This is a genomic window from Nocardioides sp. (assembly GCF_964229035.1).
Lineage (GTDB): Bacteria > Actinomycetota > Actinomycetes > Propionibacteriales > Nocardioidaceae > Nocardioides.
The window spans coordinates 57,046-113,076 of record NZ_CAXRAZ010000025.1 but is presented as its reverse complement, the minus strand read 5'-3'; the positions used below and the strand labels follow the sequence as shown (position 1 = coordinate 113,076).

53 protein-coding genes (2 of these 53 cut by a window edge) are annotated in these 56,031 nt (G+C 72.6%); 17 read left to right on the top strand and 36 right to left on the bottom strand.

The features are described 5' to 3' along the window. The 12 genes in view from ACERUN_RS08200 to ACERUN_RS08145 are tightly spaced (at most 43 nt apart) and all read right to left on the bottom strand, a layout consistent with a single transcriptional unit that may run on beyond the window. Positions 1 to 317: the beginning of a TIGR03857 family LLM class F420-dependent oxidoreductase gene (locus ACERUN_RS08200; RefSeq protein WP_370289392.1), read on the bottom strand. Its footprint begins 799 nt before the window's first position; 317 of the gene's 1,116 nt are visible here — the first part of the coding sequence; the start codon lies at positions 315 to 317; its stop codon lies off the left edge, out of view. After that, positions 314 to 1,183 carry an alpha/beta fold hydrolase gene (locus tag ACERUN_RS08195; protein ID WP_370289391.1) on the bottom strand — a complete coding sequence of 290 codons (870 nt, stop codon included), beginning with the start codon at positions 1,181 to 1,183 and terminating at the stop codon, positions 314 to 316. The genes ACERUN_RS08200 and ACERUN_RS08195 overlap by 4 nt, the downstream gene beginning before the upstream one ends. After that, positions 1,180 to 1,611: a carboxymuconolactone decarboxylase family protein gene (locus tag ACERUN_RS08190; RefSeq protein WP_370289390.1), complete on the bottom strand. Its 432-nt coding sequence runs from the start codon at positions 1,609 to 1,611 to the stop codon at positions 1,180 to 1,182. The genes ACERUN_RS08195 and ACERUN_RS08190 overlap by 4 nt, the downstream gene beginning before the upstream one ends. Next, positions 1,608 to 2,435 (bottom strand): NAD(P)-dependent oxidoreductase, encoded by an 828-nt coding sequence (locus ACERUN_RS08185; protein WP_370289389.1) that lies wholly within the window; start codon positions 2,433 to 2,435, stop codon positions 1,608 to 1,610. Before ACERUN_RS08185 ends, ACERUN_RS08190 begins: the two co-directional genes overlap by 4 nt. 10 nt (positions 2,436 to 2,445) lie before the next feature. Next, positions 2,446 to 3,186 carry an SDR family oxidoreductase gene (locus tag ACERUN_RS08180; protein ID WP_370289388.1) on the bottom strand — a complete coding sequence of 247 codons (741 nt, stop codon included), beginning with the start codon at positions 3,184 to 3,186 and terminating at the stop codon, positions 2,446 to 2,448. A 43-nt stretch (positions 3,187 to 3,229) separates the two neighbouring features. Further along, complete coding sequence (locus tag ACERUN_RS08175; RefSeq protein ID WP_370289387.1) at positions 3,230 to 4,687, bottom strand: aldehyde dehydrogenase; 1,458 nt, start codon at positions 4,685 to 4,687, stop codon at positions 3,230 to 3,232. Continuing rightward, complete coding sequence (locus tag ACERUN_RS08170; RefSeq protein WP_370289386.1) at positions 4,684 to 5,352, bottom strand: hypothetical protein; 669 nt, start codon at positions 5,350 to 5,352, stop codon at positions 4,684 to 4,686. Before ACERUN_RS08170 ends, ACERUN_RS08175 begins: the two co-directional genes overlap by 4 nt. After that, the gene (locus tag ACERUN_RS08165) at positions 5,345 to 5,566 is read right to left on the bottom strand and encodes a ferredoxin (RefSeq protein WP_370289385.1); all 222 of its coding nucleotides are present in this window, start codon (positions 5,564 to 5,566) and stop codon (positions 5,345 to 5,347) included. Before ACERUN_RS08165 ends, ACERUN_RS08170 begins: the two co-directional genes overlap by 8 nt. Continuing rightward, positions 5,563 to 6,924, bottom strand: coding sequence for a cytochrome P450 (locus tag ACERUN_RS08160; RefSeq protein ID WP_370289384.1), 1,362 nt, complete (start codon positions 6,922 to 6,924; stop codon positions 5,563 to 5,565). The genes ACERUN_RS08165 and ACERUN_RS08160 overlap by 4 nt, the downstream gene beginning before the upstream one ends. Continuing rightward, entirely contained in the window at positions 6,921 to 7,703 is a 783-nt protein-coding gene (locus ACERUN_RS08155; RefSeq protein WP_370289380.1) for an SDR family oxidoreductase, read from the bottom strand. The genes ACERUN_RS08160 and ACERUN_RS08155 overlap by 4 nt, the downstream gene beginning before the upstream one ends. Before the next feature lie 7 nt (positions 7,704 to 7,710). Next, positions 7,711 to 8,928: a cytochrome P450 gene (locus ACERUN_RS08150; protein WP_370289379.1), complete on the bottom strand. Its 1,218-nt coding sequence runs from the start codon at positions 8,926 to 8,928 to the stop codon at positions 7,711 to 7,713. Next, a complete protein-coding gene (locus tag ACERUN_RS08145) occupies positions 8,925 to 9,512 on the bottom strand; it encodes a TetR/AcrR family transcriptional regulator (RefSeq protein ID WP_370289376.1) in 588 nt (195 codons plus the stop codon). The genes ACERUN_RS08150 and ACERUN_RS08145 overlap by 4 nt, the downstream gene beginning before the upstream one ends. A gap of 80 nt (positions 9,513 to 9,592) precedes the next feature. Here ACERUN_RS08145 and ACERUN_RS08140 point away from each other — a divergent pair, with 80 nt between their 5' ends. Further along, positions 9,593 to 10,219 (top strand): suppressor of fused domain protein, encoded by a 627-nt coding sequence (locus ACERUN_RS08140; RefSeq protein WP_370289375.1) that lies wholly within the window; start codon positions 9,593 to 9,595, stop codon positions 10,217 to 10,219. Here the strand turns inward: ACERUN_RS08140 and ACERUN_RS08135 are convergent. After that, complete coding sequence (locus ACERUN_RS08135) at positions 10,200 to 11,390, bottom strand: DUF2306 domain-containing protein (RefSeq protein ID WP_370289374.1); 1,191 nt, start codon at positions 11,388 to 11,390, stop codon at positions 10,200 to 10,202. The genes ACERUN_RS08140 and ACERUN_RS08135 overlap by 20 nt on opposite strands. Before the next feature lie 365 nt (positions 11,391 to 11,755). Between ACERUN_RS08135 and ACERUN_RS08130 the strand changes: the two genes are divergently transcribed. Further along, positions 11,756 to 13,027, top strand: coding sequence for a DUF222 domain-containing protein (locus tag ACERUN_RS08130; protein WP_370289372.1), 1,272 nt, complete (start codon positions 11,756 to 11,758; stop codon positions 13,025 to 13,027). 236 nt (positions 13,028 to 13,263) lie between these two features. On the opposite strand, the gene ACERUN_RS08125 is transcribed toward ACERUN_RS08130, so the two are convergent. After that, the gene (locus ACERUN_RS08125; protein ID WP_370289370.1) at positions 13,264 to 14,670 is read right to left on the bottom strand and encodes a methyl-accepting chemotaxis protein; all 1,407 of its coding nucleotides are present in this window, start codon (positions 14,668 to 14,670) and stop codon (positions 13,264 to 13,266) included. Positions 14,671 to 14,803: 133 nt separating this feature from the next. Further along, complete coding sequence (locus tag ACERUN_RS08120; RefSeq protein ID WP_370289369.1) at positions 14,804 to 18,643, bottom strand: putative inorganic carbon transporter subunit DabA; 3,840 nt, start codon at positions 18,641 to 18,643, stop codon at positions 14,804 to 14,806. A gap of 80 nt (positions 18,644 to 18,723) precedes the next feature. On the opposite strand from ACERUN_RS08120, the gene ACERUN_RS08115 reads away from it, so the two are divergent. Then, positions 18,724 to 19,044 carry a helix-turn-helix transcriptional regulator gene (locus ACERUN_RS08115; protein WP_370289367.1) on the top strand — a complete coding sequence of 107 codons (321 nt, stop codon included), beginning with the start codon at positions 18,724 to 18,726 and terminating at the stop codon, positions 19,042 to 19,044. Positions 19,045 to 19,362: 318 nt separating this feature from the next. Continuing rightward, on the top strand, positions 19,363 to 20,130 hold the full coding sequence (locus tag ACERUN_RS08110) for an isocitrate lyase/phosphoenolpyruvate mutase family protein (protein WP_370289366.1): 768 nt from the start codon (positions 19,363 to 19,365) through the stop codon (positions 20,128 to 20,130). Here the strand turns inward: ACERUN_RS08110 and ACERUN_RS08105 are convergent. Continuing rightward, positions 20,123 to 20,704 (bottom strand): TetR/AcrR family transcriptional regulator, encoded by a 582-nt coding sequence (locus ACERUN_RS08105; protein WP_370289365.1) that lies wholly within the window; start codon positions 20,702 to 20,704, stop codon positions 20,123 to 20,125. The two genes, ACERUN_RS08110 and ACERUN_RS08105, sit on opposite strands and share 8 nt — an antisense overlap. Before the next feature lie 65 nt (positions 20,705 to 20,769). Beyond that, positions 20,770 to 21,612, bottom strand: a complete 843-nt coding sequence (locus tag ACERUN_RS08100) for an alpha/beta fold hydrolase (protein WP_370289363.1) — start codon at positions 21,610 to 21,612, stop codon at positions 20,770 to 20,772. 213 nt (positions 21,613 to 21,825) lie between these two features. On the opposite strand from ACERUN_RS08100, the gene ACERUN_RS08095 reads away from it, so the two are divergent. Then, positions 21,826 to 22,668, top strand: coding sequence for an SDR family NAD(P)-dependent oxidoreductase (locus tag ACERUN_RS08095; RefSeq protein ID WP_370289362.1), 843 nt, complete (start codon positions 21,826 to 21,828; stop codon positions 22,666 to 22,668). A gap of 25 nt (positions 22,669 to 22,693) precedes the next feature. Here ACERUN_RS08095 and ACERUN_RS08090 read toward each other — a convergent pair whose 3' ends face one another. From ACERUN_RS08090 to ACERUN_RS08070, 5 genes are all read right to left on the bottom strand, one after another. Further along, positions 22,694 to 23,683, bottom strand: coding sequence for a hypothetical protein (locus ACERUN_RS08090; RefSeq protein WP_370289361.1), 990 nt, complete (start codon positions 23,681 to 23,683; stop codon positions 22,694 to 22,696). Positions 23,684 to 23,715: 32 nt separating this feature from the next. After that, positions 23,716 to 24,177, bottom strand: coding sequence for a hypothetical protein (locus ACERUN_RS08085; RefSeq protein ID WP_370289360.1), 462 nt, complete (start codon positions 24,175 to 24,177; stop codon positions 23,716 to 23,718). Between the two features lie 82 nt (positions 24,178 to 24,259). After that, entirely contained in the window at positions 24,260 to 26,632 is a 2,373-nt protein-coding gene (locus tag ACERUN_RS08080; protein ID WP_370289359.1) for an FtsX-like permease family protein, read from the bottom strand. Further along, positions 26,625 to 27,320, bottom strand: coding sequence for an ABC transporter ATP-binding protein (locus ACERUN_RS08075; protein WP_370289358.1), 696 nt, complete (start codon positions 27,318 to 27,320; stop codon positions 26,625 to 26,627). Before ACERUN_RS08075 ends, ACERUN_RS08080 begins: the two co-directional genes overlap by 8 nt. A gap of 171 nt (positions 27,321 to 27,491) precedes the next feature. Further along, on the bottom strand, positions 27,492 to 27,776 hold the full coding sequence (locus tag ACERUN_RS08070) for a type II toxin-antitoxin system Phd/YefM family antitoxin (RefSeq protein ID WP_370289357.1): 285 nt from the start codon (positions 27,774 to 27,776) through the stop codon (positions 27,492 to 27,494). Between the two features lie 80 nt (positions 27,777 to 27,856). Between ACERUN_RS08070 and ACERUN_RS08065 the strand changes: the two genes are divergently transcribed. Beyond that, positions 27,857 to 29,149: an MFS transporter gene (locus ACERUN_RS08065; RefSeq protein WP_370289356.1), complete on the top strand. Its 1,293-nt coding sequence runs from the start codon at positions 27,857 to 27,859 to the stop codon at positions 29,147 to 29,149. Here ACERUN_RS08065 and ACERUN_RS08060 read toward each other — a convergent pair. Next, the gene (locus ACERUN_RS08060; RefSeq protein WP_370289355.1) at positions 29,089 to 29,361 is read right to left on the bottom strand and encodes a hypothetical protein; all 273 of its coding nucleotides are present in this window, start codon (positions 29,359 to 29,361) and stop codon (positions 29,089 to 29,091) included. The two genes, ACERUN_RS08065 and ACERUN_RS08060, sit on opposite strands and share 61 nt — an antisense overlap. Before the next feature lie 128 nt (positions 29,362 to 29,489). Here ACERUN_RS08060 and ACERUN_RS08055 point away from each other — a divergent pair, with 128 nt between their 5' ends. Beyond that, on the top strand, positions 29,490 to 30,569 hold the full coding sequence (locus ACERUN_RS08055) for a hypothetical protein (RefSeq protein ID WP_370289353.1): 1,080 nt from the start codon (positions 29,490 to 29,492) through the stop codon (positions 30,567 to 30,569). Between the two features lie 22 nt (positions 30,570 to 30,591). Here the strand turns inward: ACERUN_RS08055 and ACERUN_RS08050 are convergent, their stop codons facing one another. After that, complete coding sequence (locus ACERUN_RS08050) at positions 30,592 to 30,879, bottom strand: hypothetical protein (RefSeq protein ID WP_370289351.1); 288 nt, start codon at positions 30,877 to 30,879, stop codon at positions 30,592 to 30,594. Between the two features lie 600 nt (positions 30,880 to 31,479). Beyond that, a complete protein-coding gene (locus ACERUN_RS08045; RefSeq protein WP_370289350.1) occupies positions 31,480 to 33,066 on the bottom strand; it encodes a deaminase in 1,587 nt (528 codons plus the stop codon). Positions 33,067 to 33,190: 124 nt separating this feature from the next. On the opposite strand from ACERUN_RS08045, the gene ACERUN_RS08040 reads away from it, so the two are divergent. Beyond that, positions 33,191 to 33,793, top strand: coding sequence for a hypothetical protein (locus ACERUN_RS08040; protein WP_370289348.1), 603 nt, complete (start codon positions 33,191 to 33,193; stop codon positions 33,791 to 33,793). 193 nt (positions 33,794 to 33,986) lie between these two features. Here ACERUN_RS08040 and ACERUN_RS08035 read toward each other — a convergent pair whose 3' ends face one another. Continuing rightward, positions 33,987 to 36,818, bottom strand: coding sequence for an NACHT domain-containing NTPase (locus ACERUN_RS08035; RefSeq protein WP_370289347.1), 2,832 nt, complete (start codon positions 36,816 to 36,818; stop codon positions 33,987 to 33,989). A gap of 271 nt (positions 36,819 to 37,089) precedes the next feature. Further along, a complete protein-coding gene (dnaB, locus tag ACERUN_RS08030; RefSeq protein WP_370289401.1) occupies positions 37,090 to 38,469 on the bottom strand; it encodes a replicative DNA helicase in 1,380 nt (459 codons plus the stop codon). A gap of 531 nt (positions 38,470 to 39,000) precedes the next feature. Here dnaB and ACERUN_RS08025 point away from each other — a divergent pair. Then, on the top strand, positions 39,001 to 40,344 hold the full coding sequence (locus ACERUN_RS08025; protein ID WP_370289345.1) for an MATE family efflux transporter: 1,344 nt from the start codon (positions 39,001 to 39,003) through the stop codon (positions 40,342 to 40,344). Then, complete coding sequence (locus ACERUN_RS08020; protein WP_370289344.1) at positions 40,341 to 40,916, top strand: hypothetical protein; 576 nt, start codon at positions 40,341 to 40,343, stop codon at positions 40,914 to 40,916. Before ACERUN_RS08025 ends, ACERUN_RS08020 begins: the two co-directional genes overlap by 4 nt. Positions 40,917 to 40,939: 23 nt before the next feature. Here the strand turns inward: ACERUN_RS08020 and ACERUN_RS08015 are convergent, their stop codons facing one another. From ACERUN_RS08015 to ACERUN_RS07990, 6 genes are all read right to left on the bottom strand, one after another. Then, the gene (locus tag ACERUN_RS08015; protein WP_370289343.1) at positions 40,940 to 41,602 is read right to left on the bottom strand and encodes a hypothetical protein; all 663 of its coding nucleotides are present in this window, start codon (positions 41,600 to 41,602) and stop codon (positions 40,940 to 40,942) included. 129 nt (positions 41,603 to 41,731) lie between these two features. Further along, positions 41,732 to 42,178 carry a 50S ribosomal protein L9 gene (rplI, locus tag ACERUN_RS08010; RefSeq protein WP_370289342.1) on the bottom strand — a complete coding sequence of 149 codons (447 nt, stop codon included), beginning with the start codon at positions 42,176 to 42,178 and terminating at the stop codon, positions 41,732 to 41,734. A 30-nt stretch (positions 42,179 to 42,208) separates the two neighbouring features. Then, complete coding sequence (gene rpsR / locus ACERUN_RS08005) at positions 42,209 to 42,445, bottom strand: 30S ribosomal protein S18 (RefSeq protein ID WP_036543922.1); 237 nt, start codon at positions 42,443 to 42,445, stop codon at positions 42,209 to 42,211. 97 nt (positions 42,446 to 42,542) lie between these two features. Beyond that, complete coding sequence (locus tag ACERUN_RS08000; RefSeq protein ID WP_370289340.1) at positions 42,543 to 43,103, bottom strand: single-stranded DNA-binding protein; 561 nt, start codon at positions 43,101 to 43,103, stop codon at positions 42,543 to 42,545. Between the two features lie 160 nt (positions 43,104 to 43,263). Then, complete coding sequence (rpsF, locus tag ACERUN_RS07995) at positions 43,264 to 43,551, bottom strand: 30S ribosomal protein S6 (RefSeq protein WP_370289339.1); 288 nt, start codon at positions 43,549 to 43,551, stop codon at positions 43,264 to 43,266. A gap of 172 nt (positions 43,552 to 43,723) precedes the next feature. Beyond that, positions 43,724 to 44,221: a hypothetical protein gene (locus ACERUN_RS07990; protein ID WP_370289338.1), complete on the bottom strand. Its 498-nt coding sequence runs from the start codon at positions 44,219 to 44,221 to the stop codon at positions 43,724 to 43,726. A gap of 154 nt (positions 44,222 to 44,375) precedes the next feature. Here ACERUN_RS07990 and ACERUN_RS07985 point away from each other — a divergent pair, with 154 nt between their 5' ends. Then, positions 44,376 to 46,160, top strand: coding sequence for an NAD-binding protein (locus ACERUN_RS07985; protein ID WP_370289337.1), 1,785 nt, complete (start codon positions 44,376 to 44,378; stop codon positions 46,158 to 46,160). Here the strand turns inward: ACERUN_RS07985 and ACERUN_RS07980 are convergent. Beyond that, positions 46,109 to 46,729, bottom strand: a complete 621-nt coding sequence (locus tag ACERUN_RS07980) for a hypothetical protein (protein WP_370289336.1) — start codon at positions 46,727 to 46,729, stop codon at positions 46,109 to 46,111. The two genes, ACERUN_RS07985 and ACERUN_RS07980, sit on opposite strands and share 52 nt — an antisense overlap. Positions 46,730 to 46,813: 84 nt before the next feature. Between ACERUN_RS07980 and ACERUN_RS07975 the strand changes: the two genes are divergently transcribed. The 5 genes from ACERUN_RS07975 to ACERUN_RS07955 all read left to right on the top strand — a co-directional run bounded on the left by ACERUN_RS07975 (position 46,814) and on the right by ACERUN_RS07955 (position 51,915). After that, positions 46,814 to 47,452 carry a TetR/AcrR family transcriptional regulator gene (locus tag ACERUN_RS07975; protein ID WP_370289335.1) on the top strand — a complete coding sequence of 213 codons (639 nt, stop codon included), beginning with the start codon at positions 46,814 to 46,816 and terminating at the stop codon, positions 47,450 to 47,452. Between the two features lie 150 nt (positions 47,453 to 47,602). Next, positions 47,603 to 48,418, top strand: a complete 816-nt coding sequence (locus ACERUN_RS07970; protein WP_370289334.1) for a deoxyribonuclease IV — start codon at positions 47,603 to 47,605, stop codon at positions 48,416 to 48,418. After that, positions 48,415 to 49,647: an FAD-binding domain-containing protein gene (locus tag ACERUN_RS07965; protein ID WP_370289333.1), complete on the top strand. Its 1,233-nt coding sequence runs from the start codon at positions 48,415 to 48,417 to the stop codon at positions 49,645 to 49,647. Before ACERUN_RS07970 ends, ACERUN_RS07965 begins: the two co-directional genes overlap by 4 nt. A gap of 60 nt (positions 49,648 to 49,707) precedes the next feature. Next, entirely contained in the window at positions 49,708 to 50,838 is a 1,131-nt protein-coding gene (locus ACERUN_RS07960) for a lipid II:glycine glycyltransferase FemX (protein ID WP_370289332.1), read from the top strand. Positions 50,839 to 50,841: 3 nt separating this feature from the next. Then, on the top strand, positions 50,842 to 51,915 hold the full coding sequence (locus ACERUN_RS07955) for an alanine racemase (protein WP_370289330.1): 1,074 nt from the start codon (positions 50,842 to 50,844) through the stop codon (positions 51,913 to 51,915). Here the strand turns inward: ACERUN_RS07955 and ACERUN_RS07950 are convergent. Together ACERUN_RS07950 and ACERUN_RS07945 are read right to left on the bottom strand one after the other, a co-directional pair. Continuing rightward, on the bottom strand, positions 51,908 to 53,470 hold the full coding sequence (locus ACERUN_RS07950; RefSeq protein ID WP_370289329.1) for a glycosyltransferase family 87 protein: 1,563 nt from the start codon (positions 53,468 to 53,470) through the stop codon (positions 51,908 to 51,910). The two genes, ACERUN_RS07955 and ACERUN_RS07950, sit on opposite strands and share 8 nt — an antisense overlap. Continuing rightward, positions 53,388 to 55,679, bottom strand: a complete 2,292-nt coding sequence (locus ACERUN_RS07945; protein WP_370289328.1) for a transglycosylase domain-containing protein — start codon at positions 55,677 to 55,679, stop codon at positions 53,388 to 53,390. Before ACERUN_RS07945 ends, ACERUN_RS07950 begins: the two co-directional genes overlap by 83 nt. A 166-nt stretch (positions 55,680 to 55,845) precedes the next feature. On the opposite strand from ACERUN_RS07945, the gene ACERUN_RS07940 reads away from it, so the two are divergent. Further along, positions 55,846 to 56,031 carry the beginning of a PadR family transcriptional regulator gene (locus tag ACERUN_RS07940; protein WP_370289327.1) on the top strand. 405 nt of this gene lie beyond the right edge of the window, so 186 of the gene's 591 nt are visible here — the first part of the coding sequence; it begins with the start codon at positions 55,846 to 55,848; the stop codon falls past the right edge of the window.

Genomic DNA, 56,031 nt, shown 5'->3' with positions numbered 1-56,031 from the left:
CCACGTCCCAGCCCGAAGCTGTAACGCCCCTGCGAGATCCGGTGGGCGCTCATCGCCATCGTGGCGGTCACCAGCGGGTGGCGCGTCACGTGGTTGGTGGCGGCGGTCCCGATGCCGATCGTGGTGGACACCCCCGCCGCGACGCCGGCCATCACGCCGGCGTCCTTGACGTTGAAGCGCTCCGAGAGCAGCACCGAGCCCAGCCCGAGCCGCTCGGCGAGCTGCACCTCCGCCACGAGGTCGCGCGGCTCGTCGGCGTGCCCGGCGAGGCCGTAGCAGGCGAGCTCGGGGACCTCCTGGCCGGACGGGTGGCTCATGGCAGCTCCTCCCAGTACCGCAGCAGGTGCCCGGCCACGGCGTCGGGCTGCTCCAGCTCGAGGAAGTGCCCGGCGTCGGGCACGGCGTGCACGCGCCCGGCCGGCATCCGGGCGGTCACCACCGGCACGATCCGCGGGTCGAGGCAGCCGTCGCGGGCGCCGTGGAGGTAGAGCAGCGGGTGCTGCGGCGGCCCCATCGCCTCGCGCAGGCCGGGCACGATCGCGCGGTAGTAGGACACGACGGCGCGCTCGTGCGCCCGGTCGGGCACGGCCTGCGCGAGCAGCGCGAGGTCCTCACGGGCGTCGTAGCCCGGCGACCACCACGCCCACAGCCGCGCCACCATCCGCGCGAAGACCCGCTCGGTGAGCCCCGGCACCTGGTTCACCGCGATGTACCAGGAGCGGAACGGCTGGCGCAGCATCGCCGCCGACCACGCACCGAGCACGTCGCGGGAGGGCTGCACGTGGGCCAGCGGCGGCACCGCCAGCGCGGCGATTGCGCGGTAGGGCTGCGCGGCGCGCGAGGCCACGGTCGTGGCGGCCAGCGCACCCCAGTCGTGGCCCACCAGCAGCGCCCGCTCGTCGCCGCCGAGCGCGGCGTGCAGGGCGACGGCGTCGTCGGCCAGGGCACGCACCGAGTAGTCGCCGTCGGCCGGGATCGCGCTGGGGGCGTACCCGCGCTGGAAGGGCGCGACGACGCGGTACCCGGCCTCCACCAGCAGCGGCGCCACCCGGCGCCACGTCCAGGCGGTGTCGGGGTAGCCGTGCAGCGCGACGACGAGCGGCGCCTGCGGCGTCGGTCCCTCCCACTCCAGCAGGCCGACCCGGTGGGTGGGCAGGTCGAGGGTGCGCTCCTGCGGGGTCACGAGCCCGACTCGCCCGTTCCGCTCGCGGCCTCGCGGGCCGCCCGCGCGGCGGCCTTCTCGGCGTTGCTGATCGTCTGCTCCACCAGGGAGTTCAGCCGCGCGCCGTGGGGCCAGCCGGCGTAGTGGCACATCAGGATCACCAGCTCGCGCAGCTGCGCGGCGTCGAGCTCGCCGGCGGCGTGGGCGGCCGGGATCTGGATGCCGAGCACGTCGTGCTGGTTGCTGCCCACGAGCAGGCCGATGAGGAACAGCCGGCGGTCGCGGTCGCTGAGCCCCTCGCGCTGCCACACGTCGCCGAACAGGTGCTCCACGGTGTAGCGGAAGAAGTCGCCGTCCATGTCGTTCATCTCGAACCCGTAGACGTGCTCCATCTTCTCCAGCCCGCGCTTGCGGGCCTCCGGCAGATGGTCGAACTTCCCGTCACTCACAGACCCAGTCCCTTCCCCAGTCGCGGCAGCGCCTCGCGCGCCATCGGCACCTCGACCCCGAGGGAGTCGGCCAGCTCGATCGCGAAGCGCAGGTCCTTCTCCCCCAGCGTGGCGACGTGCCCGAACACCCCGCGCCAGAAGTCGTCGGGCCCCAGCGTGGCCGTGGTCTCGCGGTGCATGATCGCCCCCGGCCCGCCGGTGATCGCGTCGGTGTGACGCACGACGTCGCCCAGCGCCCGCAGGTCCAGCCCGGCGGCCTCGGCCAGGCGCTGCGCCTCGGTGGCGGCGGTGAAGGACACGAAGTGCATCAGGTTGCGGGCCAGCTTGAACGCGGTGCCGGAGCCGACCGGCCCGGTGTGCACGACCTTGGTGCCCATCACCTCCAGCGCGGGCCGCGCCGCGGCGAAGGCGGCCTCGGTGCCGCCCACCAGGATGGCGAGGGTGCCCTCGGCGGCGCCCATCGGCCCGCCGCTCACGGGGGCGTCGACCAGCATCACCCCGTGCTGGGCGGCGGTGATCTCCAGCTGGCGCGGGGTGGCGGGCGCGACCGTGGAGTGGACGACGACGACGAGTCCCTCGCGGGCGGTGCCGAGGACCTGGCCGAGCACGTCGCGCACCTGCTCGTCGTCGCGCACCATCACGCACAGCACGTCCACCTGCGCGGCGAGCGCGGCCACCGAATCGGCGGCCACGGCGCCCGCGGCCACCAGCTCGGCCACCGGCTCCGCCGCGACGTCGAAGACGACCAGGTCGTGCGCCGACACCGCCAGCCGCAGCGCCATCGGCCTGCCGATGTTGCCGAGCCCGACGAACCCGACCCGCACGGCCGACCCCTCAGGCACGGAAGGTCTGCCCGCCGTCGACGGCGATGATCTGGCCGGTGATCCAGGAGGCGTCCTCGGAGAGCAGGAACAAGCAGGCGCCGACCATGTCGTCGACGGTGCCCATCCGCTTGATGGCCAGCTGCTGGCGCACGATGTCCTTCGCAGCGTCGCCGGCCTGCACGCGGGTGGCCTCGGTGTCGGTCGGGCCGGGCGCGATGGCGTTGACCCGGATCCGCTGGCCGCCCAGCTCGTGGGCCAGCTGCTGGGTCAGGCCGTTCACCCCGACCTTGGCCAGGCCGTAGAAGCCGGAGTAGAGGTAGGCCGCGGTGGAGCTCTGGTTCACGATCGCCCCACCGCCCCGGGCCGCCATCGAGGGGTAGCAGGCGCGGGTCATCACGAGCGCGCCGTCCATGTTCACGCTCATGAACCGGCGGTAGTAGTCCCAGTCGACGCTGATCAGCAGGTCGAACTGCATGTCGCCGTAGATCGCGGCGTTGTTGACCAGCAGGTCGATGCCGCCGTGGGCCGCGGTGACGGCCTCCACCATCGCCGCGGCCGACTCGGCCGAGCTGACGTCGGTGCGCACGAACAGGCCCCCGATGTCGGCGGCCACCTTCTCCCCCGCCTCGACGTTGAGGTCGGCCACGACCACCGCCGCGCCCTCGGCGGCCAGGGCCCGGGCGTAGGCCTCGCCGATGCCCTGCGCCGCGCCGGTGACGACGGCGACCTTGTCCTGGAAACGCGTGCTCATCTCTCGGAGATCCTTCTCTCGGTTCGGTTCGGGGCGGGTCGGGTCAGGCGGGCTCGGCGATGGTCTTGGTCTCGAGGTACTCCTCGAACCCGGCCACCCCCATCTCGCGGCCCAGGCCGCTCTGCTTGTAGCCGCCGAAGGGCGCGTCGGGGCTGAACCACACCCCGCCGTTGACGGCGAGGGTGCCGGTGCGGATCCGGCGGGCGACGTCCTTCGCGCGCTCCAGCGAGCCGGAGTCGACCGAGCCGGAGAGGCCGAATGCGGAGTCGTTGGCGATCCGCACCGCGTCGTCGTCGCCGTCGTGCGGGATCACGACGAGCACGGGGCCGAAGATCTCCTCCTGGGCCAGCCGCGAGGAGTTGTCGAGCCCCGCCACGACGGTGGGCTGCACCCAGTAGCCGGGCTGGTCGATCACCGCACCGCCGGTGGCGAAGGTGCCGCCCTCCTCGACCGCGAGGCGCAGGTAGCCCTCGACCCGGTCGCGCTGGACGGCGGAGATCACCGGGCCGCAGATCGCGCCGGGGTCGGCGGGATCCTTCGCCCCGATCGACTCCATGGTCGCGGCCGCCACCTGCACGGCCTCGTCGTAGCGGTCGCGCGGCACCACCAGCCGGGTGGTGATCGCACAGCCCTGACCGGCGTGGATGCAGGCGGTGAACGCGGTGGCGCCGGCGACGGCGGCCACGTCGGCGTCGTCGAGGGCGATGGCGGCGGACTTGCCGCCGAGCTCGAGGAACACCTTCTTCAGCGTCGGCGCCGCGGCGGCCATGATGGCCCGGCCGGTGGCGGTGGAGCCGGTGAAGGACACCATGTCCACCCGCGGGTCGGTCGTCAGCTGCGCGGCCACCTCGTTGGACGCCGGGCTGACGACGTTGAAGACCCCGGCGGGGATGTCGGTGTGCTCGGCCACGAGCCGGCCCAGCTCGCAGGCCAGCCACGGGGTGTCGGGGGCGGGCTTGAGCACCACGGTGCACCCGGCAGCCAGCGCGGGGCCGACCTTGGCGAGGTTGATCTGGGTCGGCACGTTCCAGGGCGTGATCGCCGCGACCACGCCGATCGCCTCGCGCCGCACGGTGCGCCGCGACGGGATGCCCATCGGCGCGGCGACGCCGAGGTCGGTCTCGAACTCGAACCCGGCGGCCAGGTCGGTGACCCAGGCCAGCCCCTCCACAGGCACGTCGAAGCCGGCCGCACCCATCATGAACGACGGCATGCCGACCTCGGCGGTGGTGAGCGCACGGAACGCGTCGGCGTGCTCCATCAGGGCGGCGTGCAGCTGGCGCAGGCAGTGCACCCGGAAGTCGCGGTCGGTGCTCCACGAGGACTCGTCGAACGCGCGGCGGGCCGCGGCGATCGCGGCGTCGACGTCGGCGGCGGTGGCGTCGGGGGCGTGCCCGATGACCTCGCCGGTGGCCGGATTGAGGATCGGGTAGGTGCCGCCGTCGGCGGCGGCCACCAGGGCGCCGTCGACCAGCAGCCGCGGGGCGGGGGGCAGGCTCACGCGTCCGCCTCCCCGCTCGTCGGCAGGGTGGAGGCCGACCGCAGGAACTCCCCGGCCTCCACCGGCGGCGGCCACACGGTGGAGGGCAGGTCGGCGTGGTGGTAGTGGCCGGGCACGCCGTGGCCGGCCACCGACATCCGCTTGAGCAGGGTGTCGGGCGCCTTCTGGTCCTTGATCAGGGTGAGGAAGGTGTGGGCGGTCGACGGCATGTCGAACCAGTCGCGCTGCCAGGAGAACTTCAGCAGCCCGTCGTCGGCGCCGCCGACCTGCCGCTCGACCCCGAACCAGGAGCCGCCGATCCCGAGGATCTCGTACTCCTTCCCGTCGTCGTCGAGGATGCCGGACTTCTGCTTCCAGAAGCCCACGATCATTCGGGTGCGCTCGTCGATCACCGTGGCCTGGTAGTCGTAGTGCCAGCCGTCGAGGCCGTCCATCTCGATCCCGATCGCCCAGTCGCGGATCTGGTCGCGGCCCACGGCCATGAAGTGCTCGTCGTGGCTGTACATCCAGCCGTAGGTGGCGTCCTCGGCGTACCACTCGGCCATCACCCGCCAGTCGCCGAGGCGCTCGGCCTCGCGGTTGATGGCGAGCCAGGAGTCCCAGAACTCCTCGATCTCCTCGCGGCTGATGGCGGTGGGGCTGGAGGGAGTGGAGGGATCAGTCATCGGTGGTCTCCTCGAGCGTGAGCGCGAACGCGGGGCAGTAGCGGACGGCGGCGGTCACCTGGGGCCGCAGCGCGGGATCGGGGTGCTCCTCGAGCACGGTGACGACGTCGGCCGCGGCGTCGAAGCCGAAGACCGTGGGCGCCTCGCCCTGGCAGAGCTGGTGGCCCTGGCACAGGTCGAGGTCGGCGGTGACGCGCAGCCGGGGGCCGCTCATCGGACCCGCCGGCGGTAGCGCACGCGGCACGGCTGGGCCAGCTGGATGACCATCTTCGACACGTCGTCGCGGTAGTCCTGGCTGGGCTGGGCCATCTCGAACTCGTAGTCGCGCAGGATCACCGAGAAGATCGCCTTGAGCTGCATCATCGCGAAGGCGTTGCCCACGCACCGGTGCTTGCCGGCGCCGAACGGGATCCAGGTCCAGCGGTTCTGCAGGTCCTCCTGGCGCGGGTCGAGGTAGCGGGCTGGGTCGAAGCGCTCGGGATCGGGGAAGTCCGCCGCGATCCGGTTCGACACCTTCGGCGAGGCCGCCACCATCACCCCGGGCGGGATGGTGTGGCCGGCCAGCTCGATCTCCTCCGCCACCAGCCGCAGCAGGATGATCAGCGGCGGGTGCAGCCGCAGGGTCTCCTTCAGCGCCGCCTCCAGCAGCGGGATCGAGCGCAGGGCCTGGAACGACACCTCCGCCGGACCGTCGGGGCCGTCGGCGTACAGCTCGTCGAGCTCGGCGACGACACCGGCCATCACCTCCGGGTGGCGCATCAGCTCGATCAGCGCCCAGGCGGCGGTGCCGGAGGAGGTGTGGTGGCCGGCGAACATCATCGAGATGAAGACACCGGTGATGTAGTCGGCGCTCATGTCGATCGAGATGAGCACATCGAGCAGGTCCCGCTCCTCGCGCGGCACCGTGCCCCGTTCGCGGCGGCGGTCGATGATGCCCTGCACCAGCGCCACGAGGTTCTCCCGGGCCCGGTCACGCACCCGGAAGGACTCGATGTCGAGGTAGGGGTCGACGTAGGCCAGCGCGTCGGTGCCGCGCTCCAGGTCGTGGTACTCCCGGGCGAACCGGGCGTCGAGCTCCTCGCGGAACGGGCGGCCGATCAGGCAGGAGGAGGTGGTGTAGATCGTCAGCTCGGCGAACCAGTCGAGCAGGTCGATCTCGCCCTCCTCGCCCCACGGCTCCACCATCCGGCGGATCTCGGCCTCGATGGTGGCGGCGTGACCGCGCATCATGTCGCCGCGCAGCGCCTGGTTCTTCAGCATCTGCTGGCGTTCCTCCGGGGAGGCGTCGAAGACCACGCCCTGGCCGAAGATGGGGGTCATGAAGGGGTAGGCGGCGGCCTGGTCGAGGGTCGAGTCGGGGGCGCGGAAGAACTGCTCGTTGGCCTCCGCGCCGCTCACCAGCACGACGTCACGGTCGGCGAGCCGGAACCGGCCGATGTCGCCGCACTCCTCGCGCACCCGGGTGAACAGCCCGATGGGGTCGACGCGCATCTCGGCGAGGTGGCCGTGGCCGTCGTCGGGCACCGCGTAGGACACCTCGCGGATCGCCGCGACGGGATCGGTGACGGTCATGAGGGCACCTCCACGGGCGCTTCGGGGTTGACTTCGATGAGGTTCACGTGGACGCCGCGGGGCTGGTCCACGAGGTAGCGGATCGCCTCGGCGATCGCCGTCGGCTTGAGGAAGTGCGAGTGCCGGGCCAGCCCGAAGCGCACCCAGCCGTTGAGCACGTCGGCGGCGAGGTCGACGTCCCAGTCGCCGCCCATCTCGCTCCACGTGGGGCCGGGTCGCACGATCGAGGCCCGCACGCCGGTGCCCTCCAGCTCCATCTGCATCGCGTGGGCCAGGCCCTCCAGACCCCACTTGCTGGCGGCGTAGCCGGCCATGAAGGGACGGGCCCGCACGGCGACGTCGGAGGACACGAACACGACGTCGCCGCGCTGCCGCTCGACCATCGCCGGCACGAACGCCCGCACCAGCCGGTGGGCGCCCACGACGTTGAGGTCGAGCTCGTCGGTGATGCGGGAGGAGTCGACCCGATGGATCGTGCCGGGGCCGGTGACGCCGGCGTTGTTGACCAGCGTCTCGACGTCGCCGAGGCCGGCGGTCATCGCCGCGGCGAAGGCGGCCACGGACTCCTCGTCGGTGACGTCGAGGGGCGCCACGACGACCTCGCCGCCACTCTCGCGGAGGGTGGAGGCCAGCTCCTCGAGCCGGTCCAGGCGGCGGGCGCCCAGGCCCACCGGATGGCCCGCGGCGACCAGGGCGACCGCGGTGGCGGCGCCGATGCCGGAGGAGGCACCGCTGATGACGGCCGGGCGCCGCTCGGGGCGGGGGTACCTGCTGCTCACCGCGGCCTCACCGCATCCGCACGGTGACGGGCAGGCCGGCGAACCCGCGCACGCTGACGGAGTGCACGCGTCGGGCGCGGGCGTGATCGACCTCGAAGGAGGCCACCCGGCGCACGTACTCCTCCAGCACGATCCGGGCCTCCAGCCGGGCCAGGTTGGCCCCGAGGCAGAAGTGGCGCCCGCCGCCGAAGGACACGATCTTCGACAGCTCGGCCTGCGGGCGGTGCAGGTCGAAGCGGGCGGGGTCGGTGAACACCGTCTCGTCGCGGTTGGCCGAGCCGATGACGACCAGCAGCTTGCTGCCGGCCGGGGCGACGACGCCGTCCACCTCGACGTCGCGCAGCAGGTGGCGGGCCACCATCTGGCTGGAGGTGTCGTGGCGCAGGGTCTCCTCGATCCACGGGGTCACCCAGGAGACGTCGGCGGGATCGGCGAACACCGTCGCGGCCTGGTCGGGGTGCTGGCCGAGGTGGAACAGCGCGTTGCCGAGCAGCTTGGTGGTGGTCTCGTTGCCGGCCACCACCATGAGGAAGAGGAAGGCGATGATCTCCTCCTCGCTCAGCCGGTCGCCGTCGATCTCGGCCACCATCAGCGCGGAGGTGAGGTCCTCGGTGGGGCGCGCCCGGCGCTGGGCGAGCATGTCGGCGTAGTAGCCCACGAGCCACAGGCTGCTCTCCATGGCCGCCTGCGGCACGTCGCGCACGCCCTCCTCGCGGTGCACCACGAGGTCGGCCTGGCGGCGCACCTCCGCGCGGTCGGCCTCCGGCACGCCCATCATCTCCGAGATCACGTCCATCGGGAGTCGGCCGGCGACCTCGCCGATCCAGTCGTGCTCCTCGCCGTCGCGCAGCGCCAGGTCGAGGTAGTGCTCGGTGAGGTGCTGCACGCGCGGGGCCAGCTCGCGCACCCGGCGCGGCGTGAAGGCGCGCGAGACCAGGGAGCGCAGCCGCTGCTGCCGCTGCCCGTCCATGCCGAGGAACGACATCACCCGGTGGGCGTCGGGGCCCCAGGCCGACCGGTCGATCGAGACGCCCATCGCGTTGGAGTAGGTGGCGTCGTCGCGGAACGCCGCGGCGACGTCGGCGTGGCGGGTCAGCGCCCAGAAGTCCTGCTCGGCGTTGTGGTAGAGCGGCGCCTCCGCGCGCAGCCGGGCGTACGTGGGGTAGGGGTCCTCCTGGAAGGCGTAGTCGTAGGGGTCGAGCACGAGCTGGGCGGTGGTGGTCACGGGTGGCCTCGCAGGATCGTGGCGACGACGGCGTCGAGCCGCTCGCCCATCTCGGGGTAGGTGATGACGCCCATGCCGGCCTGGAGCAGCGCCCCGGAGAAGGCGAGCACGAGGGTCTCGAGGACGTCGGGGTCGGGCGTCTCCAGCGCCTCCTCGAAGCGGCGCACGAACTCGGCGCCGATCCGCAGCCGCAGCCGGTCGACGTCGGGGTCGGAGCTGAGCAGGGCCGGGGTGACGGCGGCGGCGAGGGCGGGGGCGGCAGCAAGCCGGCGCGCCATCTCGCGGGTCACGACCTGCACGCGGCCGACGACGCCGTCGGCGAGCGGCCGGTCCTCGGTCGCGGCGGGCGCGGGCTCGCCGAGGGCGGCGAGGAACAGCTCGGCGAACAGGTGGTTCTTCGAGGCCAGGTAGGTGTAGGCGGTGGCCGGGGAGACCCCGGCGCGGGCGGCCACGGTGCGGATCGTGAGCGCCTCGTGGCCGACGGCGTCGAGCTCGGTCAGACCGGCGTCGAGCAGCTTGGCCAGGGTCTCGGCGGGACGCGCCCGCAGCCCGGCGCGCGCACTCCTGGACACCTGACTGGACATGTGTCCAATCTAGAACGCGTTCCGATCCCGGCGCAAGGGGTGAGGTTTCGGACCGGCGTCGGGAGGCGAGGGTGGCGGGCATGATCTCGGACGACGACGCCCCCGGCTGGGCCGCCCTCGAAGCCGCCTTCGCGGCCCCCACCGGCGGCGCGGAGCCGCAGCACTTCGGCACCGCCGCCCTCCCCGGGCAGGGCGGTCTCTACGGCCTCAACGCCTACGCCGTCGACACGCACTGGCTCCTGCTCGGGCTCGGCCTGAGCGACCTGTTCGGCAGCACGCCCTCCGGGGGCGGCCTGCTGGGACGGCTGCGCGGGCGCCGTGGCGGCACCTCGGGGCACGGCCTGGAGCTCACGCTGCGGGTGCCGCGCGACCCGGCCGACACCGCACCGCCGTCGTGGGCGCTCACCCTGCTGCAGCAGCTCAGCGCCTACGTCGCGAGCAGCGGGCGACCGCTGGCGCCGGGCCACCGGATGAACCCCGGCGGCCCGATCACCGGCGAGCCCTCCACCCGGCTGACGGGCCTGGTCTTCGCCGCCGACCCGCAGGTGCCGGTGGTCGACACCCCGACCGGACGGGTCGACGTCGTCGCCGTCGTCGGGGTCACGGCCGAGGAGCTGGCCAGCGCCCAGCAGGGCCCCGACGCCTCGCAGGTCGTCGCCGCCCTGGCGGCCACCGACCCGCTGCTGATCACCGACCCGCGGCGCTGACCTCCACCGCCGCCCGCACGGGGCGACGGGTCCAGGCGACCAGCACGACGGCGGTCGCCAGCGGCAGCGCCGGTCCGGTGAGCAGCGCGGCCCCGAGCGCCTCGTGGGTGGTCATCAGGGGCGCGTAGGCGAGCCAGAGCACGGCGACGACGGCCGGCACGGCGCAGGCCGCCACGAGGTGCACGTCCCACTCGGCGGCGAGCCGCGGGTCGCCGCCCTGCCGCGCCGCGCGCGCCTGGACCGCCACGACGGTGAGGCCCACGGCGAGGGCCACGAGCGTCGTCAGGGTGACCCGGTCGACGTCGAGGCCGACGAGCAGGTGGCCCACCGCCACGGCCGCCAGACCGGTGACGAGCAGCGGCACCGCGACGCGCAGCAGCGCCTCGGGCACCGCGGGCGCCGATGCACTGGCGCGCGGCACCCGCACCGGGCCCGCGCCCACCATCGCCGCGATCGGGGCGAGCACGCCGAGCACGGCGCCACCGGCGAGGTTCACGACCTCCTGGGTGACGTCGGGCCAGGCCAGCCCGAGCACGAGGTACTCGACCCGCAGCGCCGGAGCGGTGCAGAGCAGGGCGAAGGCCAGCAGCATCAGGGTGCGGTGCGACGCCAGCCACCGGCGTCGCATCGCCAGCCAGCCCAGCAGCGTCGCCGCGAGCGTGCCGCCGGCGAGCACGACGAGCTGGGCGAAGAACGGCGGGCCGTCGAAGGTGTCGCTCGGGCCCGCGGCCGCGAGGTAGGCCAGCGCCCCGCTCATCGAGACCACCACCATGCCCACCTGCACCCGCCCGAGGGTGCGGTGCAGCCCCGGCGTCGCGCGGCTGCGCGCGGTGATCTGGAAGACCGCGATCGCCAGCGCCAGCGCCCCCACCGCGGTGTGGCCGAGCAGCAGCCACCGCAGGTCGGCGTAGGTGCCCGCCTGCTCGGTGTGCACCGAACCGACCCCCGCGGCCTGGGTCTCCCCCACCACCGCCTCGTAGGCCCGCTGCCACAGACGGGGGCCGTCGCCGACGAACCGGAACATGTACTCGAAGGCCATCGGCGCGTACACCAGCGCCGTCCCCGCCACGAGCCACCACCCGACGGTGCGCGCGCGCCCGGAGCCGCGGGAGGCGGGGGCGGGACGCGGGCCGGGTTCGACCGGCGCGGCGGCCGGCGTCTCGAGCGACATGCCCGCAACCTAGGACGTGATCGCCGTCACGTCGAGGCCCCAGCGAGCGTCACGAGGCGCCCGCACCCGAGAGACCACTGCCGGCCGGCGCCGTCTGCCTGGTGGTTGCTGGCCGTGACGAACTGCGCTGACGACGAGAGGCCGTGGATGCCCGCTGCCGCCGGTCGGGTGCGCGCCGGACGTCGTCACCTGCGGAATGTGCAGACGCGGACCGTAGGGTCGGCGGCGCTGCCTGCACATTCCGCTGGTGACGACGGAGAAACAGTCACCACCGCCGGCGGCGAGGCGTGAACCCGAGCCGAAACATCCCCCTGACCTGTGGATTCGCACTGTTGTTCGAACACGTGTTCGAGTATAATCGGAGCATGCCCGCCGCACTCCACGACACCGCGCCTCCCGACGCCGACGCGCGCACCCTGACCGGGCTCACGGAACTGGCCGGGGACGCCGAGGCGGCCGAACGGCGGTTCTTCATCGGCGCCGCGACCTACGCCGTCGCCCACCCGATCGTGGTGTGGACCCGGGCCGATGAGGAGCCCGAGACGATCGAGGAGGTCGCGGGGATCGACGAGTCCGCGGTCGCGGAGTTCGCCTGCGCCACCGGTAGGACCTACGCCTCCGGACTCGCCTACCTCTCAGCGGCGAAGGAGTGCGCCACCCGCCTCCCCCGCCTGTGGGTCCGCGTCCTCGCCGGGGAGGTGTCGGTGTGGCGGGCCCGGCTCATCGCGGACCGCACCTACTGCCGCAACGCCGCCGTGGCGGAGTACGTCGACGCCCGCCTGGCCGCCTACGCCCACTCCTGCTCGTTCGCCCAGCTCGACCGCACCGTCGCGGCCGCGAACGCGGCCCACGACCCCGAACTCGCCGCCGAGCAGGCTCGTGCTGCTGCGGACGGGCGCCGGGTCCTGATCGGCACCAGCACCGCCGGGGCGGACGGCATGGTCGAGGTGTACGCGACCCTGGATGCCGCCGACGCCCTCGACCTCGACAAGGCACTGGGGCAGGTCGCCGCCGACCTCAAGGCCGCCGGTAGCGAGGACTCACTCGACGTCCGCCGCTCCATGGCCCTCGGAGAGCTCGGCCGCAAACAGCTCGCCCTCGACTTCGGCGCCCCGAGCGAAGAAGCCAAGAACCGCAGGAACCTGACCCTCTACGTCCACCTCTCCCAAGCAGCCCTCGAGGCCGGTGTCGGCATCGGACGCCTGGAGAACACCCGCATCCCCGTCACCCTCGACCAGATCCGCACCTGGTGCAGCGTGGCCGGCACCAAAGTGACCGTCCGACCCGTCCTCGACACCGGCACCGTCCGTCACACCGACGCCTACGAAGCCACCCCGATGATCCGTGAGGCCGTGGTCCTGCGGGACGGGACCTGCGTCGCCCCGTACTGCACGCACTCGGCGCGCGGGGCGGACCTCGACCACATCGAACCCTTCGACCACGCCCACCCCGCGAGGGGCGGACCGACGTCGACCGCGAACCTGACCGCGCTCTGCAGACGCCACCACCGGCTCAAGACCCACGCCGGCTGGACCTACGAACCGATCACCACCCCTGAGGGCAGGTCGTACCTGTGGACCCTGCCCTCCAGCCACCGCTACCTCCGCGGACCCACCGGCACCACCCCGCTCGACTGACCCGAGCAGCGACACAACGGCCCAGCAGCACCGACAGGCGACACCCACCCCGGGTGCCGCCCCGTCGTGCTGCCTGGGTGGGGACGTCCTTGTACCAGGGGTTGCCGGCGACGGGGTCGCCCAGGGCCGCGTCGGTGGCTGGTTGAGCCAGTCGCGGTCGTGGCGGGGGTGCCGCCGGAGGGCCAGGTCCCCGGGGCGGCACGAGTCGCCGCATCCATGATCGCCTCGACCCGGCCTCAGCCGGCGGTCTCCCCGTCGAGCAGCAGCGAGAGCGCCCGTGCCTGCTCCTCCAGACCGAGCGCCGCGCGCCGGGTGTGGTCGCTGCCGAGCCGGGCGTCGTCGGCCACCTCGGCGAGATCGGCGACGTCGCGGGTGACGCCGTCGGCCTCGGCAGCGGTCCGCGCGAGGTCGGCGGACAGGTCGGCGGCGGCCTCGGCCTGGGTGCCGACCGAGGCGGCGATGGCGGTCTGGTCGGCGCTGATGCGGTCGATCACGCCCTGGATGCCGGTGATCATCTCCACCGCCTGCACGGTGACCTGCTGCACCGAGGCGATCCGGGCCGCGACGTCGACGGTGGCGCGGGCGGTCTCGCGGGCCAGCTCCTTGATCTCTCCGGCGACGATGGCGAAGCCGCGGCCGGCGTCCCCCGCGCGGGCGGCCTCGATGGTGGCGTTGAGGGCCAGCAGGTCGGTCTGGCGGGCGATCCGGTTGATCGTCTCGACCACCTGGGAGATGGCCCTGCTGGAGTCGCCGAGGTCGCTCACGGTGGCCCGGGCCCGCGCCGCCTCGCCCACGGCCGTGCCGGCGACCTCGGCGGCGGCGGTGACGTCGTGGGCGATCCCGCCGATGCCCTCGGTCATCGATCCGAGCGCGACCGAGACGCTCTGGAGCTCGGCCGAGACCCGGCCCTGCGACGCCAGCGCACCGCGGGCGCCCGCCGAGCTGCGCTCGGCGTTGATCCCGCTCTCCTCGCTCAGCCGCGTGAGCTCGGCGGCGGCCGCGCTCAACGAGTGCACGGTGCTGCGCAGGGCGTCCTCACGGGCGATCCGGTCCAGCGTGCCCGAGACGAGCCGACCGACGCTGCGCAGCACCTCCAACCGCTGCGGCGAGGGCCGCAGGGTCTCGGTGGCGAAGAAGTCCATGGTGCCGACCACCTCGCCGCGCACCAGGATCGGGAAGCAGACCCCGGAGCGGACACCGACCTGCTGGGCCACCGGGGCCCGCACGCAGTCGGTCATCTCGCCGATGTCGGGGGTGAAGAACAGGTCCCGACTGCGCCAGGCCCGCCCCGAGAGGCCGACCCCCTCCCGGAACGACGCGGCGAGCGTGACACGACGGAACTCCGCGCTCACGTCGCCGGACTCCAGCACGAAGTGCAGCGCACGGTCCTCCTGCACCTCCCAGTAGGAGGCGTAGGCCCAGCCGAACGCCGACCGCACCGCGTCCACCGCGATCTGGGCGGCCTCCCGGGTGCTGCGCGCGCGCTCCAACGCGCGCAGCACCCGGGTGACGGCGGCGACGTCGGCCACCGCCTCCGCGCTCAGTGCCTCCGCCCGTCGCAGGACCTCCACCTGCGGGTCGACCGGTGCGGGCACCGGGTCGCGGACGGCATCGAACTGGGCGCGGGCGTCGATCAACGTCATGGGGGCCTCCGTGGTCCGGATGCGACCCGAAGCCGGATCGACACTGCTGGTATCGGCGCACCACCCACCACCCTGAGAAGATCGACCACCTGAGATTAGTGAATCTTCCTTCCGGCGATGGGGGTGCACGCGATCAGCGCCCGACCACGTCCACCACGCGGTCGCTGCCCACCTCCCGCCAGGCCTGCAGCCGCGGCACCAACTCCGTGGCCCGCCCCTCGGTCACCACGCAGAGCCGCACCCACCCGCCGCGCACCAGGGCGTGGAGGGCGGCCACGTCCTCGACCGCGGCCAGCACCGCGTCCCGCTCCCCCTCGACGGCGATGAGCGGGCGGGCCGGCAGGTGCCGCAGGGTGTCGGCCGACCAGACCCGCCCCCGGGCCGGCGCGGAGCCGGCCACGGCCTGCCACGGCAGGCCCAGGGCGAGGTCGCCGTCGCGACCCCGCTGCACCCCGACGTCGCCGAGGACGTTGTGCAGGGTCTTGTCGCCCGCGCCGTGCACCTGCGGCCACCGCACCGAGGCGCCGTAGCAGGACATGATCCCGGCGGCCACGAGGCCGGGGCCCGCGAGCGCGGCCCGCAACCGGGAGCCGTCGACGTCCTGGGCGGCGTCGTAGTCGAGCTGGAACCAGCGGGTGCCGGGATCGGTCACCCGGCCGCGCCCGAGCAGCAGCCCGTGGGCTCCGGCCAGGCCCCACTCCGGCACGGCCTCGGCGCGGTCGATGCCCCGCAGCCCCGCCGCCAGTCCGCCCGGCAGCTCGGCCTCCCGCTCGTGGCGGGCGCGCCGGGTCGCCCGGGCCAGGTCCTCCACCAGTCCCTGCAGGTCGGGGTGGTCGGTGTCGAGCGTGACGACGTCGGCGGTGGTGTCGTGCCAGGCCGCCAGGGCGGTGGCCCGCAGCGGCAGGGTGATCCCGTGGTCGCGGCGCAGCAGGGTGCGCACCTCCGGGTCGTTGAACCAGGCGGCCAGCAGGGCGGCGTTGACGGCCCCCGGGTTGGCCCCGCACGCGCCGCAGTCGTAGGCGGAGGCGTAGGCGTTGTTCGCGGTGCGCGCGCCGTGGCCCACGATCAGCAGCACCTCGCCCACCCCCTCGGCGGAGTCGGCGATCCCGGCCGCGCGCAGCAGCCCGGCCACCCGCTCGGCGCGTGCGGCGACGTCGAGGTCCACCGCGCCGTCGGCGGGCAGCTCGGGCGCCCGACGCCGGGGCACCAGGGCGAGCCCGCGGCGGGCGGCGTCGGCCGCCACCTCGCCGAGGGCGAGCAGGCCACCCACCTCGGCCCAGCCCAGCACCGCGCGCGGGTCGCGGGCCGCGGAGGTGAGCAGGGACGCGGCGGACGGCCGCGGCGCGGACGCCCGGAGCCGGTGGTCGGGGGCCAGCAGGAAGGGGGCGCGGCGCACCCGGGTGCCGTCGGGGTCGACCGTCTCGACCGCGACCCCGAAGAACCCGGCGACGCCGTGGGTGCGGTGGCGTCGCGGACCCCCGAGCGCCTCCAGGTGGCGACGGATCGGCGCGGAGCGGGCGTCGAGGCACCCCAGGCTCTGGACGACGACCGCGCGGTCCTCCAGCACGGGTGCGGGCCGCGTGCCGGCACCGAGCAGACGCTCACCGACGGCGAGGTCGAGGGCGCGCTGCCACAAGCCGAGCAGGCGCCGCACCTCCACGGTTCCGGGGTCGCCGGCGCCGATGGCTGCCACGACGCCGGGCGACACCGCCTCGCCACGGCCCTCGCCGAGGTCGGCGACGAGCAGGTCGTGCACCGCGCGCACGGCGCAGAGCGCGATGAGCGAGTCGGGCTGGCCGTGGTCGACGCGCCAGCGCGCGTGCGCGGCCCAGCCGGGCGCTGTGGCGAGCAGGCCGGCGAGGTAGGCGAACAGGTCGAGCGGGTCGAGGCCGGCCCGGGTGGCCCGGCGGCGTGCCTCGTCATGGAGCAGGGCGAGGGCGAGCACCGGGTCCTCGGGGAGCATGCGCGCCGCGGCGCGCACGCCGGGGGTGCCGAGCGCGAGGTCGGCCCCGGGCAGGCGGGCGGCGCGCAGCCACACGCGCCAGGGGTCAGCGTCGCCGGCCGTGCGCTGCCAGGCCTGCGCGCACCAGGCGGCGGCCTGGGCGGCGGCCTGCTCGGTGAGCGACCCGGGAGCACCGGGACGGCGACGGGAGGCGACGTCCTGCGCCCCGGCGAGGGTGCGCGCGGCCGCGCCGAGCGTGCCGAGGCTGCCCACGGCGTCGGGGGCGGCGTCCTCGGCGGGCGCGGGGGCCTCGGCGAGGGTGGCCCGCGTGTAGGCGACGAGGTCGGAGGCGGGCAGGCCGCGCCAGGCCTCGGGGAGGCGCTCGTCCGACTCGAGGTCGCGCAGCGCGCGGCGCAGGTGCGCCTCGGCGATGGAGCCGCTCGAGTAGAGGGAGAGCAGGCGGTGCAGGCGCTCGCGCGGGTCGCGACCGTGCAGTCGGTCGAGCATCTCGGCGGCCGTGTCGGCGTCGAGGTGCTCGAGGCCGTCGAACGGCGACACGGCGATCGCCGAGCGCAGCGGCCAGGCCGGCGCGATGGGCGAGGAGGCGATCTTCACCGCCATGCGGATGCGCTCGGCACCGCCGTCGACGTGCTGGTGCTCGGCGCGGATCGCGGGCGCGAGGTGGTCGGCCAGCGTCGTCCGGCGGCGGCGCACCGCCCACGGCGGAAGGGCGAGGCGGGCGCGGAGCAGGGCCAGCGGGGCGATCTCGCGTGCGCCGGGGATCGCGGCTGCGGCGGCCAGCGCCATGCCGACGAGGGTGACCACCGCGGCGAGGGCGGATGCCGGGTGCGCGCCGCCCTCGGGCAGCTCGAGGCGCTCGCCGATCGTCACCAGTCCGGCGAGCGCGGCCACCGCGCCCAGACCGGCGAGCGCGTGAGAGACGGACGGCGCGGCGGCGAAGGCCGCTGCGGTGGCACCGGCCACCAGTGCCACGAGCAGGGCGGGAACGGCGGCGACGGGCGCCGGCAGGTGGTGCGCGAGGACGACGAACGCCGCACCGCCCGCGATCGCGGCTGCGCCGAGGCGGACGCCGAGGGCGAGCGCGCTGCTGCGGGTCTGGTGGGCCTCGCGTGCCCGGTCGACCGCACCGCCAGCGTTGAGGAAGGACCACGCCTTCCACCAGGCGTGCGCGATCACGTGCAGGAGCGCGGCGCCCGGCAGGCCAACGGCGACGAAGGCCGTGGCGAGCGCCATCTGGGTGCTCGTGGAGGCGGCCAGGCGGCCCTTGACGTCGGTGCGGCCCTGCTGGCCGAGGACGCCCACGACCATGGTCAGCGCCGCGGCGGCGGCGAGCGCGGCGGCGGTGGCGGTGCCGGTGGGCAGGTCGGAGCCGTGCAGCAGGAGCAGCAGGACCCCGCCGTTGACGACGCCCGCGTGCAGCAGCGCCGACACCGGGCTCGGGGCCTCCGCGGTCTCGGCGAGCCAGTCGCCCAGCGGCACGAGCGCGCCGCGGCTGACGACGGCGACCACCAGGGCGGCCACGCCGAGGGCCGTGGCGAGGTCGTCGCCCAGCCCGAGGTCCGGCAGCACGCCGGCGTCGGCGGCGACCAGCGCCCACAGGGCGAGGTCGCCCGGCACGAGGCGGGCGAGGGTGCGTCGGGCCGCGCGGGGGGCGCCCGTCGTCCCACCGCCGTGGACGAGGCCGGCGACGGCGAGGCCGCTGACGGTCCACCCGAGGGCGAAGAGGGCGAGCTCGCTGGTGGCGACCATCAGCACCAGCGCGCCGAGCACGGTGCCCAGCAGCGCCGTGTAGCGGCCGAGGCCGTCGCGACCGCGCAGGTTGGTGGCGGAGAAGCGCACCACCACCGCGCCGAGGCACAGGACGTGGACGACCAGGCCGACGGCCAGGGTCGTGGACGACGACGGCCAGGAGTCCGTGGCGACTCCGCGCACGACCAGCGCGAGGAGCCCGACGAGCCCGGCCGCTGCGAGAGCGGAGAGGAGGACCGCGGTCCGACGTAGCGAGTTCATGCGACCATTAATACCGGAACCGTGATTCCGGTGTCTATGATCAGGAATGAGACGTAGGTAATAGAAGGTAGGGTGGTCCTGTGACGGATCGAGTCGCCGACCGAGCAACGGTGCCCGCGGCGCAGGCCGCCGAGCGCGGGTGGACCTTTTTAAGCAACCACGGGCACGTCCTCGTGGCGCTGAGCCGCGACCCCAGCGCACGACTGCGCGACATCGCCGAAGCCGTCGGCATCACCGAACGCGCCACCCAGGCGATCGTGCGCGACCTCGAGGAGGGCGGCTACCTCACCAAGGTCAAGGTCGGCCGTCGCAACGAGTACCGCCTCCACCCCCACCGCCGCCTGCGCCACCCCGCCGAGAGCGACATCCCGATCAAGGACCTCCTCGGCATCTTCGACTGACGCCTGCTCCAGGCCCTGCCTCGCCTCCCCGGGGGCGTGCGGCTCGAGGCTGAGATTCACCGGTGCACCGGTGAATCTCGTGCTGGTCGGCTGAAGCTTCATGCGAGTAGCACGAGTTTCGGTCGAGCAGTTCGGCTCCACCGCGTGGACGACGCCCTGCCGGCATGCTGTTCAGTGGGGTTGCCGGCGGACGCTGCTGTCCAGCGCGGCCGCCCGGTCCACACCGTCGCTGTCTAACGCCGACGTCGTCACGCTGAGACCTCCCTCGAGGTCCCGGGGGAAGCAGACCGCCAACCACCGCGGTGCCAGGCTCGACCCATGACCAGCACCGCCGACAAGGCCACCCGACTCCTGGATCTCCACCGCGCTCCCGAGCTGCTCACCGTCGTCAACGTGTGGGACTCGATCTCCACCAAGGTCGTCGCCGACATCCCGGGCACACTCGCGCTCGCCACCGCCAGCCACTCGATCGCCGCCAGCCGCGGCTACGAGGACGGCGAGAACATCCCCGTCGCCGAGATGATCGAGGAGATCCGCCGCATCATCGCCGTCACGGACCTGCCGGTCACCGCGGACCTGGAGGGCGGCTACGGCGACCCCGCCGCCACCATCCGCAGCGCCATCGAGGTCGGCGTCGTGGGCGCGAACCTCGAGGACCAGATGCGCCCGCTGGCCGAGGCCGCGGCCCAGGTCGAGGCCGTCATGGAGGCCGCAAAGGACGCCGGCGTGCCCGACTTCGTCCTCAACGCGCGCACCGACGCCTTCGTCAAGGGCGTGGACGACGCACTGGCCGAGGCCGTCGCCCGCGGCAAGGCCTTCCTCGAGGCCGGCGCGCCGGTCGTCTTCGTCCCGGGCAAGCTCGACGAGGGGCAGATCAGCACGCTCGTCGACGCCTTCGGCCCGCAGCGCCTCACGACCATCGGCATCCCCGGCACACCGAGCCTGGCGCGGCTCCAGGAGCTCGGGGTCGCCCGCGTGTCCTACGGCCCGATGGCGCAGAACGTGGCGCTCACCGCGCTCGCCGAGCTGGTCGAGGCCGTGCACGACGGCGGCGGCGTGCCGTCGTCCATGCGCATCCTCAACTAGTCCCGAGCTGGTCGCCGCAGGCCGCGTCGATGAGGACGACGGCCGCAGCACGCGCTGCTGCGGCCGCGTCCGGCGTGCCCGCGATGGCGGCGGTGGTCTGCGCGCCCTCGGCTAGGATCGCGAGTTGCGGGCCGAGGGACGCCGGGCCGCCGGCGTCCGCGACGAGGTCGTCGACGTAGCGCTGGAAGGTCGACTTGTAGCCGCGCACGGCGTCCGCGATCCGCGGATGGGCGGCGCCGAGCTCGCCGAAGGCGTTGATGAAGCCGCAGCCGCGGAAGTCGCTCTCGGCGAACCACACGGCGAGGTGGTCGTAGATGGCGAGCAGACGCGCGCGGGGGTCGGTGGCGGTGGCGGCCGCGGTGTCGATGCCGCGGGTCCACAGGCCGTGGCGGTGCTCGAGCACCGCGAGCACGAGGTCCTCCTTGGACGGGAACTCGCGGTAGATCGTCTTCAGCGACACACCGCTGGCGTCGCGCACGGCGTCCATACCGACCTTGCCGATCCCGCGACCGTAGAAGAGCTCGTCGGCAGCGGCGACGATGCGCGTACGCGCGCTGTCGACGGCCGGTTCCATGGCATCAGCGTACCCACCGGGAGAACGGTTGTTCTCCCGGTGGGTACGCATCATCGCCCGGAGGATCAGCCCCGGACGAAGCTCAGCAGCGCCTCGTTGACCTCGTCGGCGTGGGTCCAGAGCAGACCGTGGGGAGCGTCCTCGACCTCGACGTACTGCGCCTGCGGCACGAGGTCCTTGAACCGGCGCGCGGTGGCGTCGATCGGCAGGATGTTGTCGGCCGTGCCGTGCAGGATCAGCGTCGGCAGGCCGGAGGCGGCGACCGCCTCGACGTCGGGGCGGAAGTCCTCGAGCCAGGTCGGCACGACGGCGTAGGCGGCCACCGGCGCGCTCGCGGTGGCAGTGGCCCAGTTCGCGCGCACGACCTCCTCGCTGATGCGCTTCCCGAGGGTGTCGTCGAGGTTGTAGAAGTCGTTGTAGAACTGCGTGAACCACGCGAACCGGTCCGTGTAGGCGGCCTCGTGGATGCCGTCGAAGACGTCCTGCGGCACGCCATCGGGGTTGTCGTCGCGCTGCAGCAGGAACGGCTCCAGCGAGGCCAGGAAGGCGAACTTCGCCACGCGCTCGGTGCCGTGCAGGCGGGCGTAGCGGGCGAGCTCGCCGGTGCCCATCGAGAAGCCGACGAGGATGACGTCGCGCAGGTCGAGGGTGGTCAGCAGCGTGTTGAGGTCGCCGGCGAAGGTGTCGTAGTCGTAGCCGGTGCCGACCTTGGACGACGCACCGAACCCGCGGCGGTCGTAGGTGATGACGCGGTAGCCGGCGTCCAGCAGCGCGCGCGACTGGCGCTCCCAGCTGGTGCCGTTCAGCGGGTAGCCGTGGATCAGGACGACCGGCTGCCCGGTGCCGTGGTCCTCGTAGTACAGCTCGATGTCGGTGGAGTTCTCGGTGCCAACGGTGATGGTGCCCATGTGAGGTCGACCTCTCGGTGGGGGGAGCGAGGAGAACGGTCGTTCTCCCCTGCCGACCACCGTAGAGAACGCACGTTCTCGGCGCAAGGGTCCAGGCCGGGAACATCAGGTGACGGCCCGCCCCCGGTGCCCACCGTCCGCGATCCGATCCGGGCTCCGCCCGCGATCCGATCCGGGCCCTGCCCGCTAGTCGCCGTCTGTCACCCTCGGACCATGAGCGACTCCAGCAAGGACCTCACCGGGACGACCATCGTGGTGACCGGCGCCAGCGACGGCATCGGCGCCGAGGCTGCGAAGGTGCTGCACGCGCGCGGCGCCACCGTGCTGGTCACCGGTCGCTCGGCGTCCAAGCTCGCGCCCATCGCCGAGGCCGTGGGCTCCGAGCCGCTGGTCGCCGACTTCGCGCGCCTCGACGACGTGCGCCGCCTCGCCGGGGAGATCGCCGAGCGGGCGCCGCGCATCGACGTCCTCATGAACAACGCCGGCGGCACCTTCGCGCCCACCCGCACCACCGCCGACGGCCACGAGCCCAACCTGCAGATCAACCACCTCGCGCCGTTCCTGCTCACCCACCTGCTCAAGCCGCAGCTCACCTCGGGCGAGGGCTCGCTGGTGCTGAACACCTCGAGCATCGCCAACAACATCGGCCGGGTGAACCTCGCCGACCTCGACCGCGTGCGCCGCAGCGAGTTCGTGGCCTACGGCACCGGCAAGCTGATGAACATCCTCTTCACCCGCGGGATCTCCCAGCGATGGGGCGCCGAGGGCGTCGTCTCCGCCGCCGTGCACCCCGGCCCGGTGGGCAGCTCGTTCGGCCGCGACTCGTGGTTCATCGGCCTGCTCTACCGCTCACCGCTGAAGCGCTTCGGCACCATCAGCGTCGCCAGCGGCGCCGCGCCGCTCGTGGCGCTGGCGGCCCGTGGCGCCGATCCCGCGATCGACGGCCGGTACTACAGCCGCTTCACCGCCGACGGCCTCGAGAGCAAGCAGGCCAAGGACCAGCGGCTCATCGACGGGCTGTGGGACGCCTCGCTGCGCCTCACCGGTCTCGCCTGAGCCGCATCCGACCCCGCGGTCCGGTTCACGGCCGAGCCCGCACCTGCAGGCGCGCGAGTAGCGCGGTGACGTCACGTCGCAGCCGGTCTGCTCGGACGCCGAATCGGGTCTCGATCGAGACGACGGCCCGCGGCGTGGCTGCAGCGAGGGCCCGCTCGAAGCCCGTGCGCCGAGCGCAATCGGCGAACGCGGTGGCGAAACGAACCTCGGCGGCGCTCGGCCGGTAGCGGTCCCGCCCGAGCGGGGCGAAGACTCGGACGCGACCGACCGGCACGAGGCGCTCGGACGGCGCCAGCCCGCCGCCGCGCAGCACCCGGCCGGGCACGATCCTCAGGCGTGCGAGCAGCTCGTCCTCGTTCATCTGCTGGAGGGCCGACCAGCTCGGCAGTGCCGGGTAGCGCACGCGCACGCAGTCGAGGCGGCGTTCGATCGCGTCGTCCAGCAGCCTGACCAACTCGTCGTGGAACGCGCCGTCGACGACCTCGGAGAAGCGCGACGCGCTCGCCTGCGCCTCCTGCAGACCCCGGGCCCGCTCGTACATCCATCCGTCGCAGCGCTCCGCGAGGCGGTCGTAGACGGGATCGCGCGAGACGACGGCGCCCACCTCTCCCTCGTCCAGTGCCACGGCGGTGCCGGCGAAGCCGAAACGGCGGGCCTCGGCGGAGCTCGAGGGACCGAACTCGATGGGCAGCACGGTCAGCGGCTGCGTCAGCTCGGGTCGCGCCGGCTGCCGCCGCTGGCGCAGGGCCCGGTCGAGCTCGTCGCGGCCCTGCTGTTGCAGACACGCGGCGCGCACGCGGCCGATCTCACCCGGGAGCGCGCTCGCGAGACGCAGGGCAGAGGCCACCGAGCCCTCGCTCCTCGGCGCGGTGAGGCTTCGCTCGGGAAGACGCGGCGCCGCGAAGCGCACGCGGACGACGTCGTCCTCACCGCCGTCCGCGAACCTCGACAATCCCCAGGACGCCGCAGCGAACGAACCCGTCGCGACCGCCAGCACGAGCAGGACGGTCGTCACCGACCGGCGCCGCCGAGAGCGCTCCTGGCCGGTCACCCGATCTCCCACCGGTCGTCGACCCGGTGCAGCCGCAGGGTCTCGAGTCCGAGCAGCTCGGCGATGCGGTCGGCCTCCTCGCCGCTGACCTCCGCCCGCTCGCCCTGGACGTCGATGTCGTCCTCGGCGACCGCGCGAAGACCGTCCGCCTCCGATCCGGATCCGACCTTGCCGAGCGCGGTGACGCAGTCGCCCGCACCGCTGACGGCCTCGAGGGCGCGTTGGGCCTCGGCCGACAGGTGCGAGCACGCCCCCTGGGGCTCGTCGGAGTCGAGGGCCTCGACGAACTGGCTGACCGCTGCCGCGGCGCCGCTCGCCGAGGGATCCCTCAGCTGCTCGTCGGGATCGGCACCGCATGCGGCGACCGCGAGGCCACCCGCCAGGACCAGGACCGAGGCGAGGATCGTCCGAGGCCGGGCCGCCCTGGTCGGGACCTCTCCCACGCTGCTGTGCTTCATCTCGTCAGGTTCCTCTCGTGCGGTCCGTGCGGCGGGTCGGGCGGGTCGGGTGGTGGTCGGGCGTGCAGGAAGGGGAGCGGGCTCACTCGGTGGGGGCGATCCCCACCGGAGGTGTGAGCCGGACGACGGCCTGTCCGGCCATTGCGGTCACCGCGAGCCCGAGCGCCGCCACGGTCAGCACCGCGCCGACGGGCACCGAGACCCGCGCCGTCTCGAGCAGAGTCACGAGCTCGAAGGTCAGGCCCAGCGAGATGGCGACGGCAGGGGCGAGTGCGAGCATCGCGGGCACCAGCGTCTGCACGAGGACCGTGCGACGCGCGACGGCGCCGTCGGCGCCGGAGACCCAGAGCAGGCGCCGCTCCGGCTCGCCGCGACGCACCTGCTCGTGAGCGGTGACCGCCGTGGTCAGCGCCGCGATCACGACCACGAGCAACCCGGCTCCCGCCGTGATCGCACGGAAGTCCCGCGTGGTGCGCGTGGCGATCGCGTACTTCTCCCCGATGCTCAGCGCCTCGCCGTCGCTCGCGCGAGCCAGGCGGGTCCGCGCCTCCTCGAGCATCCCGGGTCGCGGCCGCGCCAGCGTCAGGCGGGCGAAGCCCCCGGTCGGCAGGGTCGGCCCGAGCGCCGAGCGCGGCAGCAGAAGACCCGGCGAGACAGCGAGCCCGTCGTAGAGCACCTCGAGGCGACGCGAGGTGGTCGGCGCGATGTCGAGCGTCACCGGCTCGCCCAGGGGCGTCCTCACGATCCGGCCGTCGTCCCCGATCGACGACTCGCGGTAGGCCGCGTAAGTGCCCTGCAGACGCTGGGGGGCTACTGCGAGGCCGCCGGCGCACGAGGTCGCGGGGATCCGGGTGATGGTCTCCAGCCGGTCGCAGTCGACGACACCGACGATCAGCTCCGACGGCTCGCCGGCCGTGGACTGCAGCGGCACCAGGTCGATGCTCACGGCGGCGGCGATCGCATCGTCGCGAGCGGCGTCCTCGGTCACCGCGTGCGCAGGCGCGCGCCCGCTCGGGCCGGCCGCCGGGACGCCGGCCGCCGGGCGGGGGCCGTCGAGCGGGGCGGTCGTGGCCAGCAGGGTGTCGTCGCCGACCAGGCGCCCCAGGCGCGACAGGTCACTGGAGGCGGTGTCGGCGATCAGCGGGAAGAACACGAGCAGCGGCCCGGCCGCGCAGACGAGCAGCGAGAGGCCCACCGCCGAGCGCGTCGCTCGCGCGGGGTCGACGATGATCGACCGAGCCGCGACGAGCGAGCCCAGCCCCGAGGTGCGTCGCGCGAGCAGACGCGCCGCGAGCGCGGCCAGCGGCGGGAGCGTGGCGACGAGACCGACCATGAGCAGGACCGCCGCGAGGAGCGCGAGGTTCGAGCGGACCACGCGATCCTCCACCGTTCCCGTGACCAGCAGGCCCAGGACGACGGCGCCGGCCGAGAGCAGCACGGCGGGCCAACGGCGCGCGCGGGCCGCGCGAGAGCGACGCTCGACGCCGAGCGGGCTGGTGACGAGGCTGCGCAACCCGAGCCAGGTGGCGGCTGCGGCCAGCAACGGGAAGGCCACGAGGACGACGACCAGCGCCACGACGGGGAGTCGGACGTCGTCGGGCCAGACCCCCGCCTCGACAGGGAGCCGCGGCGCGACGACGGGGACGAGGAGCTCGAAGCACGCCCACGCCGCCACGGCGCTCAGCGCCGCCGCCAAGGCTGCTGAGAGCGCCGCCGAGGCGCGGGCCTCCCGATCGGTCATCCCGACCAGTCGCATGCTGGCCAGCCGTCGTTCGCGGCGCGCGGCACCGAGGGTGCCCACCACGCCGAGCAACGCCAGCAGGGGCACGAGGAAACCCACGATGAGCATGCTGGAGGCGAAGCGCAGCTCGGTGGGCACCAGCGTGGCGATGTCGCCCGAGCTGCGGGCCGCGGCGGGATCGAACCAGCCGGCGTCCGCGGGCATCTGCTCGGGCGGCACGGTGCGCCAGACCACGAGCTCGCGCGGGCCCCGCAGGCCGTCGTCCGCGACGACCCCGACGACCGGGCCCGGGTAGCGGCGGGCGAGCACGGGATCGGTGCCCAGCAGGCGGCGCATCCGAGGGGAGGTGATCAGCCCACCCACCGGAGGCATCCTCAGCTGCAGGCGTGCGTCCGCGACGGGGGCGCCGACCAGCGCCGTCGTCCGCACCCGGATCGGGTCGCGCCGGTAGTAGTCGTCGGTCTGGACGACGAGGACACCCGCGCTGTGCGCCTCGGGAGGTGCGACGGGCAGCAGACCGGCCGCGGTGTGCTGGCTGCGGACGAGGGCGGTCGGGTGCATCGCCGCACCGGCGAGGGCCACCAGCACGGCGACCACGCCGACGACGAGACGGATCGTCGTCTCCGCGCGTTCGGCGACGAGGCCGCGGGCTGCGACCCACCAGACGATCCCGAGGCTGCGCCCGGTGCGAGGCGCGGCCGACCTCTCAGCCATGGCCTCGCGCGCCCACTCCTGCGCCAGCCCGCTCGCCGTCGACGATGCGGCCGTCGCGCAGGTGGATGCGCCGGTCCGCCCCGGCCGCGATCGCCGGGTCGTGCGTCACGAGGACGACGGCCGCGCCGCGCTGACGGGCCGTCGAGAGCAGCGCATCCATCACGACGGCGCCGTTGGCCGTGTCGAGTGCACCGGTCGGCTCATCGGCGAACACCACCGCAGGCTCGTGGATGAGCGCGCGCGCCACGGCGGCGCGCTGCTGCTCGCCACCGGAGAGCGTGGCGGCGCGGCGCTCGCCGCGGTCGGCGAGGCCCACGGCGTCCAGTGCCTCGCGCGCGGCGGCCTCGGCCGCTGCCCGCTTCACCCCGAGGAGCCGCAGGGGGAAGCTGACGTTCTCGGTGGCCGTGAGGTCCGCCATCAGCCGGCCGAACTGGAGCACGAAACCGAAGGAGCGTCGGCGCAGGAGCGTGCGTTCCTTCTCGTCCAACTCACCGAGCACCTGGCCGTCGAAGACGACCGAACCGTGCGCCGGTACGAGGATCCCTGCGAGGCAGTAGAGCAGGGTCGACTTCCCTGAACCGCTGGGCCCGACCAGGGCGACGGTCTCTCCGCGGTCGACACCCAGCCCGACACCATCGAGCACGACGTTGCCGTCGTAGGAGAAGTGGAGGTCGTCGCTTCGAAGCATCGGTCACCTTCCGAGACGGGGGTGGGTGCCCTCGGATACGTGGCGGACGCTAGGGGCAGCGGGAGTCCGCCGTCCTCGACCCAGCGCTGCAGGTTTCTGCACTGCAGGAAGATGAGCCGGTTGCGGCGAGACCGAACGGCTCCCCCGCGGTCCGGACGGCGCCGGCTCGGCTCACCCCCGGTGGTCTCCCGGGCCCGGCGCCGCCGGAGGGCCCTCCTGCTGGCGGGCGGCCGCAGGCACGTCGTCGACGGTGGTCAACCGCCCGCCCCCGCCCAGGTCGAGGACGACGCCCGCCTCGGCGTCCGCGCCTTGCTCCTGCGGGAGGGAGTCGACTGGCACGAGGGCGACCAGACGACGCCCGTGGCGCGTCAGCACCACGGCCTCACCGCCGTAGGCGACCTGGTTGACGAGCTCGGCCAGCTGCGCTCGGGCATCGGTCACAGGGATCTCGCGCACCGCCTCAGCCTACGCCGTTGTGCACATTCGGCACATTATGTACGTTCTGTACATAACGTCGCTTCTCGGAACGGCACCCCATGCGCACCTCTCCCGCCACCCAGCCCCGCCTCCACCCCTTCCGCGCCCTTCTCGCCGCCAGCGCGGCCGGGGGACTCGCCGACGGCATCGCCACCACAGCCCTCCCCCTCCTCGTGCTGCAACGCACCGACGACCCCCGCGTGGTCGCGCTCCTGCCGGTGGCGCTCGGCCTGCCCTGGCTCCTCCTCGGGCTGCCGATGGGGGCGCTGGCCGACCGCGTCGACCGCCGGCGGATGCTGCTGGCCGCCACGGCCGTGCGCACCGCGCTCGCCGCCGCCACCACGGCCCTGGTGGTGGCCGATGCGCTCACGGTGCCGCTGCTGCTCCTCGCCGCCCTGGCCGAGGGCGCGGCGACCGTCGCATCCCGCACGGCGGCACCGGCCCTCGTCCCAGCGCTCGTGGACGACGACGACCTCCCCCGCGCCAACGGAGCCGTGCAGTCCACGACCCTGGTCACGGCCTCGCTCATCGGCCCGGCACTCGGCGGCACCCTCTTCGCCCTCGCGGCGTCGTCGCCGCTCGCGGTGCAGACCGCAGCCATGGCCGTCGCGGTGGCCGCCCTGCTGGCGCTGCCGAGGGTCCCGGCGCCGACCAACTCTTCCTCGACCAGCTCCGCCCCCACGCGGACGACGCTGCGCGGCGAGATCCTCGAGGGGCTGCGCTTCACCGCACGCGAGCCCACCGTGCGGGTCCTGGCCATCAGCACGGCACTGCTCGCCGCCGCCACCGGCGTGCTGCAGGGGGTGTTCGTCGTCCACGTGGTCACCACGATCGGCGCCGACGACGCCGCGTACGGATGGCTCTTCACGATCTTCGCCGTCGGCGCCCTCGGCGGGGGTGCGCTCCTGGAACCCGCTCGCGCGCGGTGGGGCGCCTGGCCCTGCCTGGTGGTCGCCGCAGTGCTGGGAGGTCTCGGCCTGGTGGCGATCGCCGCCGCGCCGGGTCTCGACCCGTTCGGCACCGGAGCGGAGCTGGCGCTCGCGGGGGCCGGTGCCGCGACACTGGGCGCCGGGTCGATGGCCTACAACGTCACCGCGGTCACCGAGCGCCAGCAGCGGACGCCGCCAGCACTGCTCGGCCGGGTCACCGGCCTGGCGACCCTCATCGCGGCGGGCAGCGTCCCCCTGGCCGCGCTGGCAGGCGGTCTGCTCGCCTCGGTAGCGGGGACGACGAGCACCCTCGCGGTCGCCGGGGGTTCCTGTGCCGTCGCGGCCGTGCTGCTCCGGGCCGCTCAGCCGTCGGCGTCGGGCAATCGTCCGGCTGAGCCGGACTCCTCGTCGGCCGCCACCTGACGCATGTCGTGGAGGGCGTCGGTCATCTGGTCGCGCAAGGAGTGCATCCAGGCCCGGTTGGCGCCGGCCTCGGCCTCCTGGGCCGCCTGAGCCGCCTGGATCGCGGCGTCGTCCAGATTCTCCGCGCCGACTGGGCCTACTGTGCCGTCGCCCGACGCACCACCGACCTCGTCGGCCGCCCCGTCGGAGAAGACCCCTCCGTCCTGCGTCATGACTCCCTCTCGCTCGACGCCCGATCGTCGCAGCACCGTCGGCCGGCGACCCTGGCAGGTATGCCCCTGCTCGCCAGGTCGAAACCAGAGGAGCGCCCCACATCCCCTCACCGCGGCATGATGGGCCGATGCGCCGGTCTCGGGACGTCGTCGTCCGCTCCCTCCTCACCGTTCTCCTGACGGTCGCGGCTGCTGTGCTCGCCGGTTGCGGCAGCCAGGAGGCCGGGGCGGGAGCCGCGCCGTTCCGCCTCCCGGTCGGGAGCAGCGAGTGGGAGGCGTCGGCTCCCGCGTGGCTGGCCGACGGCACGCTGCACGTCGGCGACCGCACGGTGCCGCTGCCGGGGGCGGTCGACTCCTTCGTCGTCGCCCCGACCGGCGCCTACTGGCTGCGCGGTTCGACCCTGCGCTTCACCGATGTCGCCGGCACGACTCGGCGGGTGCGCGACCTGGAACGCAGCGAGATCGCGATCTCCGCCGACCGCTCGACCCTCGCCGTCGTCGACGCATCCCGCGGACCCACCGACTCCTACGGCACGCACGTCGCGCAGGTCGCCGTCTTCGACACCCGCACGGGCCAGCAGCGCTACCGCACCCCCGACGAGGAGCCGGACGACGGCGCCGACCTCGCCGACCTGTACGAGGAGACCACCCCGCTCCTGCAGGGCGTGAGCGACACGACCGTGTTCTTCGACCGCGCGAGCATCGACATCGCCACCGGCGCCCGGGCCGAGGTCACCCAGGACTCCGACGGTGTCGACTCCTTCCCCGGAGCCGACACCGCGCTGTTCCGCGACGGCTTCCACGTCGGCGTCCGCAGCGAGGGCGAACGGCGACGGCCCGGCGCCTCCACCCTGGACGGCGTCGGCGCGCTGTCACCCGATCGACGCTGGCTCTTCGACCTCACCACCAGCTCGCCCCCGCCGATCGTGTACGACGCCCGCACCGGCCGACCCCAGCCTCTGGAGCTCGATGCCGACTCCTTCGCCCTGGTCGGCTGGATCGACGATCGGACCTTCTGGGGGATCGGCGGCACCACCGGTGCCGACGAGGAGTTCGGTGGCGAGGAGGTGACCGTGTCCCAGCAGGTGCTGAGGTGCACGGTCGAGCAGTGGCGGTGCGTCGCCGCGAGCCCGCAGATCCCCGTCCCCTCCACCTCGGACGCCGACGCGCCCGTGTCGCTGCTCGTCGAAGGGGCCCTGCCACTGTGAGCCCAGGGCCAGGGTCGGGAGCTCAGGCCGAGGCGTAGGGCGGCACGAGCGTCGCTGCGGCGACGAGCAGCCACCCGACGAACAGCCACGGGTAGTGGCGCGCGTCGGGGGGCCGCGTGCTGCGGATCTCACGCAGGCGGCCGCGGTAGCCGATGATCGCGCAGATGCTGCCGGGCACGCCCAGGATCGGGCCGAGCCAGAAGATGCCGACGTCGGAGGACGCGGCGAAGTACGAGTAGAGCCACGAGATGCCGCCGCCGGCAGCGATTGCGACCGCGACGCCGACTTCGCCGCGGTGAAGCAGGCCCACGAGCACTTCGGACGCATGGAAGTCGTGGTCAACAACGCCGGCTTGGCTACGCCCACTTCGGCCTCATCGAGCAGCTCACCGAGTCCGAGGCCCGCGCCCGGCTCGAGACCAACGTCTTCGCTGCCCTGTGGGTCACCCAGGCCGCGCTGCCCTACCTGCGCGAGCAGGGCAGGGGCCACATCCCTCAGGTCTCGGGACTGCTGCACCGATTGGTGACAGTGTCACCGGTCCGTGCACCAGCCCCAGACCGCCGAACGTCGATGACGTTCTGGCTCGCTGTGAAGGCGCGAGTCAGAGATCTCGGCTGCCAGTCAGGCTTGCTTCGGCTTGGCACTCGCCTTCGCGAGGCTCGCTGTGATCGCTGGCATCTGTCGCTTGGTCCAAGCCGGCTGCTTCTGGCTCTGCTCCGATGCCTTGCGAAGCTGCTGGCGCAGTGCGGCGTTGATGGCTGACCGATCGTTGCTCATGGTGTCTTTCCGTCCCATTGGGATGAGTCACAGTTCCCAGAAGCTCTGAGGAGAGCTCCATGTTCGGCTTCGACCCGCGGTAGAAGTGAATCGTAAGGGACCGACACTCCTACCCGTACGTATACCACTTCAGCTACTCGCCTTGGCCCAGCCACGCCTGCCCAAACGAGGTCTGCGCGAACTCGGCAACAGCCGCACCCTCATCGCCGAGCGTCGGCACGATGGCTTGGTTTCGCGACGTCGGTGGGCTCGGAGTCCAAGACTCGAAGGTGCCGTCCGGCAGACGATTCCGGCTCCCCATGCGGAACACCGTCGGGAACATCTCCGGCGCGACGCCCTCGAACGGAACGATCTCAACCACCGAGCTGCCATTGCCGCTCTTGGGCGTGTGGCTCACCAGGTCGCTGAAGAGCATCCTGACCTGGGACTTCGCGTAGGGCGCTATGTAGACCACGCGGGTGATCCCGGAGGCGATGATCAGGCGAGCGCACTCGTGACACGGGTATGTGGTGGTGTAAAGCGTGGAGCCACGGAGAGGTGTTCCCCGACGCGCGGCCGTGCAGATCGCAGCCATCTCGGCGTGGACGATTCGTCCGAACTCGATCAGGTCGGTGACCCGTGCGCCGTCCAAGGGTCCGGCTTTCGCGATGGCGGCATCGACGAGTGCCACGTCATCCAGTCCCGCAGGCACGTCGGACAACCAGCCGCTAGCCTTGAGACGTCGAAGCACGTCTTGGATCACATCCCGCTTTCCGATGTCGTTGGTCTCGACGCTGAGCTTGAAGTCGCGGTAGTCGGGCGAGTCATTCGTCCAGTACTGGCCGCCCCCGGGCTTCGGGACCTCGTTGGTGCCAGTCACCAGCACTTCGCCCTCACCATCAACGATTGCCACTCCGACCTGCCGGCCCGCTGCCGCCGAGCGGTACTGCGCAGCGCTGGCGTGATACATCGCCTGCTCGTCTTGGGTCGGGGTCATGAAGGGTTGCTGAAACCAGAGTTCGACGAGTCTCGTCACCTGGCCCCTAGTTGCGTGACCTGAACGGATCCAGAGAAAGGCGTCCGCACGTCCGAAGGCCTTTTGGAGACTCTGTCCCCAGTCGTTGTCCGGATCCTCCTCGTCACGTCGAAGCAGCTTGTCAGCCAGCGCCACGCTCGAGATTCCATCGGACTCATCTCGCTCACGACCGAGCCGGGCAGCGAGTGTCTCTCGCCGCTTCCCCTCCGCCTGAGAGACGCCGATGACCAGCAACCTTGATCCGTAGATGTTCCGAAGGAAGTCGACCTCCTCAGCCCTTTTGGCTGATCGGATGATCGTCACCACACCAGTCCTGTCGACGTTGACGCCGTCCTCGCCGAGATTGCTTCTCGCACGGTCCGCGCGAATCTGCAGGACGGCCAGCATCGCTGCAGCCCCTTGGATTCCTGAGTTCTCACGCAGCCGGTCGCCGAGGTCCATGAGCCACTCGGTCTGGCAGGTCTCCTCAGGCCGCTCTTCCCCTGATGTCGCGTCAAGAAGCTGGCTGATCCGAACCGACCGCGGCGTGTACCCGACCGCCCGGAATGCCGCCTCTAGGTCGGTCTGGACATCGTTGACAGGTGTGCCAATCGCAGAGACGAGGAGCACGAACAGCTCACGGCGCTCGTCGGCGGCGGCGACACCGAGAGGCCCGGTATGCGACCGTCCTCGAGAGTCAGCAGAAGGCTGTTCGGTCTCCTCCATAGGGGTGCTCCTCTTCGGGTCAGCCCTGTACTCGTTCTCTCGACGGATCATAGGACTCAAGGCCGACACCAAGAGGCGAAGTGCCCGACCATCTCATCACCGCCAGCGGTGAGAAGGTTGAGACATGAACGATATGGCGCCCTCAGGTCCGGAGCACCACCTTGCACGGTGGGCGCATGCGTGGGCGGCCGCGGCGTCCCAGACCTACGAGACGATCGAGTCCATCTCGATCCCGGAGTCGCCAGCAACGGAGCTCGGCCGCCGCGATGCAATGACCATGGTGCTGGTAGACGCTGTGCGAAACGTCCTCCGCGGAGCCGAGCACGCAATTGGCAAAGACAGCGACATCGTCCGTCGCTTTAATGACGAGCACCCCACGATCAAGACGCTGCGGGATCGGTTCGAGCACTACGAGGATTACATCCGCGGTACCGGCGACGCCCAGCGCGCCGGACGGGGGCGGAAGGGTGACCCGCTGGAGCTCGACGCTGCCGGAATCGAAGTCGCAACATCTGGGAGCGGAGGCCCCGAGGGCCACTTCGTTCACATCTCCGTGATCGAGCGTGCCAGCGATGACCAGCCAACCGAAGTCGTTTACAAAGCGCCGACGCGACAGATCACTACTGCAGTGCGTCGCCTTGCCCGCGATGTCCTCGCCGAGGCCAGCCTCCTGGACGAGCGCCATCTCGCAGCATGCGAGATCTGCTCAAACCCTGACGGCATTTGATCTGAGCGACTGTCGCCGACGATTGCGTGGGGCGGGTCCGGCCGAGACCGGCGCTCGAGATCGACGTGGCCGGAGGAGACGGCCGTTGCAGACCGGTCCTCTTCCCCCATGGCGACCAACTGCCGCGACGGAGATCACGACAAGCGAGGTAGTCGCCTTAAGCGCTGAGTATGCCGGCGAATGGGGCTTGCGATCAGGCGAGGATGCGGTCGCCGAGGGGGTCGCGGAAGCGTTGTGAGAGAACGGACCTGAGTTGGAGGAACAGCCCCACGTCGCCAGGAAGCACGTGAGTGAGAGCCGCGCTCAGTACTTCGGCTGCCTCAGGGTGGTTCAGGCAGGCGACGAGGTCGGCTTCGTGCTCCTCGGTGAAGACCTCGTTCTTGATTGCCTCTAGCGCGTCGGCCGCACCGCGGATAACGGGGTCGAGCGTGTCCGGGTGGGGGCTTGTGTCCAGTTCCTCGTTCAAGGCGTCCCAGTCCACGCGAGGGCTTGCGGGGTGCGGGCTCCTGGCGATCTGGTCGAAGACGAAGCTGAGACCGAGCGTGCGCTCGTGGACGCGCAGATCGCGTTCGATCGCGGGCACCATCTCAGCCGCGCTGGCGAGGGTCAGGCGGTTTGCCGTTGCGGTCAGGTCGTCCCGAATCATTCGCGCTACGGCGTCTCGTTGGTCGGCGCCGCCGTCGGCGTACCGCAGAAGGATGCGTAGGGCCCGGTCGAGGTTGAAGGCGGAGAGAGCGTCGAGCACGTGGAGGCCGTGGGCGAGGATTCGCCGGCTCCAACTTGGCCAGGCGCGAGCCATGCCGTCGTCGAGTATGTCGAGGGCGAGTTCGGGGCCGATCGGTAGGTGCTCGCCGATTCGTTCGGCTGCACCTACGTCGATCGTCTCGACGAGTTCGACCACGGCCTGGTGTTCGTGGGCGCGCGGTTCGGCGAACATCCGTCCGGTCGCGAACAACCAGGTGTTGCGCCAGTGCGGGCTCGGCGCGAGGAGACGGAGCCTGTCGATGAGGGTCTCCAGGGGCGCGTCGCTGATTCGCCTCGCCGCCATGAGTTCCTGGAGCGAGCGCACGTCGAAGCCGAAGCCGTCGCTCCTTGGCGCAATGAGGAGGAGCCGCTGCGTTGCTGACTTGATGATCGAATCCAGGACGTCAGAGTGATGCCCGTCAGGCTGAAACTCAGCCTCGTCGAGGATGTGCCAGACGATGTCGCGCAGCTCTGGCTCTGTCAGCACGGCGGTGGAGTGGTCGGCGGTCTCGCTGCGCTGTTGCAGCACGAAACCCGCACGCTCGTGAAGTTGGTGGATGAACGGCTCGTACTTGGTCAGCAAGGTGCGGACCATAGTCGGCTTGTTGCGCTCGCGCCGTACGACGGTGTCGTAGTAGCTCCAGAACAGGCTGTACCGGTCGGGCGCGATGGTCCCGGCACCGTCGACGATGATCGACAAGATGAGCACCTGCAGCGGAGTCCGCAACAGCTTGACGAGGTTCTCATCCTGGGCGGCGTTGCGAAGGGCCACGGTGACCTTGTCGATCCGCTCCTCGTCGCCATTGAGGCGCACCTGGGCGGCCTTGGCTCCGAAGGCGAGCGCTTCGTTGGGGGTGAGGTCGTCCAACGCGACGGTCTCGAACGACGTTGGGTCGATGCTCTCCGTGTAGCCCACTGGTCGCGTGGTGATCACCGCAAGGAGGTCGCATCGGTCTCCCTCGGCGTTGTTGACGAACTCCACCACCCGCTCGATCACGGTGCGCCGGGTCTCGGGCTCGGTGACTTCGTCGAGGCCGTCGAAAACGACAACCCATGGCCAGGCGCGGAGCCAGGAGGTGAGGGTGGCTGGCGTGACGGTTCCGTGGTTCGACTTCTTGCTGATGCGTTCGGACACGTAGCGCATCAGTGATTCGTCGAGCTTGTGGCCCCGCTCCTCCGCGTAATGCGCCAGATCGATGCGCAGTGGCCATCGACGGTGCCGCGGGAGTTCGTGTCCCAGCTTCTGCAGCACGGCCTCGGTGCCGGCGATCACCGCGTCGTGGTTCGCGGCCAGTGCAGTTGATCCTTTGAGTGCGGCCACGCGGTAGGCCTGCACGATCAGTTTGGAGATCGTGGTCTTTCCGTTGCCCGGCTGGCCGGTGAGCACGATGTGCCGCGGCCCGTCTACGGCCGTGATATCTCGGGCGAGGATGTTGTCGCCGCGTCCGAGCACGTGCCCCAGCACGGTGCTCCTGTTTCCTCCTCCTGGGAACGTCACTGGGAGGTCGATTGCGACCTCGTGCACTGGGATGCCTCGGTTGTCGCGGTCGCCGGCGTCATCGAAGTAGACCAGTCCGTCGGAGAGGAGCTCCGTGCGGGCCTGGTCGAGCAACACCGGTTCGCTGTCCTTTACCGGGACATTCCCGGTGAGCTCGGAGATGAAGGTGAACACGTCGCTGGCGGTCAGGAACGCATCGAATCGACGACGTACCGCGTCGCTGGTGCTCAACAGGGCGTCGAGTTGGTTGCCGTCCCAGAATCGGATCGTCTTGATGTGCGCGATCCTCTTGCGTCGCTGGACCTTGTCGAGGATGGCGTTCTGATCGTCGATGTCGCGGCTCGCGTCGTTGAGCTTGTCCCGGTAGGCCTTGATGTTCTTGCGGATCACGTCGTGGCCGCCAGTGTTCTGAACCGGCGTGAGGGCGACATTGGTGATGAAGATGAGCTGGTCGGGCACCGGGTCGCGCGGGTCCTTCTTGTCCCACTCGGACCAGGCGTCGAGCTCCTTCTTCACTTCTCCCCAAAGCCACGAGGCATTGGCGGTCTCCGAGTCGGAGACCTTGTCGTGATGTTTGACCTGGAAGACGGTGTACCCGGTTAGCGTCTCAGATGTGGAACCGTCGGCCGAGCCGAACGTCAGAGACCCCTCGAAGTAGAGGTCGCGGCCGCCGTCCTTTCCTGCGCCCATGACCTGGACTCCCGAGCCGAACTGGGCGATCGCGAGGGCGGCTGCCATCGACTGAAAGGCACCGGGGCTCAGCAACTGCAGCTGGTGCTTCAAGGGCGACTCCAGGATTCGAGGGGACAGCTCAAGGTAGCAACGCCCGGCGACACGGGCTCCCGGTTCTGCAGTCACCACGACGGAGTCAGTGCGGGCCGCCTCTAGCTCCTGGAGGTGTGGGCGGACGAGCTCGACGAGCTGACGGTGCATGAACCGATCGGCATCGGCGACGAGGCCCCGGCTGGCCGAGCGAATCTCTACCGATTCAGTGTTCTTGAGGCGAATTTTCGATCGCCTCGTTTTCGCTGCATCTCGACAGCGGCCGCGATCGTCAGTGCGCCATGTCGACGAAACGGCTGTAGTGACCCTGGAAGGCCACGACGATGTCGCGGGTGGCGCCGTTACGGTGCTTGGCCACGATGAGGTCGGCCTCGCCGGGGCGGGTCGACTCCTTCTCGTAGACGTCGTCGCGGTGCAGCAGGATGACCATGTCGGCGTCCTGCTCGATCGAGCCGGACTCACGCAGGTCGCTCATGGCGGGGCGCTTGTCGGCGCGCTGCTCGGGGCCACGGTTCAGCTGGCTGAGCGCGATGATCGGGATCTCGAGCTCCTTGGCCAGCAGCTTCATCTGGCGCGAGAACTCCGAGACCTCGAGCTGGCGGGACTCGACCTTCTTGCCCGAGCTCATGAGCTGCAGGTAGTCGATGACCATGATCTTGAGGTCGTGCTTCTGCTTGAGCCGGCGGGCCTTCGCGCGGATCTCGGTCATCGTCATGTTGGGCGAGTCGTCGATGAACATCGGCGCCGCGGACACCTTCGCCACGTGACGGGCGAGGCGGTCCCACTCCTCGGTGCCCATCTTGCCGTTGCGGATGTGGTTGAGCGGGATGCGCGCCTCGGCCGAGAGCAGACGCATCACGATCTCTGAGCGCGTCATCTCCAGGCTGAAGAAGGCGGCGGTCAGGTTGTTGTGGATCGCGGCGGCACGGCAGAAGTCCAGCGCGAGCGTGGACTTGCCCATGGCGGGACGGGCGGCGACGACGATCATCTGGCCCGAGTGCAGACCGTTGGTGAGCTCGTCGAGGTCGGCGAAGCCGGTGGGCACGCCGTAGATGCCGGCCTCGCGGTTCTCGATGGCCTCGATCTCGTCGAGCACCGAGTCCATGATCTCGCTCAGCGGCGAGTAGTCCTCGGCCTTGCGACGGTCGGTGACCTGGTAGATCTCGGCCTGGGCCTCGTTGACGATGGCGTCGACCTCGCCCTCGCCGGCGTAGCCGATCTGCACGATCTTGGTGCCGGCGTTCACCAGGCGCCGCAGGATCGCCTTCTCGCGCACGATCTCGGCGTAGAAGCCGGCGTTGGCGGCGATCGGGACGTTGGCGGCGAGGGTGTGCAGGTAGGGCGCTCCGCCGATGCGCTGCAGCTCGCCGCGACGCTGCAGCTCGCCGGCGACGGTGACCATGTCGGCCGGCTCGCCGCGGCTGTAGAGGTCGAGGATGACGTCGTGGATCGACTCGTGGGCCGGGCGGTAGTAGTCGGGCCCACGCAGCACCTCGACGACGTCGGCGATGGCGTCCTTGCTGATGAGCATGGCGCCCAGCACCGACTGCTCGGCGGCCATGTCCTGCGGGGGCGTGCGCCCACCCGAGGGAGCCTCGCCGGGGGCGTAGGACGCCGGACCGTCGCCCCACTCCTGGGGCGGCTCGGCCATCCAGGCCGGGGGGTCGTCGGTGAGACTCACCGGGCCCACCTCCTCACCTGTCCGAGCACCTGTCGCATCGATGTCGCCGAGCCTGCCTCAGGGGTCCGACACAACCCGGGGCAGCGCCCGGGACAATGGGCGGATGCGGGCCGGGCGCGGGGTCCAGACTGGCGAACCTACGGCCCGGAGGCGAACTCGCGGAAGCGCCTTATCCACAGGGCCTGGGGATAACTGGGGGAGGTCCGTGGACGACACGCTCCCGCCATGTGCACCCAGTGGGGAGAAGCCTGTGGATGGAATGGAGGAGAACCGCTCCGAAAGCGCTCTGACCTGGGGTGATGTGTTCCCACACCTGGGGACGACAAATTCCCTGCACCCGTGCGAGTTCACCCCGTGGTCATCCGGGGGCCGCCGCGGCGCCGCCCGTCGTCGGGACCGTCGACTCCTCGGCGAGTCGCGATTTCCACAGGCTTTCCCCACCGCTGTCAAGTCCCGGACCACGTCCCTGGAACACTCCTCCTTCCTGACCACGGGCCGTCGGTGAGCACCCGTCGCGAGCTCGATCGCGAGATCGCCAGGCTGGCCGTGCCCGCCTTCCTCGCGCTCGTCGCCGAACCCCTCTTCCTGCTCGGCGACGCCGCCGTCGTCGGCCACCTCGGCACCCCCGAGCTGGCCGGGCTCGGAGTGGCCGGCACCGTGCTCACCACCCTGGTGGGCCTGTGCGTCTTCCTCGCCTACGGCACCACGGCGGGGGTCGCGCGCAACCTGGGCGCCGGACGACGCGACGACGCCCTCGCCCAGGGCGTGGACGGACTCTGGCTGGCCGTGCTCATCGGCGTGCCGGTGACGGCGGCGGGCGTCGTCCTCGCGGGGCCGCTGGTGCGCCTGTTCGGAGCCGGCGCGGCGATCGACGACCCGGCGACGACCTACCTGCGGATCGCCATGCTCGGGATCACCCCGCTGCTCCTGCTGCTGGCCGCGACCGGCGTGCTGCGCGGGCTGCAGGACACCCGCACCCCCCTCGTCGTGGCGGTGGCGGGCAATGCCGCCAACCTCGCGCTCAACGTGCTGCTCGTCTTCGGCGCCGGGCCGCTGCCCCGCCTCGGGATCGCCGGCTCGGCCCTCGGCTCGGTGCTGGCCCAGGTCGCCATGGCGCTCGCGCTCGTGCTCGTCGTCGTGCGCGCCGCCCGCGCCGAGGGCGCCTCCCTGCGCCCCGACCGCGCCGGGGTGCGGGCGGCGGCCCGCGCCGGCGTCCCCCTGCTGGTGCGCACGCTCACCCTCCGCGCCTCGATCCTCGTCACCCAGGTGGCCGTCGTGGTCGCCGCCGCAGGTGCGGCCGTGCCGATCGCCACCCACCAGCTGGCGATGGCGCTGTGGGGGTTCCTGGCGTTCGCGCTCGACGCCATCGCGATCGCGGCGCAGGCCATCACGGGGCGCCACCTCGGCGCCGGCGATGTCGGCCAGGTGCGGGCGGCGACCGATCGGATGCTGCGCTGGGGCGTGGCGAGCGGCGCCGTGACGGGCCTGGCGCTGGCGCTGGCGAGCCCGTGGATCGGCGCCCTCTTCAGCCCCGACCCGGACGTGCGGTCAGCACTGGTCCCGGTGCTGATCGTCGCGGCGCTCGCCCAACCCGTGGCGGGTGTCGTGTTCGTGCTCGACGGCGTGCTCATCGGGGCCGGCGACGGACGCTACCTGGCGCGCGCCGGGGTGCTGGTGCTCGGCGGCTACGCTCCGCTCGTGCTCGTCGCCAGCGCCCTAGGCGCCACCCTGCCCTGGGTCTGGGTCGTCTTCGGCGCGGTGTTCATGGGGGGTCGCCTGCTCACCCTCGTGAGGCGTGCCCGCGGGGAAGCCTGGGTCGTCACCGGCGCGGGAGCGACCCCGTGAAGCCGCTGCAGGCGATCGCCTTCGGCGTCCTGCTGCTGGCGCTCGACACGACCAGCCCCGACCCGGGGGCCTTCGACCCGCTCCCCGACCCGCTGGGCTGGTTGTTCCTGCTGCTCGGCCTGTTCGGGCTCACGCGGGCCGGCGACGTCCTCGAGCCCGGACGACGCGGGGTGCTGCGGGTGCTCGGCGTGCTGGCGCTGGTGATCTCGGTGGTGCTCGCCGTGCCCGACGCCGCGCGGTGGCTGGCCGACCAGGACGAGCCCGCCCTCGGGTGGGCGGTCGACCTGCCACGCTTCGCGTTCCTGCTGCTGCTGTGCGAGCAGCTCGGGCGCCGCGCCCACACCGCATCGGCGCGCCTGGCCGCCACGACGTTCGGCCTGCTCACCGCCGCCTTCGCCTTGGTGCTCCTCGCGCCGCCGCTGGCCTTCGGCGCCGGCCTCACCGGTGTGGGCCAGGCCGGCCAGGCCACCGCACAGGCCGCGCAGCTGGCCCTCGTGGTCACCTGCCTCGCCCTCGGTGGACGACGCTGGGCCGGCGCCCCCGATCCGAGTGACGCGACCGGCCCGCGCTGAGCGACCGGCCGACGCGACCCGCGTCAGCCCTGGATGTTGGCCAGCACGAACGCCGCGAGGTCGGCCGCCTGCTGGCGGGGGTCGCCCTCGTAGTCGTTGATCTCGTAGTCGAGGCCGATGTCGACGTTGGCCTCGGCCGAGCAGGCGCGCAGCTCGGCCTCGAGCGGCGGCGCGGCGTTGGTGCGCCACCAGCCCTTGGTGGCGCCGGCGACGTCGTCCGCAGGCTCGACGTTGCCGTCGCTGTCGTCCGGCTGCGGACAGCCGAAGGTGCCCTTCGTGACGTCGGCGGGGCCGGTGAGCTTGACGGTGACCTCGACCTCGGGCGAGGAGAAGGAGCACTCGCTCGTCGTCCACGCCACCCCGGCGTCGTCGTCGTCGCCGCGCTCGGCCTGGCCGGCACCCACGCTGATGCCCATCATCTTGGCGATGTCGCCCTCGGTGATCGTCTCGCAGGCGGCCGGCAGGTTCGAGGCCGGCGCCGCGCTGCTCGGGGCCGCGGACGACGCGGGCTCGCTCGGTGTGGGGTCGTCGCTCGCGCTGGGCGCCGGTGCCGGTGAGGTCGAGCTCCCGGTGGAGTCGGTGTCGTCGTCGCTGCTGCAGCCGCTGACGGCGAGGGCGGCGACGAGGGCCAGGCCGGCGAGGGCGGCGGGGCGAGCGGATCGGGCGGATCGGGCGGGGGTGCGCATGCGTCGGGTCTCCAGGGGAAGGTGAGGAAGGGGTGGAGCAGCCCTCAAAATAGCCGCGTGGCCGGCCCCGGAAGGGCCGGCCACGCGGGTGGAGCGTGATCTGCTGCGATCAGCGATGCCTCGGTGAGGTCAGGCGGGGATCACGTTGAGGGCCACCGCGGCGGACACCTCGTCGTGGAGCTTGACCGACACGTTGTGCGCGCCGAGCGACTTGATCGGGTTGCCGAGGACGATCGTGCGCTTGTCGATCGACTCGCCGGCGGCCTCGCCGAGCGCGGCCGCGATGTCGGCGGTGGTGACGGCGCCGAAGAGGCGACCGCCCTGGCCGGCCTTCACCTTGACGTCGACCGGGCGACCCTCGAGCTTGGACTTGATCTCGACGGCGTGCTCCTCGTTGCGCACCGCGCGGGCGGCACGAGCCGTCTTGATCGCGTCGGCCTGGGCCTGCGCACCGCGGGTCCAGCGGATCGCGAAGCCGCGGGGGATGAGGTAGTTGCGGCCGTAGCCGTCCTTGACCTCCACGACGTCGCCGGGCGCGCCGAGGTTCTCGACCTCCTGGGTCAGGATGATCTTCATGTGTTCAGCTCTCCTTCTCTTGCGCCGAGCTCAGCGGCCGCTGGAGGTGTAGGGCAGCAGCGCGACCTCACGGGCGTTCTTCACCGCGATGGCGATGTCACGCTGGTGCTGGACGCAGTTGCCGGTCACCCGACGGGCGCGGATCTTGCCGCGGTCGGAGATGAACTTCTTGAGCAGCGCGGTGTCCTTGTAGTCGACACCGGTCGCCTTCTCCTTGCAGAACTGGCAAACCTTCTTCTTCGGCTTGCGGACGACTGCCTTCGCCATTGTGGTGCTCCTCCTCAGAGCCCGACCGCGTCAGTCAACGTCGGCCGGAATGGTTGGTGATGCATGGGGCCGGCTCCGTGGTGGAGCCGACTGTGGATCAGAACGGGGGCTCGTCGCCGCCGGAGACGCCCGGGGTGGCCCACGGGTCGTTCGCCGGGGCACCGCCGCCGTAGCCGCCCCCGCCGCCGGCGTTGCCGCCGCCGGACCAGGGGTCGCCCGCGGGTGCGGCGCCGCCGCCACCGGCCGGGGCACCGCCGCCGTAGCCACCGCCGCCGCCGGGCGCCCCGCCGGAGCGGGAGGCGCGGTTGACCTTGGCGGTGGCGTAGCGCAGGGCGGGACCGACCTCCTCGACGTCGATCTCCATGGCGGTGCGCTTCTCGCCCTCACGGGTCTCGTACTGGCGCGACTTCAGCCGGCCGGTGACGATGACCCGCATGCCCTTGGTGAGCGACTCCGCGACGTTCTCGGCGTACTGGCGCCACACGGCGCAGGAGAGGTAGAGGGACTCGCCGTCCTTCCACTCGCCCGACTGGCGGTCGAGGGTGCGCGGGGTCGACGCGATCCGGAAGTTCGCCACGGCCGCACCCGAGGGGGTGAAGCGCAGCTCCGGGTCGTCGACGAGGTTGCCGACGACGGTGATGACGGTCTCGCCTGCCATGGTGTCTCCTGGTGAGGGTGGGTGCGATCGGCTCGGCCCGGATCACTCCGGGCCAGGCCCCCATCGTGTCGTGGACGTCCGACACCGGATAGACCCGGCGCTCGTCGTCCACAGGCACCTGAGTGGCGGCTCGGGTGAGCCGACGCTCAGGACGCGCGGATCAGACGGTGGGGCGCAGCACCTTCGTGCGCAGCACCGACTCGTTGAGCGTCAGCTGACGGTCGAACTCGTCGATCGTCGCGGGCGCCGCGGTGACCTTGAGGATCGCGTAGATGCCTTCGGCGTTCTTCTTGATCTCGTAGGCCAGGCGGCGCTTGCCCCAGACGTCGACGTTGTCGACGGTGCCACCGTCGTTGCGGATGACGTTCAGGTACTTGTCGAGCGACGGCTGGACCGTCCGCTCGTCGAGGCTCGGGTCGAGGATGACCACGACTTCGTAGTTGCGCAAAGCGGTCTCCACCTCCTCTGGACTCAGGCGGCCGCGGACTCTCCGCGGCAGGAGGGCTCTGCATCGTCGGGACCGGTTCGGACCGACCGACATGACCGGCTCCCACGCGGAGAACCGGACGGGGAAGGTTAACAGCGGCGCGCCCGGGCGCACGAATCGCAGGAGGGGCGGCTCACGACGGCGTCGAGCGGCGGCGCCGCGCCGCGACCATGGGGACGACGAGCGCCCGCCCGATCGCCGCGCTCACGCCTGCCCAGAGCCCGATCGCCAGGGTGTCCCAGCCGCCGCGCACCGCGCCGTCGAGGGCGCCGGCCACCAGCAGCACAGCGGCAGCGATCAGTCCCGCCGCCGCCACGTGGACCGCCTGGGAGGGCCGGCGGCGGCACAGGAGGTGGAGGACGAGCGCGACGACGAGACCCAGGCCGGCCGCGCTCGGCACCGCCACGACCAGCACGATCAGCAGCGTGCCGAGGTAGGAGTAGCTCTCGTCCGAGTCGGCGAGGGTGAGCAGGCCTGCGGCGCCGACCGACCAGACGAGCACGGTCGCCAGGGTCGCGAGCGCGTAGCCGAGGGCACCCGGCTCGTGCGGGCCGGCGGGCGCGGCGGCGGGGCCGGTGGGATCCGCGGGGCCGGTGGGCTCGCGGGGGTCGGTGCCGGCGGAGGTGCTCATGGTTGCTCCCGAGAGGGCAGGACGAGTGGGACGGGCCAGGGCCCGGACCACGGGTCGGATCATCGTGTCACCCGGGCCGCGGGCCGGGCCGTCGTCCTCCCCAGGCTGAGCGTGTCGAAACGCGCGCGTGACATCGAGACGCCACGATCGCCCCATGAGCAGCACAGCGCCCCGCAGCGGACACGTGGTGGTGTGCGGGCTGCACGACGAGGGCCTGCGGGTGGTCGAGCAGCTGCATCGCGCCGGCGTGCCCGTCGTCATGGTCGACGACGCCCCCGACCCGCGGCTGGTGCCCGCCCTCGAGGCGCTCGGCATCGCCTACGTGGACGGCGACTCCCGCCGCGCCGAGACGCTCGAGGCCGCCGGGATCGAGCAGGCGATCGCGCTGATCTGCGCGGAGTCCAACGACGTCCACACGCTCGCCACCGCCCTGCTGGTGCGCGAGCTGCGGCCGCGGATGCGGGTCGTCGTCCAGCTGCGCAACGCCGCCGTGGGGCGCGCGCTCGAGGGCATCGGCGTGGCGGTGCTCGACGTCGCCGGACTCTCCGCGCCCTCGGTGGTGGAGGCCTGCCTGCAGTCGACCGCGCACCCGCTCGAGCTCGGCGGCACGACGTTCGCGGTGCAGCGGGTCACCAGCCCGCGGGCGGGCTCCCTGCGCGAGGTGTTCGGCGACCTCACGCCGCTCGCGGTCGTGCCGACCGACGGCACCACCGAGCTGGCGCCGGGTCGCGACCGCGCGGTGGCGATGCACGACGGCGTCGTGCTGCTCGGGACGCCCGAGGAGCTCGCCGCGGCTGATCTCACCGCCGCGCCGCGGGCGAGGACGACGCGCACCCGCCCCGAGCGCGTCGGGGCCCGGGCGCCGCGACCGGCCGATGCGGCGGCGCGGCCGGGGCGTCGTCCGGCGCTCGTGGCGGCGGTGCTTCGTGGGGCCGACCGTCGGCTGAAGATCGCGCTCGGCTCGCTCGTGGGCCTGGCCGCGCTGTCGGTGACGATCCTGATGGTGGGCTACCGCGAGCCCGACGGCACGCGGATGTCGGCGCTCGACGCCCTCTACTTCACCGTGGAGACGATCGGCACGGTCGGCTTCGGCGACTTCTACTTCCGCGACCAGCACGCGTGGCTGCGCGGATGGGCGATCGTGCTGATGGTCGTCGGCGCCACATTGGCCACGGTCACCTTCGCCCTGCTCACCAACGCGCTCATCAGCCGCACGATCGCCACCTCGCTGGGCCAGCGCCGCATCACCGGGCTCGTCGATCACGTGGTGGTGGTCGGCGCGGGCTCCATCGGCATCGGCGTCATCGACCTGCTGCTGCGCGACGGCATCGAGGTGGTGGTCGTCGAGCGCGATCCCGAGGGCCGCGTCCTCGCGCAGCTGCGCCAGCGCAGGGTGCCGGTGGTGGTCGCCGACGCCACGCAGCCCGCCGTCCTCGCCTCGGTGCGCCTCGAGCACGCCCGCGCGGTGGCGGTGCTGACCAACGACGACCTCGCCAACATCGAGACCGGCCTCGCGGTGCGCGACCTGCTGGGGGAGCGCTGGGCGAGCGTGCCCGTCGTCCTGCGGCTGTTCGATCGGGGTCTGGCCCGCACCGTGCAGGGCAGCTTCGGCTTCACCCACGTGCGCTCGCCCGCCGCGCTGGCCGCGCCGTGGTTCGTCGGCGCGGCCCTCGGGCTCGACGTGCTCGGCACCTTCTACGTCGGCGACCAGCCCCTGCTGGTCGCCCGCCTCACCGTGGACGACGGTCCGTTGGTCGGGCGGCCGATGGGCGAGCTGTCAGCCCGCATCCGGGTCGTGCACCTCGTGCGCGCCGATGGCACCGCTGAGCACCCTCCGCGGCGCGGCACCCGCGTCGCCGCCGGCGACACCGCCCATCTCATCGGCCCCTACGACGAGCTGCTGCTGTTCCTCAGGTCGGCGGCGCACTCGGCGGTGTGAGTCGGCTGCCGCGCGCGGTCGCGGCGCAGGAGCACGAGCGGCACGACCGCGGCGCGGCCGGTCGCCGTCGCCGCCCCGGCGACGCCCGCCCAGACGCCGACGAGCGAGAGGCCCGGCCACTCGCCGGCGGTCAGGAGCGCGAGGGCGGCGCCGGTGATCGCGCCCGCCGCTCCGGCGGCCGCCACATGCACGCTCTGCCGGTGCACCCGACGGCAGGCGAGGTGCACCACGGTGACGCCGGCGACGGCGAACGGGAACGAGTGGAAGCCGGCGAGGACCGTGATCAGCGCCGACCACTCCGCGGTGGTCGCCACGGCCTGCCACGGCGTCGCGGCGGCGAGGTCGCCGGCGGCAGGCAGGGCCAAGCCGGTGCCGACGAGATTGCAGGACACCCACCACGCGAGCAGGTAACCCTCCGGCCCGGGGTGGTGGGGGCCGGGGGGGTGGGGGCTGGGGTGGTGGAGGCCGGGGTGGTGGGGGCCGGCGTGGGGCACCGGGGTGTGCGGCACGGCCACGGGTCCGCTCCGAGGGGGTTGCGCCGGGAGGCGGGTGCGGGTGACGTCGTCCACGGGGGCTCCTGGGGGAAGTTTGAGCGATCGCTCAAAACCATCCCACGACTTGAGCGATCGCTCAAGCACCCTCAGGATCAGGCCGTGACGACGAAGGAACGACTGCTCGCCGCGACGCTGCGGGTGCTGGCCGAGCAGGGCATCGCGAAGGTCTCGGCGCGCACGATCGCGGCGGAGGCGGGCGTCAACCAGGCGCTCGTCTTCTACCACTACGGCTCGATCGACGACCTGCTCGCGGCGGCGTGCGACGCCGGCTCGGCCGCACGCGTCGACGCGCACCGCGACGCCGTTGCCCGTGTCGGCTCGGTCGCCGAGCTCGTAGCCCTCGCCCGCCGCATCCACGCCGAGGAGCGACGCGAGGGGTCGGTGGCCGTGATCGGGCAGCTGCTCGCGGGCGCCTCCTCGCACCCGACCCTCGCGGAGCCGACGGCCCGCGGGCTCGAGCGGTGGGTCGTGGAGGTCGAGCGCACCCTCACCCGACTCCTCAGCGCGACCGTGCTCGCCGACCTACCCCCCGACCACCCCTCGGCCGTGGACGTCGCGGGCCTGGCGCGCGCGCTCAGCGCGGCCTTCGTGGGACTCGAGCTCTACGAGGGCGTGGACGCCGCCGGCGCTGACGCCGCCTTCGACGCGCTCGAGCAGGTGGCCCGCCTCGTCGGCGTCCTCGAGCAGCTCGGACCGCTCGAGCGGGCGGCCGTGCGGCGGCGGCTGCGGCGAGGTTGACCGCGCGCGCAGGGCCCGGTGGCCGTCGTCCGCGAGGCGCTGGGATGCGCCGATTGGTGGCAAACCGCACCGAAATGCCGGGAAATGTTGGGGATTGGCGCCAAACCGCAACCCCCGGCCCGGTCGGACCCCCTCCCTACAGTGGACGCCATGACAGCCCTGCGCATCGGCGCCCACGTCGACCAGACCGACCCCGTCGCCGAGGCGGTGGCGCGGCAAGCGCCGCTGGTGCAGTTCTTCCTGGGCGACCCGCAGTCCTACAAGGGTCCGGTGCTGGCTTACGAGGGCGGGGCGGCGGCGCTGAAGCAGGCGGCGGCCGAGGCCGGGGTCGACCTCTACGTGCACGCCCCCTACCTCATCAACGTGGCCACCACGAACAACCGCCAGCGCATCCCGAGCCGCAAGCTGCTGCAGCAGCACATGGACGCCGCGGCCGAGCTGGGTGCGAAGGGCCTGATCGTGCACGGCGGCCACGTCACCGACGACGACGACCCGGCGAAGGGCTTCGACAACTGGCGCAAGGCCATCGAGGCCACCGACATCAAGATCCCGCTCCTCATCGAGAACACCGCCGGCGGCACGAACGCGATGACGCGCTACCTCGACCGCATCAAGGGCACGTGGGAGGCGATCAGCAGCGCCGAGGGCGCCGACATGGTCGGTTTCTGCCTCGACACCTGCCACGCCCACGCGGGCGGCAACGCGCTGGAGACGATCGTGGACGACGTCCTGGCCATCACCGGTCGCATCGACCTCGTGCACGCCAACGACAGCCGCGACGCCTTCGACTCCGGCGCCGACCGGCACGCCAACTTCGGGGCCGGCCAGATCGATCCCGACCTGCTCGCCCAGGTCATCGCGGACGCCGGCGCGCCGGTGGTGTGCGAGACGCCGGGCGGCGTCGAGGCGCACGTCGCCGACTTCGCCTGGCTGCGCGAGCGGATCTCGCAGGGCGCCTCGTCGTGAGCGCACTGCCCACCCCTCCCCCGCCGGGCGAGGGCCGCGAGGTCGTCGAGTGGGTGGCCGCCCACCTGGGCGACCTCGCCCTCGAGGGACCCGAGGGCATCCGCCCGGGCGGTCACCGCGGCGGCCAGATGGCCGCGGACGCCGCGCTGGCCGCACTCGAGGTCAAGGGCTATGCGGCGCGGCGCAGCAACGTGCTCCCGGCGGGCAGCCGGGGCGCCACCCGCCTGTCCCCCTACATCCGCCACGGCCTCATCACGCTGCGCGACGCCTGGGACGCCGCCGCCGACGCCCCGGCCCGCGACCGCGACAAGTTCCGCGACGAGCTGATGTGGCAGGAGTACGCCCGCCATCTCTACGCCCGCACCGGCACCGCCCTCGGGCGTGCCCTGCGCAACGAGCAGCCGGGCGCCGCCGACCCCTGGCCCGAGCCCTGGCCGCGCGAGATGGCCTGCATGGACGCCGTCACCACCGAGCTCGAGGACGACGGGTGGCTGGTCAACCAGACCCGCATGTGGATGGCCTCGCAGTGGGCCGTGCGGGCCGGGGCCGACTGGCGCCGCGGCGAGGACCTCTTCTTCACCCACCTGCTCGACGGCTCACGCGCCGCCAACCGCCTCGGCTGGCAGTGGACCGTGGGCACCGGCTCGGGCAAGCCCTACGGCTTCAGCCGCTGGCAGGTCGAGAAGCGCGCCCCGCAGCTGTGCGCCTCCTGCCCGCTCGCGGCGCGCTGCCCGATCGAGAAGTGGCCCGACACGCCCCCGGCCCCCGAGGTGCCCGAGGGCGGCGCGCCCTACCTCGGCCGCGGCGACATCCCCGCCGGCCCGGCGCAGGTCGAGGGCGGCGGTGCCGAGGAGGTGTGGCTGACCGCCGAGTCCCTCGGCGACGACGACCCCGCCCTGGCCGCCGACCTCGAGCGGCCCGCGGTGTTCGTCTTCGACGAGCCGCTGCTGCGCCGTCTGCGTCTGTCGGGCAAGCGGCTGGTGTTCCTCGCCGAGACCCTCGGCGACTTCGCCACCCGCGGCCCCCTGGAGGTGCGCCGCGGCGACGTCGCCGCCGAACTGGCGGGGCGCTCCCTGGCCGTCACCCACGCTCCCGTGCCCGGCTTCGCCCGACGCAGTGCGGCGGTGGGTCCCGTCGAGGTGCACCCGTGGCCGTGGCTGACGCGACCCAAGGCGGCGCCGGTGCGCTCGTTCACCGCGTGGCGCAAGAGCGTCGGCTCGCCGCGCTGAGCCCGGCACCGGCGAGCCCGGCCCCGCGGCGTCCTCAAGCCCTCGACTAGCCTCGACCCCATGCCGAGCGTGCGCCCGATCAGTGAGGACGAGCACCGCGAGCACATCGCCTCGCTGGCCTCCGCCAGCTTCCTGCAGACCCCCGGCTGGTCGCGGGTCAAGGCCGAGTGGGGGCACGAGTCGCTGGGGTGGTTCGACGACGCCGGAGCCCTCGTCGGATCGGCGCTCGTGCTCTACCGGCGCCTGCCCAAGGTGAACCGGTCGCTGGCCTACCTGCCCGAGGGCCCGGTCATCGACTGGACCAGCGACGACCTCGGCGCCTGGCTCACCCCGATGACCGCCCACCTGAAGAGGCAGGGCGCCTTCGCCGTGCGCATCGGCCCGCCCGTGGTCACCCGCCGCTGGAGCACCGCGCAGATCAAGCAGGGCATCGCGGACGACGACGTCCGGCTGCTCAGCCAGATCGCACCCGCCGAGCGCTCCGCCGCCGGCGCGCGCGTGGTCGCCCAGCTGCACGAGCTCGGCTGGCGCCACCAGGGCGTCGAGGGCGGCTTCGCGGCCGGGCAGCCGCAGTTCGTCTTCCAGGTGCCCCTCACCGACCCCGACGGCACGCCCCGCACCGAGGACGACGTGCTCAAGGGCATGAACCAGCTGTGGCGCCGCAACATCAAGAAGGCCGCCAAGGAGGGCGTCGAGGTCACCCTCGGCTCCCGCGACGACCTCGCCGAGTTCCACGCCCTCTACGTGCACACCGCCGAGCGCGACCACTTCACGCCCCGACCGCTGCGCTACTTCGAGGTCATGCACGACGCGCTCGTGGCCGACGAGCCCGACCGCTTCAAGCTCTGGCTGGGCCGCCACGAGGGCGACCTCGTGGCCGCCACCATCGCGATCCGCGTGGGGCAGCACGCCTGGTACTCCTACGGCGCCTCCTCCACGGCCAAGCGCGAGGTGCGCGGCTCGAACGCCGTGCAGTGGGCGATGATCCGCGACGCGATCTCCGCCGGCGCCACCGTCTACGACCTGCGCGGCATCACCGAGACCCTCGACGCCGACGACCCCCACGTGGGGCTGATCCAGTTCAAGGTCGGCACCGGCGGCGAGGCGGTCGAGTACGCCGGCGAGTGGGACCTCCCGATCAGCCGCGCGCTCTACGCCGCGTTCGGCATCTACATGAAGCGGAGGGGCTGAGCGATGAGCCTCGAGCTGCACGTCGACGGACCCCGCTGGCGCGCCCACCTGGATTCGGTCGCGGCCGGCCACCCCGGCCTCGTGCCGGTCTGCAAGGGCAACGGCTACGGCTTCACCCTCGCCCGACTCGCCCGCAAGGTGCAGTGGCTCGCCGACCGCGGCCACGACGTCACCGCGCTCGCGGTGGGCACCTACACCGAGCTGCCCGAGGTGGCGCAGCGCTGGGCGGGGGACGTCGTCGTCCTCACGCCGTGGCGACCGTGGATCGGGGTGCCGGACGCGCTGCCCACCCGGCGGCTGATCCACACCGTCAGTCGGCTCGACGACCTGCGCGCGCTGCTGGCCCTCGACCCCACCGCCCGGATCGTCCTGGAGCGCACCACCTCGATGCTGCGCCACGGCATGGCCGCCCGCGAGCTGTGGGAGGCCGGCGAGCTGCTGCGCAAGCACCCCGGCGCCCGCGTCGAGGGCCTCGCGCTGCACCTACCGCTGGGCCAGGGCACCCACCTCGGCGAGGTCACGCGGCTGGTCAACGACTTCGTCGCCGCCGACGTGCCCGGCCACGGCACCCCCCAGATCTGGGTCAGCCACCTCTCGGACGACGAGCTGGCCACCCTGCGCGGCCAATTCGCCGACTACACGATCCGCCCGCGCATCGGCACCGGGCTCTGGCTCGGCGACCGCGGTGCCCTGCGGGTGAGCGCCACCGTGCTCGACGTCCACGAGGTCGAGCGCGGCGACGCCTTCGGCTACCGCGGCCGCACCGCGCCCAAGGCCGGTCACGTGCTCGTGGTCAGCGGCGGCACTGCCCACGGCATCGGCCTCGAGGCCCCCACCGGCGAGCAGTCGGTGAAGGCCCGCGCCGCCACCCTGGCCCGCGGGGGCCTGGACGCCGCCGGCTTCGTGCGCTCTCCGTTCGCGATCGACGGCAAGCAGCGCCTCTTCGCCGAGCCGCCGCACATGCAGGCCTCGATGCTCTTCGTCCCGCACGGAGCGCGCGTGCCCGGTGTCGGCGAGACCGTCGACGTCCGCGTGCGCTACACGACCACGAGCTTCGACCGCGTCGTCGTCAGCTGATGCCGGCACGGGCGAGGGGCCCGGTCGGCGCGGGATCGACGTCGCGCACGGGGTCCTTCTCCGGCCGGTACAGGTCGCGCACGATCACCCCGGCCAGGTAGAGCTCGGCGAGCACCCGCACGGCGATGCCGACCCAGTAGAAGCCGGCGTCGCCGCCGCCCGCGGGGGCGAGGAAGCCGCCGAGGTACCACCAGATGATGCAGAAGTAGAAGACCTCGCCGGCCTGCCAGATGATCTGGTCGCGCCAGCGCGGGCGGGCCAGCACCGCGAGCGGCAGCAGCCACAGCACGTACTGGGGCGAGTAGACCTTGTTGACGAGCAGGAAGCCGACGACGATCAGGTAGCCCAGCTGCGCCAGGCGCGGGATCCCCCACTCCGCGGCCCGATCGCCGCGCGAGCGACCCGCGGTCAACCCGATCACGAGGACGCCGAGGCACCACGCCCCGAAGAGGATCCACGACCACACGTTGATGGTGTGGGCGCGGAAGCCGACGTCGGCGGCCTGGTCGATGAGCATCCAGACCGACCCGAGGTCGGCGGTGCGCTCGGAGTTGAAGCTCCAGAAGACCTTCCACTGCTCGGGGCCGGTCAGGTAGGCGGGGGCGTTGGCCACGACCCACGCGGCGGCGGCACCGCCGACCGCGAGCGCGAGGTCGAGCAGGTCCCGGCGTCGTCCACGGCGCAGGCAGATGATCAGCAGGCCGCCCAGGAGGAAGAGCGGATACAGCTTGGTGGCGGTGCCGAGCCCGATCAGCACACCCGTGAGCAGCGGGCGATCGCGCGACCACGCCCACACGGCGGCCGCCACGAGCGCGACAGCGAGGAGGTCCCAGTTGATCATCCCCGTGAGCAGCAGGGCGGGTGAGATCGCGAAGGCCGCGGCGTCCCACGGACGACGCCGGTTCGTGCCGGCCAGCAGCCACACCGTGATGAGGGCGAGCGCAGCGAAGCCCAGCCCGTTGAGCGCGACGAAGATGCTCTGCTCGCGCTGGACGTCGGGGTCGCCGTAGAGGTCGTTCACGGGCACTCGACCGCGCTCAGCGACGTCGTCCGAGCCAGCGACGAGCTGGGTGAGCGAGGCGACGCCGAAGGCCCAGTACGAGATGCCGACGGGGTACTCCATCACCTGGTAGCGCTCGCGCGTGGCGTCGTCGTCGCTGTAGGGCCAGGCGCGCTCCGCCAGACCGCGCGGCACGTAGAGCGGGCGCAGGTCGGTGTAGCACATGTGGGAGTAGGTCCAGTTCTGGTCCTTGCCCTCTGCCACCTGGCACGGGACCTTCTGCACGATGCCGAGCGCGAAGGTCAGCGTGGTGAGCAGCAGGAGCACCCGCACCGGCGTCCACCAGGGGTGCCGACCGGCGTGCTCGCCCATCGGGCCGCCCACGACCTCGCTGAGCGAGGCGACGACGGGGTCGTCGCGGGTGGCGTGGACGGGGGACTCCCCCGAGGTGGTCACGACGCCGGTGCCGGGCTCAGGCGGCGGTGCGGCGACGACGACCACCCGGCGTGCGGCGGCCGGCGGGGCGACCCGACGGCTGGTTGCCGGGGCGACCACCGAGCAGCGGAGCGGCCGGCGGTGTGGTCGACGCAGGATCCGTCGGCGCCGTCGGGCTGGGCGTGGGGGTCGGCGTGGGCGTGGGGGTCGGCGTCGGCGTGGGCGTCGGCGTCGGGGTGGGCGTCGCCGTCCTGGTGGGCTTCGGCTCCCGCGTCGGCCGCGGCGGGGGCGGCGCCACCGGGGAGTGGCCCTCCGAGGGGGCCTCGCCCTTCACGTAGGCCGGGGGCGGGAAGTTCTCGACGTCGGTGCCATCGAGCGCCTCCTGCATGACCGCCGTCCAGGTGCGCGCCGGGAAGGCGCCACCGAAGAACTCCGGCAGCCAGCCCTTGAGCTGGCCGTTGCCCTTGCCGCGCACGTACATCACGGCCGTGGCGAGCTGCGGGGTGTAACCCACGAACCAGGCGGACGACACCGCGCCGTCGCCACGGGTGGCCGTGCCGGTCTTGCCGGCGGCCGGACGCCCGAGGTTGCGCGCAGCGCTGCCGGAGCCGGCCGTCACCACCTGCTGCAGGGCGTAGCTCGTGTCGTCGGCGATGCCCTCGGGGATGGCCCGGCGGTCGGTGACCTTGTGGCTGAAGCGCACCCGGCCCTCGGCGTCCACGACCTTCTCGATGATGTAGGCGTCGGCCGCCACGCCGCGGTTGGCGATGGTGGCGTAGCCGTTGGCCATGTTGATCGGGCTGACGGTCTGCGACCCCAGCGCGACGCCGGTCTGCGGCTCCAGGCCCGGCGTCGAGGTGGGGATGCCGTAGGGGTCGGACGCCGGCGCCTCCTCCGGCGGGATACCCATCGCGTTGGCGGTCTTGATGATCTTCTCCGGGCCGTCCGAACCCATGCCGAGGGTGAGGTCGATGAAGGCGGTGTTGACGGAGTCCTCGGTGGCCTTGATCAGGTTGACGCGGCCGTAGTCCTGATCGCCCTGGTTGGAGAAGGGGCGACCGCCGCCGGGCAGCTCGTAGGGCGAGTTGCCGTCGAAGGTGTCCTTGAGCTCGAAGCCGGCCTGCAGGCCGGCGGCCAGCGCGAACGGCTTGAACGTCGATCCGGCCTGACCGCCCTCGACCGCCCAGTTGAGCTGGGAGGTGAGGAAGTCCTGGCCGGCGTAGAGGCCGCGGACGGCGCCCGTGCCGGGCTCGACCGAGGCGACCGCGACGTGGAGCTCCTTGGGGCTGAAACCCTCGGGGCGCTCGGCACGCACGCCGTCGGCGGCGGCCTTCATCGCCTTGCGGGTGAAGGTGGTGGTGACCTTGAGGCCACCTCCGTCGATCTCCTCGTCGGTGAAGCCGAGGTTCTTCAGCTGCTTGCGCACCATCGTCAGGATGTGGCCGCGCTGGCCGGCGTACTGCTCGCTGGTCTTGATCTTGGGGAACTTCGGCAGCGCCGCCTTCAACGGGGTCACCTCGGCCTCAGTGGCCTTGCCGGTCTCGACGAGGCTCGTGAGCACGTAGCGGTAGCGGTCGAGCAGGGCGGACGCAGCGGCCTCACCCTTGGCCGGATCGAGGTTGACCGGGTTGTTGATGAGCGCGGCGAGCGTGGCGGCCTGGGCCAGCGACAGCTGAGCGGCGGGCACGTCGAAGTAGGCCTGCGCGGCGGCCTGGATGCCGTAGGCGCCGCGACCGAAGTAGACGGTGTTGAGGTAGCCCTCGAGGATCTGCTTCTTGCTGTACTGGTTCTTGATCTTCAGCGAGATGAAGGCTTCCTTCACCTTGCGCTTGAGCGTGCGCTCCTGGCTGAGGTAGAGGATCTTCACGTACTGCTGGGTGATGGTGGAGGCGCCCTGGGTCGAGTTGCCCTGGGCGTTGGAGAACGCGGCGCGGAGGATGCCCTTGACGTCGAGGCCCGGGTCGGTGAAGAAGGTGCGGTTCTCGGCCGCGACCACGGCGTCCTTGATGTTCTGCGGCATCTCGTCGTAGGGGATCGACTCGCGCTCCTGGATCGCGAACTGGCCCAGCTCGGACTTGCCGTTGGCGTAGAGCACCTTGGTGGTCTGGGTGAGGTACTCGTCGTTCGCGTTGGGGATCTCGGTGTTGCGGTACACCAGGTAGAGCCCGCCGATGCCGAGCAGGCCGAGGACGACGGCGGTGATCACGCCCCACTTGAACACCCGCAGCAGTCGCTGCTTGAGGGTGCGGGGGGACCGGGCGCCCGCGCCGGCGCGGCCCTGGCGGCCGCGACCCGGCGTCGCCCCTGACTTGCGCTTTCCCTGAACCACGCGCCCAGGGTACGGCGCGTGGGGCGCCGGGCGGCCATCCCGCCCGCCCGCCGGAGCCTGCCGCACCGGTCGGCCTGCACCCGGACGACGCGATCGGTCACCGCGATGGACACGCGTGATCCATCGGAAGTTCACGTTCTGTGGATGTATCGCTACGATAGGTTTCATGGCACGGCGTGGCGACACCATCGAGTTGGCGGTCCTCGGACTGCTGCGCGAGGGACCCATGCACGGCTACGAGCTGCGCAAGCGGCTCAACCTCATGCTCGGGTGGGGGCGGCTGCTCTCCTACGGCTCGCTCTACCCGGCGCTGAAGAAGATGCTGCGCGGCAACCTCATCGAGGAGGTCGTG

Excerpts from the sequence above, each read along its gene's own strand:
- ACERUN_RS08080 (WP_370289359.1), bottom strand. The coding sequence starts at position 26,632 with ATGGCTGAGAGGTCGGCCGCGCCTCGCACCGGGCGCAGCCTCGGGATC.
- ACERUN_RS08040 (WP_370289348.1), top strand. The coding sequence starts at position 33,191 with ATGAACGATATGGCGCCCTCAGGTCCGGAGCACCACCTTGCACGGTGG.
- ACERUN_RS08075 (WP_370289358.1), bottom strand. The coding sequence starts at position 27,320 with ATGCTTCGAAGCGACGACCTCCACTTCTCCTACGACGGCAACGTCGTG.
- ACERUN_RS08000 (WP_370289340.1), bottom strand. The coding sequence starts at position 43,103 with ATGGCAGGCGAGACCGTCATCACCGTCGTCGGCAACCTCGTCGACGAC.
- ACERUN_RS07970 (WP_370289334.1), top strand. The coding sequence starts at position 47,603 with ATGACAGCCCTGCGCATCGGCGCCCACGTCGACCAGACCGACCCCGTC.
- ACERUN_RS08180 (WP_370289388.1), bottom strand. The coding sequence starts at position 3,186 with ATGAGCACGCGTTTCCAGGACAAGGTCGCCGTCGTCACCGGCGCGGCG.
- ACERUN_RS08135 (WP_370289374.1), bottom strand. The coding sequence starts at position 11,390 with ATGTCGCTCGAGACGCCGGCCGCCGCGCCGGTCGAACCCGGCCCGCGT.
- ACERUN_RS07955 (WP_370289330.1), top strand. The coding sequence starts at position 50,842 with ATGAGCCTCGAGCTGCACGTCGACGGACCCCGCTGGCGCGCCCACCTG.
- ACERUN_RS08065 (WP_370289356.1), top strand. The coding sequence starts at position 27,857 with ATGCGCACCTCTCCCGCCACCCAGCCCCGCCTCCACCCCTTCCGCGCC.
- ACERUN_RS08160 (WP_370289384.1), bottom strand. The coding sequence starts at position 6,924 with ATGACCGTCACCGATCCCGTCGCGGCGATCCGCGAGGTGTCCTACGCG.
- ACERUN_RS08145 (WP_370289376.1), bottom strand. The coding sequence starts at position 9,512 with ATGTCCAGTCAGGTGTCCAGGAGTGCGCGCGCCGGGCTGCGGGCGCGT.
- ACERUN_RS08110 (WP_370289366.1), top strand. The coding sequence starts at position 19,363 with ATGACCAGCACCGCCGACAAGGCCACCCGACTCCTGGATCTCCACCGC.
- ACERUN_RS08130 (WP_370289372.1), top strand. The coding sequence starts at position 11,756 with ATGCCCGCCGCACTCCACGACACCGCGCCTCCCGACGCCGACGCGCGC.
- rpsR (WP_036543922.1), bottom strand. The coding sequence starts at position 42,445 with ATGGCGAAGGCAGTCGTCCGCAAGCCGAAGAAGAAGGTTTGCCAGTTC.
- ACERUN_RS08170 (WP_370289386.1), bottom strand. The coding sequence starts at position 5,352 with ATGACTGATCCCTCCACTCCCTCCAGCCCCACCGCCATCAGCCGCGAG.
- ACERUN_RS08045 (WP_370289350.1), bottom strand. The coding sequence starts at position 33,066 with ATGGAGGAGACCGAACAGCCTTCTGCTGACTCTCGAGGACGGTCGCAT.
- ACERUN_RS08060 (WP_370289355.1), bottom strand. The coding sequence starts at position 29,361 with ATGACGCAGGACGGAGGGGTCTTCTCCGACGGGGCGGCCGACGAGGTC.
- ACERUN_RS07960 (WP_370289332.1), top strand. The coding sequence starts at position 49,708 with ATGCCGAGCGTGCGCCCGATCAGTGAGGACGAGCACCGCGAGCACATC.
- ACERUN_RS08125 (WP_370289370.1), bottom strand. The coding sequence starts at position 14,670 with ATGACGTTGATCGACGCCCGCGCCCAGTTCGATGCCGTCCGCGACCCG.
- ACERUN_RS08100 (WP_370289363.1), bottom strand. The coding sequence starts at position 21,612 with ATGGGCACCATCACCGTTGGCACCGAGAACTCCACCGACATCGAGCTG.
- rplI (WP_370289342.1), bottom strand. The coding sequence starts at position 42,178 with ATGAAGATCATCCTGACCCAGGAGGTCGAGAACCTCGGCGCGCCCGGC.
- ACERUN_RS08105 (WP_370289365.1), bottom strand. The coding sequence starts at position 20,704 with ATGGAACCGGCCGTCGACAGCGCGCGTACGCGCATCGTCGCCGCTGCC.
- ACERUN_RS08085 (WP_370289360.1), bottom strand. The coding sequence starts at position 24,177 with ATGAAGCACAGCAGCGTGGGAGAGGTCCCGACCAGGGCGGCCCGGCCT.
- ACERUN_RS08120 (WP_370289369.1), bottom strand. The coding sequence starts at position 18,643 with ATGAACTCGCTACGTCGGACCGCGGTCCTCCTCTCCGCTCTCGCAGCG.
- ACERUN_RS08165 (WP_370289385.1), bottom strand. The coding sequence starts at position 5,566 with ATGAGCGGCCCCCGGCTGCGCGTCACCGCCGACCTCGACCTGTGCCAG.
- ACERUN_RS07985 (WP_370289337.1), top strand. The coding sequence starts at position 44,376 with ATGAGCAGCACAGCGCCCCGCAGCGGACACGTGGTGGTGTGCGGGCTG.
- ACERUN_RS08140 (WP_370289375.1), top strand. The coding sequence starts at position 9,593 with ATGATCTCGGACGACGACGCCCCCGGCTGGGCCGCCCTCGAAGCCGCC.
- dnaB (WP_370289401.1), bottom strand. The coding sequence starts at position 38,469 with ATGGCCGAGCCGCCCCAGGAGTGGGGCGACGGTCCGGCGTCCTACGCC.
- ACERUN_RS07990 (WP_370289338.1), bottom strand. The coding sequence starts at position 44,221 with ATGAGCACCTCCGCCGGCACCGACCCCCGCGAGCCCACCGGCCCCGCG.
- ACERUN_RS08055 (WP_370289353.1), top strand. The coding sequence starts at position 29,490 with ATGCGCCGGTCTCGGGACGTCGTCGTCCGCTCCCTCCTCACCGTTCTC.
- ACERUN_RS08015 (WP_370289343.1), bottom strand. The coding sequence starts at position 41,602 with ATGCGCACCCCCGCCCGATCCGCCCGATCCGCTCGCCCCGCCGCCCTC.
- ACERUN_RS08095 (WP_370289362.1), top strand. The coding sequence starts at position 21,826 with ATGAGCGACTCCAGCAAGGACCTCACCGGGACGACCATCGTGGTGACC.